This window comes from Stenotrophomonas chelatiphaga, from assembly GCF_032054965.1.
In the GTDB taxonomy this organism is placed as follows: Bacteria; Pseudomonadota; Gammaproteobacteria; order Xanthomonadales; family Xanthomonadaceae; genus Stenotrophomonas; species Stenotrophomonas chelatiphaga.
Genome location: NZ_DAMBRS010000008.1, coordinates 115,343 through 172,109 on the forward strand (window position 1 = coordinate 115,343; position 56,767 = coordinate 172,109).

51 protein-coding genes (2 of these 51 cut by a window edge) are annotated in these 56,767 nt (G+C 66.9%); 10 read left to right on the plus strand and 41 right to left on the minus strand.

Translation table 11 applies throughout. The features are described 5' to 3' along the window. Positions 1 to 9, plus strand: the final stretch of a protein-coding gene (locus RTX79_RS11740) for a pteridine reductase (protein WP_309683513.1). It extends 729 nt beyond the left edge of the window; 9 of the gene's 738 nt are visible here — the last part of the coding sequence; its start codon lies off the left edge, out of view; its stop codon occupies positions 7 to 9. A gap of 113 nt (positions 10 to 122) precedes the next feature. On the opposite strand, the gene folK is transcribed toward RTX79_RS11740, so the two are convergent. Then, complete coding sequence (folK, locus tag RTX79_RS11745) at positions 123 to 620, minus strand: 2-amino-4-hydroxy-6-hydroxymethyldihydropteridine diphosphokinase (RefSeq protein ID WP_312683890.1); 498 nt, start codon at positions 618 to 620, stop codon at positions 123 to 125. A gap of 86 nt (positions 621 to 706) precedes the next feature. Here folK and RTX79_RS11750 point away from each other — a divergent pair, with 86 nt between their 5' ends. Next, positions 707 to 1,447, plus strand: a complete 741-nt coding sequence (locus RTX79_RS11750; protein WP_057509315.1) for a 20S proteasome subunit A/B — start codon at positions 707 to 709, stop codon at positions 1,445 to 1,447. A gap of 101 nt (positions 1,448 to 1,548) precedes the next feature. On the opposite strand, the gene RTX79_RS11755 is transcribed toward RTX79_RS11750, so the two are convergent. From RTX79_RS11755 to RTX79_RS11765, 3 genes are all read right to left on the minus strand, one after another. After that, a complete protein-coding gene (locus tag RTX79_RS11755; RefSeq protein WP_312683892.1) occupies positions 1,549 to 3,063 on the minus strand; it encodes an ATP-binding response regulator in 1,515 nt (504 codons plus the stop codon). Between the two features lie 120 nt (positions 3,064 to 3,183). Then, positions 3,184 to 3,543 (minus strand): hypothetical protein, encoded by a 360-nt coding sequence (locus RTX79_RS11760; RefSeq protein WP_312683893.1) that lies wholly within the window; start codon positions 3,541 to 3,543, stop codon positions 3,184 to 3,186. A gap of 125 nt (positions 3,544 to 3,668) precedes the next feature. After that, positions 3,669 to 4,046 (minus strand): BON domain-containing protein, encoded by a 378-nt coding sequence (locus RTX79_RS11765; RefSeq protein WP_309683500.1) that lies wholly within the window; start codon positions 4,044 to 4,046, stop codon positions 3,669 to 3,671. 171 nt (positions 4,047 to 4,217) lie between these two features. Here RTX79_RS11765 and RTX79_RS11770 point away from each other — a divergent pair, with 171 nt between their 5' ends. Next, entirely contained in the window at positions 4,218 to 5,255 is a 1,038-nt protein-coding gene (locus tag RTX79_RS11770) for an oxidoreductase (protein ID WP_312683895.1), read from the plus strand. 45 nt (positions 5,256 to 5,300) lie between these two features. Here the strand turns inward: RTX79_RS11770 and gnd are convergent, their stop codons facing one another. The 8 genes from gnd to RTX79_RS11810 all read right to left on the minus strand — a co-directional run bounded on the left by gnd (position 5,301) and on the right by RTX79_RS11810 (position 13,894). Further along, a complete protein-coding gene (gnd, locus tag RTX79_RS11775; RefSeq protein WP_312683896.1) occupies positions 5,301 to 6,206 on the minus strand; it encodes a phosphogluconate dehydrogenase (NAD(+)-dependent, decarboxylating) in 906 nt (301 codons plus the stop codon). 5 nt (positions 6,207 to 6,211) lie between these two features. Continuing rightward, positions 6,212 to 7,504 (minus strand): hypothetical protein, encoded by a 1,293-nt coding sequence (locus RTX79_RS11780; protein ID WP_312683897.1) that lies wholly within the window; start codon positions 7,502 to 7,504, stop codon positions 6,212 to 6,214. A gap of 2 nt (positions 7,505 to 7,506) precedes the next feature. Continuing rightward, positions 7,507 to 8,100 (minus strand): DUF2242 domain-containing protein, encoded by a 594-nt coding sequence (locus RTX79_RS11785; RefSeq protein ID WP_428695998.1) that lies wholly within the window; start codon positions 8,098 to 8,100, stop codon positions 7,507 to 7,509. 120 nt (positions 8,101 to 8,220) lie between these two features. Beyond that, positions 8,221 to 10,398 (minus strand): carboxy terminal-processing peptidase, encoded by a 2,178-nt coding sequence (locus RTX79_RS11790; RefSeq protein ID WP_312683901.1) that lies wholly within the window; start codon positions 10,396 to 10,398, stop codon positions 8,221 to 8,223. A gap of 288 nt (positions 10,399 to 10,686) precedes the next feature. Next, complete coding sequence (lipA, locus tag RTX79_RS11795) at positions 10,687 to 11,700, minus strand: lipoyl synthase (protein WP_312683903.1); 1,014 nt, start codon at positions 11,698 to 11,700, stop codon at positions 10,687 to 10,689. Positions 11,701 to 11,741: 41 nt separating this feature from the next. Further along, positions 11,742 to 12,434, minus strand: coding sequence for a lipoyl(octanoyl) transferase LipB (gene lipB / locus RTX79_RS11800; RefSeq protein WP_309683484.1), 693 nt, complete (start codon positions 12,432 to 12,434; stop codon positions 11,742 to 11,744). Further along, positions 12,422 to 12,700, minus strand: a complete 279-nt coding sequence (locus RTX79_RS11805) for a DUF493 family protein (RefSeq protein ID WP_101098918.1) — start codon at positions 12,698 to 12,700, stop codon at positions 12,422 to 12,424. Before RTX79_RS11805 ends, lipB begins: the two co-directional genes overlap by 13 nt. 201 nt (positions 12,701 to 12,901) lie before the next feature. Continuing rightward, positions 12,902 to 13,894, minus strand: coding sequence for a CsgG/HfaB family protein (locus RTX79_RS11810; protein WP_057509325.1), 993 nt, complete (start codon positions 13,892 to 13,894; stop codon positions 12,902 to 12,904). A 353-nt stretch (positions 13,895 to 14,247) separates the two neighbouring features. On the opposite strand from RTX79_RS11810, the gene RTX79_RS11815 reads away from it, so the two are divergent. Further along, positions 14,248 to 15,309 (plus strand): lipid A deacylase LpxR family protein, encoded by a 1,062-nt coding sequence (locus RTX79_RS11815; RefSeq protein WP_312683907.1) that lies wholly within the window; start codon positions 14,248 to 14,250, stop codon positions 15,307 to 15,309. 268 nt (positions 15,310 to 15,577) lie between these two features. Here RTX79_RS11815 and RTX79_RS11820 read toward each other — a convergent pair whose 3' ends face one another. The 8 genes from RTX79_RS11820 to RTX79_RS11855 all read right to left on the minus strand — a co-directional run bounded on the left by RTX79_RS11820 (position 15,578) and on the right by RTX79_RS11855 (position 25,679). Continuing rightward, positions 15,578 to 16,789, minus strand: coding sequence for a D-alanyl-D-alanine carboxypeptidase family protein (locus RTX79_RS11820; RefSeq protein WP_123698935.1), 1,212 nt, complete (start codon positions 16,787 to 16,789; stop codon positions 15,578 to 15,580). A 107-nt stretch (positions 16,790 to 16,896) separates the two neighbouring features. Further along, positions 16,897 to 18,252 carry a septal ring lytic transglycosylase RlpA family protein gene (locus RTX79_RS11825; RefSeq protein WP_312683908.1) on the minus strand — a complete coding sequence of 452 codons (1,356 nt, stop codon included), beginning with the start codon at positions 18,250 to 18,252 and terminating at the stop codon, positions 16,897 to 16,899. Continuing rightward, positions 18,249 to 19,397: a lytic murein transglycosylase B gene (mltB, locus tag RTX79_RS11830; RefSeq protein ID WP_312683910.1), complete on the minus strand. Its 1,149-nt coding sequence runs from the start codon at positions 19,395 to 19,397 to the stop codon at positions 18,249 to 18,251. The genes RTX79_RS11825 and mltB overlap by 4 nt, the downstream gene beginning before the upstream one ends. A 441-nt stretch (positions 19,398 to 19,838) precedes the next feature. After that, entirely contained in the window at positions 19,839 to 20,951 is a 1,113-nt protein-coding gene (rodA, locus tag RTX79_RS11835) for a rod shape-determining protein RodA (RefSeq protein ID WP_312683911.1), read from the minus strand. After that, positions 20,948 to 22,999 (minus strand): penicillin-binding protein 2, encoded by a 2,052-nt coding sequence (mrdA, locus tag RTX79_RS11840; RefSeq protein WP_312683912.1) that lies wholly within the window; start codon positions 22,997 to 22,999, stop codon positions 20,948 to 20,950. The genes rodA and mrdA overlap by 4 nt, the downstream gene beginning before the upstream one ends. A 1-nt stretch (position 23,000) precedes the next feature. Next, positions 23,001 to 23,486, minus strand: coding sequence for a rod shape-determining protein MreD (gene mreD / locus RTX79_RS11845; protein WP_312683914.1), 486 nt, complete (start codon positions 23,484 to 23,486; stop codon positions 23,001 to 23,003). Further along, positions 23,483 to 24,514 (minus strand): rod shape-determining protein MreC, encoded by a 1,032-nt coding sequence (mreC, locus tag RTX79_RS11850; RefSeq protein WP_312683915.1) that lies wholly within the window; start codon positions 24,512 to 24,514, stop codon positions 23,483 to 23,485. Before mreC ends, mreD begins: the two co-directional genes overlap by 4 nt. Positions 24,515 to 24,632: 118 nt before the next feature. Next, entirely contained in the window at positions 24,633 to 25,679 is a 1,047-nt protein-coding gene (locus RTX79_RS11855) for a rod shape-determining protein (protein ID WP_057509333.1), read from the minus strand. Positions 25,680 to 26,049: 370 nt separating this feature from the next. Between RTX79_RS11855 and RTX79_RS11860 the strand changes: the two genes are divergently transcribed. Further along, the gene (locus RTX79_RS11860; RefSeq protein ID WP_312683916.1) at positions 26,050 to 26,988 is read left to right on the plus strand and encodes a carbohydrate kinase family protein; all 939 of its coding nucleotides are present in this window, start codon (positions 26,050 to 26,052) and stop codon (positions 26,986 to 26,988) included. Between the two features lie 85 nt (positions 26,989 to 27,073). Here RTX79_RS11860 and RTX79_RS11865 read toward each other — a convergent pair whose 3' ends face one another. The 3 genes from RTX79_RS11865 to RTX79_RS11875 all read right to left on the minus strand — a co-directional run bounded on the left by RTX79_RS11865 (position 27,074) and on the right by RTX79_RS11875 (position 29,671). Further along, on the minus strand, positions 27,074 to 27,712 hold the full coding sequence (locus RTX79_RS11865; protein WP_312683918.1) for an HAD family hydrolase: 639 nt from the start codon (positions 27,710 to 27,712) through the stop codon (positions 27,074 to 27,076). Next, complete coding sequence (locus tag RTX79_RS11870; RefSeq protein WP_312683919.1) at positions 27,703 to 28,431, minus strand: hypothetical protein; 729 nt, start codon at positions 28,429 to 28,431, stop codon at positions 27,703 to 27,705. Before RTX79_RS11870 ends, RTX79_RS11865 begins: the two co-directional genes overlap by 10 nt. A 133-nt stretch (positions 28,432 to 28,564) precedes the next feature. After that, positions 28,565 to 29,671 carry an MBL fold metallo-hydrolase gene (locus RTX79_RS11875; protein ID WP_428695999.1) on the minus strand — a complete coding sequence of 369 codons (1,107 nt, stop codon included), beginning with the start codon at positions 29,669 to 29,671 and terminating at the stop codon, positions 28,565 to 28,567. Positions 29,672 to 29,750: 79 nt separating this feature from the next. Between RTX79_RS11875 and RTX79_RS11880 the strand changes: the two genes are divergently transcribed. Continuing rightward, positions 29,751 to 30,374 (plus strand): TetR/AcrR family transcriptional regulator, encoded by a 624-nt coding sequence (locus RTX79_RS11880; RefSeq protein ID WP_312683920.1) that lies wholly within the window; start codon positions 29,751 to 29,753, stop codon positions 30,372 to 30,374. 164 nt (positions 30,375 to 30,538) lie between these two features. Here RTX79_RS11880 and RTX79_RS11885 read toward each other — a convergent pair whose 3' ends face one another. Together RTX79_RS11885 and ubiE are read right to left on the minus strand one after the other, a co-directional pair. Further along, the gene (locus RTX79_RS11885) at positions 30,539 to 32,470 is read right to left on the minus strand and encodes a M1 family metallopeptidase (protein WP_312683921.1); all 1,932 of its coding nucleotides are present in this window, start codon (positions 32,468 to 32,470) and stop codon (positions 30,539 to 30,541) included. Between the two features lie 194 nt (positions 32,471 to 32,664). Then, a complete protein-coding gene (gene ubiE / locus RTX79_RS11890) occupies positions 32,665 to 33,426 on the minus strand; it encodes a bifunctional demethylmenaquinone methyltransferase/2-methoxy-6-polyprenyl-1,4-benzoquinol methylase UbiE (protein ID WP_042615017.1) in 762 nt (253 codons plus the stop codon). 77 nt (positions 33,427 to 33,503) lie between these two features. Here ubiE and RTX79_RS11895 point away from each other — a divergent pair, with 77 nt between their 5' ends. After that, positions 33,504 to 33,956, plus strand: coding sequence for a nucleoside deaminase (locus tag RTX79_RS11895; protein WP_057508905.1), 453 nt, complete (start codon positions 33,504 to 33,506; stop codon positions 33,954 to 33,956). Positions 33,957 to 34,130: 174 nt separating this feature from the next. After that, a complete protein-coding gene (locus RTX79_RS11900) occupies positions 34,131 to 34,457 on the plus strand; it encodes a hypothetical protein (RefSeq protein ID WP_057508904.1) in 327 nt (108 codons plus the stop codon). A gap of 160 nt (positions 34,458 to 34,617) precedes the next feature. On the opposite strand, the gene RTX79_RS11905 is transcribed toward RTX79_RS11900, so the two are convergent. Genes RTX79_RS11905 through smeD form a run of 3 tightly spaced genes read right to left on the minus strand, consistent with a single transcriptional unit; the run spans position 34,618 to position 40,379 of the window. Then, positions 34,618 to 36,006 (minus strand): efflux transporter outer membrane subunit, encoded by a 1,389-nt coding sequence (locus RTX79_RS11905; RefSeq protein WP_312683923.1) that lies wholly within the window; start codon positions 36,004 to 36,006, stop codon positions 34,618 to 34,620. Then, entirely contained in the window at positions 36,003 to 39,149 is a 3,147-nt protein-coding gene (gene smeE, locus RTX79_RS11910) for a multidrug efflux RND transporter permease subunit SmeE (RefSeq protein WP_123698925.1), read from the minus strand. Before smeE ends, RTX79_RS11905 begins: the two co-directional genes overlap by 4 nt. 12 nt (positions 39,150 to 39,161) lie before the next feature. Next, positions 39,162 to 40,379 carry a multidrug efflux RND transporter periplasmic adaptor subunit SmeD gene (smeD, locus tag RTX79_RS11915; protein ID WP_312683925.1) on the minus strand — a complete coding sequence of 406 codons (1,218 nt, stop codon included), beginning with the start codon at positions 40,377 to 40,379 and terminating at the stop codon, positions 39,162 to 39,164. A 164-nt stretch (positions 40,380 to 40,543) separates the two neighbouring features. Between smeD and RTX79_RS11920 the strand changes: the two genes are divergently transcribed. Continuing rightward, complete coding sequence (locus RTX79_RS11920) at positions 40,544 to 41,194, plus strand: TetR family transcriptional regulator (RefSeq protein ID WP_057508900.1); 651 nt, start codon at positions 40,544 to 40,546, stop codon at positions 41,192 to 41,194. Between the two features lie 29 nt (positions 41,195 to 41,223). On the opposite strand, the gene RTX79_RS11925 is transcribed toward RTX79_RS11920, so the two are convergent. The 12 genes from RTX79_RS11925 to RTX79_RS11980 form a co-directional block, all read right to left on the minus strand. After that, entirely contained in the window at positions 41,224 to 43,839 is a 2,616-nt protein-coding gene (locus RTX79_RS11925; RefSeq protein WP_312683926.1) for a fimbria/pilus outer membrane usher protein, read from the minus strand. Between the two features lie 100 nt (positions 43,840 to 43,939). Next, the gene (locus RTX79_RS11930; protein ID WP_312683927.1) at positions 43,940 to 44,686 is read right to left on the minus strand and encodes a fimbrial biogenesis chaperone; all 747 of its coding nucleotides are present in this window, start codon (positions 44,684 to 44,686) and stop codon (positions 43,940 to 43,942) included. A 79-nt stretch (positions 44,687 to 44,765) separates the two neighbouring features. After that, a complete protein-coding gene (locus RTX79_RS11935; RefSeq protein ID WP_312683928.1) occupies positions 44,766 to 45,311 on the minus strand; it encodes a fimbrial protein in 546 nt (181 codons plus the stop codon). 270 nt (positions 45,312 to 45,581) lie between these two features. After that, complete coding sequence (locus RTX79_RS11940; RefSeq protein ID WP_312683929.1) at positions 45,582 to 46,133, minus strand: fimbrial protein; 552 nt, start codon at positions 46,131 to 46,133, stop codon at positions 45,582 to 45,584. Between the two features lie 330 nt (positions 46,134 to 46,463). Beyond that, on the minus strand, positions 46,464 to 47,837 hold the full coding sequence (gene hslU, locus RTX79_RS11945; RefSeq protein WP_312683930.1) for an ATP-dependent protease ATPase subunit HslU: 1,374 nt from the start codon (positions 47,835 to 47,837) through the stop codon (positions 46,464 to 46,466). Positions 47,838 to 47,924: 87 nt separating this feature from the next. After that, a complete protein-coding gene (hslV, locus tag RTX79_RS11950) occupies positions 47,925 to 48,476 on the minus strand; it encodes an ATP-dependent protease subunit HslV (protein ID WP_057508894.1) in 552 nt (183 codons plus the stop codon). Positions 48,477 to 48,600: 124 nt separating this feature from the next. Continuing rightward, positions 48,601 to 49,521, minus strand: coding sequence for a tyrosine recombinase XerC (gene xerC / locus RTX79_RS11955; RefSeq protein WP_312683931.1), 921 nt, complete (start codon positions 49,519 to 49,521; stop codon positions 48,601 to 48,603). 8 nt (positions 49,522 to 49,529) lie between these two features. Further along, positions 49,530 to 50,201: a DUF484 family protein gene (locus RTX79_RS11960; RefSeq protein ID WP_309683405.1), complete on the minus strand. Its 672-nt coding sequence runs from the start codon at positions 50,199 to 50,201 to the stop codon at positions 49,530 to 49,532. After that, positions 50,198 to 51,010 (minus strand): diaminopimelate epimerase, encoded by an 813-nt coding sequence (gene dapF / locus RTX79_RS11965; RefSeq protein WP_312683959.1) that lies wholly within the window; start codon positions 51,008 to 51,010, stop codon positions 50,198 to 50,200. Before dapF ends, RTX79_RS11960 begins: the two co-directional genes overlap by 4 nt. A 106-nt stretch (positions 51,011 to 51,116) precedes the next feature. After that, entirely contained in the window at positions 51,117 to 51,395 is a 279-nt protein-coding gene (gene lptM / locus RTX79_RS11970; protein WP_312683933.1) for an LPS translocon maturation chaperone LptM, read from the minus strand. A 65-nt stretch (positions 51,396 to 51,460) separates the two neighbouring features. Beyond that, on the minus strand, positions 51,461 to 51,886 hold the full coding sequence (locus tag RTX79_RS11975; protein WP_057508889.1) for a YbaN family protein: 426 nt from the start codon (positions 51,884 to 51,886) through the stop codon (positions 51,461 to 51,463). 142 nt (positions 51,887 to 52,028) lie between these two features. Further along, positions 52,029 to 54,140, minus strand: a complete 2,112-nt coding sequence (locus RTX79_RS11980; protein WP_312683935.1) for a S9 family peptidase — start codon at positions 54,138 to 54,140, stop codon at positions 52,029 to 52,031. A 155-nt stretch (positions 54,141 to 54,295) separates the two neighbouring features. On the opposite strand from RTX79_RS11980, the gene RTX79_RS11985 reads away from it, so the two are divergent. Then, positions 54,296 to 55,489 (plus strand): pyridoxal phosphate-dependent aminotransferase, encoded by a 1,194-nt coding sequence (locus RTX79_RS11985; protein ID WP_309683398.1) that lies wholly within the window; start codon positions 54,296 to 54,298, stop codon positions 55,487 to 55,489. A 58-nt stretch (positions 55,490 to 55,547) separates the two neighbouring features. On the opposite strand, the gene RTX79_RS11990 is transcribed toward RTX79_RS11985, so the two are convergent. Continuing rightward, a protein-coding gene (locus RTX79_RS11990) for a prolyl oligopeptidase family serine peptidase (protein ID WP_312683937.1) crosses the window boundary here: on the minus strand, positions 55,548 to 56,767 show its 3' portion. Its footprint extends 883 nt past the window's final position; the window shows 1,220 of its 2,103 coding nt (coding positions 884-2,103); its start codon lies off the right edge, out of view; its stop codon occupies positions 55,548 to 55,550.

Sequence of the window (56,767 nt, forward strand, 5' to 3'; positions counted from 1 at the left end):
CTGTCCTGAGTCAGCGGCTTCGGTAGTGACGACCGCTGCTCGTCAACGTCTGCTCGGTAGTGACGACCGCTGGTCGTCAGCTCCTGCCGCTGCGCTCGCCGAGCATGGAGCGGCGCTACCCTTCAATCGGCACCGGCGCCCAGTTCCACCACCTCGAAGGCATCACCCACCTGGCGGTGGGCCCGCCACAGCGCATCCAGGGTCAGTCCACTGACCGGATCGACGAAGTCCGGCGCGATATCCGCCAGCGGTTTGATCACGAAGGCGTGCTTCAGTTCAGGGCGGGGAATCCGCAGATGTCCCGGCCCCTCCACGATCAGGTCACCGTAGAACACCACGTCGATGTCCAGGGTCCGATCGGAAAAGCGTGGGCCACTGCGATCGCGCCCGTGCCGGTCTTCCAGCGCATGGGCCCAGGCATCAAGGGCCTCCAGCGGCATGTCGGTTTCAATGGCCACCGCATTGTTGAGGAACGCCGGGCCGTCAAAGCCTACTGCCGCCGTGCGATAGGCCGGAGAGACGGTGATGCTGCCGAAACGTTCGGCCAGGGCGGCCACGGCGGCATGCAGGTGGCGGCGGGGCTGGACATTGCTGCCCAGGCTGAGGAGCACGGTGGTCATGCGGGTCATCGGGTGGCAGGGGGGAGGTAATGGCTTCATCACGGCATCACCCGTACCATTGGAACGCACTTGATGGGACGATGCCAATGACTTATTGCGTCGGAATCGAGGTGGACGAGGGGCTGGTCTTTGCCGCCGACACCCGCACCAACGCGTCGGTGGACGATGTACGCGTCCACCGCAAGCTGCATGCCTTCGAATACCCTGGCGAGGCCGTGTTCGTGCTGATGGCCAGCGGCAACCTGGCGACCACCCAGCTGCTGGTCTCACGCCTGCAGCGCGACGTGGAGGAGCAGCGCACGCCCAACCTGCGCAGCCTGCGCCACCTGTTCGAGGTCGCCGAGTATGTCGGTGCGCTGCTGGTGGACAGCCAGGTGAAATGCCGCGACGTGGAACATGGGCACGACGGGGTGAACACCCAGGCGACCTTGATCCTCGGCGGACAGATCGCCGGCGAACGGCCCGGACTCTACATGATCTATCCGCTTGGCAACGCCATCTCGGCCTCGCCCGAAACGCCGTACCTGCAGATCGGTGAATCCAAGTACGGCAAGCCGATCCTGGACCGCATCATCCGCCCGCGCACGCGGTTGGACGATGCCGCCCGCACCGCGGTGGTGTCGCTGGATTCCACCATCCGCTCGAACCTGTCGGTGGGCCTGCCGCTGGACCTTGCGCTGGTGCGCCGCGATGAGCTGCGGATCGGCGGACAGCTGCGCTTGAGTGGCGATTCGCCGTTGTATGCGGACATCCACCGCAACTGGGCGCACCGGCTGGAACAGGCAGTCGCCGCGCTTCCCCGCTTCCCGTGGGAACAGCAGGCCTAGCCCGGTCCGGTAGCGCCTGGTCATGCCCGGCGCGCGCGAAGGCGTGACGACCAGCGGCCGTCACCCAGCTACGGCAAGGGCTTGACGGCCAGCGGCCGTCACTACCGGTGTGAGCGCAGCGCCTTGGCCACCGAACGGAACACCTGCTGCATCTCCAGGGGTTTGCGCAGCACGTGCAGGGACACGCCCGCTGGCGCTTCCACAGGCGGCATGCAGGCCTCATCGCACAGCAGCAGGGCGGCGCCGCGGAACCCCCGCTGCGACAGCTCCGACAGCAGCGCGCTGGCAGTCAACCACTGCGCCCCGCCATCCAGGATGACCAGCGCGGGCATGGCATCGGGCTCCACCGCCCGCAACGCTGCGGCACCATCGGACGCCAGTTGCAGCAGATAGCCCTGGCTGGACAAGGCATTTCCCAGCAACGACAGGCGGGTCGCCTCGGCATCCACCACCAGGATCGACTGCCCCGTGCCGGCCGCCAATGGCTGGATCGGCGGCTGCGGCAGTTCAGCCTGTTCGCTGGCCGGCAGGTGCAGGTCAAAGCGTGTTCCCTCGCCCGGTGCGCTGGTGACTGCGATGCGGCCGCCACAGCTTTCCACGATCCGCTTGCAGGACACCAGGCCCAGCCCGGTGCCATCCGGCTTGGTGGTGAAGAACGGACTGAACAGTCTTTCCAGGGTGGGCGCATCCATGCCGATGCCGGAGTCGATCACGGAAATCACCAGCCACTGCCGTCCGTGGTGGAGGCCACCAAGGTCCACGCGCAGGGTCAGCGTGCCGCCACCGGGCATCGCCTGCAGCGCGTTGAGTGCCAGGTTCAGCAGCACCTGCTGCAGTTCGGTGTAGTTGCCATCCACCGCCAGCGCGCCGCCCGCCGTCTCCACCTGCAGTTCGACGTCGCTGGGCAGCGTACCGCGCAGCAGCAAGTGCACGGCTTCGAACAGGTGGTGAACCTTGACCCGCTCGCTGGCCCGGGGTGATCCGCGCACGAAAGACAGCATGGACTCGGCCATCTCGTGGCCGCGCCGCCCGCATTCGGCGATGACCTCGGCCATGTGCAGCAGTTGCGGATCCTGCGTGCGGGCCTTCAGCAGCTCCGGCACGATCAGCAACGGCTGCAGGATGTTGCGAAGGTCATGGCTGAGGCCCGCCGCGAGCATCGACAGGCTTTCCAGCCGTTGCGCGCGCATCAGCTCGCCTTCCACCCGCTGCCGTTCGCCCGTGGCCCGCGCATCGCGCACCGCGCGCGCGACCGCCGAAGGCAACCGAGCAGGGTGGTGCTTGAGGATGTAGTCGCTGGCGCCGCGTTGCAGTGCGGCCACCGCCGCGTCTTCGCCCAGCGTACTGGACAGGAACAGGAACGGCAGGTCCGGTTGGGCGAGGCGCACGATGTCCAGGGCCTGGAAACCCGAAAAAGCGACCATGTTCAGCTCGGCCAGCACCACGTCGGGCTGGAAGCCCTGCAGCGCAGCCAGCAGCTGGCGTTCTTCGTCAACGCGGTGGAAGCTTGCGCGCATGCCTGCCGCGAGGATCTGCGCGATGACGCGCTCGGCATCCTCGGGCACGTCCTCGACCAGCAGGATACGCAGCTCACCCGCCTCGGTTTTCACTGGCATGCTCACCCTGGCTCCCCACATTGCCGATCCCCCAGCACACTCCAGAACGCCGCCCCACGCCGCACCACCACGACGCCCGCGAAGGGCGCGTGAAGCCACTATAGTCCAGGACCGCTGCTTTCAACCAACCGACTTGCGAAGTATGCGATCCATCGCTGCCCAGTCGACGACCCGGCTCCCCCCGCTTGGCCCCGGCGCGGGCGCACGCCCATGGGACCGGGATCCGATGGAGAACACCGGCTGGCCGAACGTCCAGTAGGCGACCGAGCCGAGTGCCGCCAGCGTGCCCACCGCCACCAGGATCCTGCGCCAGCTGACTGCCCCGGTCGCCGCTGGCGCCACCCCGTCCGCGGCGCCGGGCAGGGCCGTGTTGCCCAAGCGCACTGGCAGCAGTGCGCCTGTCTCGGCAGCACCAGGCGTGCGGGTCACGGCAATGGCCTGCAGGGGTATCGAGACAGCCGGGTCGGGCGCGCGGATCATCAGTCCATCCATGAAGGAAGCCAGCGTGCGAGTGCAGCAGTGCAGCCCCTGCCGTGCCAGAGCCAGAAACGGCGAAGGCGCCCACAGCGGGCGCCTCTGCCTTTCCGTCATGCCACCGCGCAGGATTACTTCGACGCGGTGCTGGCGACCTTCAGCTGGGTGGAATCGACGCGGGTAACGCCCTTGATCCCCTTCGCCGTGTTGACCGCCTTGTCATGCTCGGCCTTGTTGGCCACGTTGCCCTTCAGGGTCACCACACCATTGACGGTGGTGACGCTGATATCGGTGGCCGGCACATTGCTGCTGACCGCCAGGTCACCCTTGACCTTGGTGGTGATCCACGTATCTGTCACCGGCTCGTTGGAGTCGTGGTTCGCCGCATGGGTGCGGTCGTGAGCCATCGTGGCGTCCTTCTTGGCCGGGTCGTTGGCCATGGCCAGCGGTGCAGCCAGCAGCATGCCCAGGCCAATGGTCGCGGTAAGCAGCTTGGAATTCGTCTTCATCGTACGGTCCTCCTCGTTGGTGGATGGAGTGTCCCGTAACCAGCGTCCAGCCGGCGTGCCGGTACCGTCATGCTGGGGTGAACCGAGGAGCTGCATGCGACATCCGTTCATGTTTTGCACCCCGTGGACGAGCCGTTAGGCTGGTCACCCCTACCCAACGCGGAGCACGCCATGCCTGTTGACCTGCAGGTTGCCCTGATCGGCTATGGCCTTGCCGGGCGGGTTTTCCATGCGCCGCTGATCCAGCACACGCCGGGACTTGCCCTGCACAGCGTGGTCAGTTCGCGTCGAGATGAACTGCGCCGCCACTTCACCGATGTGCACGTGCGCGCCGCGCCCACCGAGGCGCTGGAAGACCCCGCAGTGGATGCGGTGGTCATTGCAACGCCCAACGAACAGCACGCGCCGCTGGCCATCGCCGCACTGCGCGCAGGCAAGCACGTGCTGGTGGACAAGCCCTTCGCACTGGACACCGCGCAGGCGGAAACCGTGCTGCGTACCGCAGAGGAACACGCACGCGTGGTGACCGTGTTCCAGAACCGGCGTTTCGATGCGGACTTCCTTACGCTTCGGCAGTTGCTGGCCAGCGGCGCGCTGGGTGACATCGCCGAATGCCATTCGCACTTCGACCGCTTCCGCCCGCACGTGCGCGACCGCTGGCGCGAGCGCGACCAGCCCGGCGGTGGCCTGTGGTACGACCTGGGTCCGCACCTGCTTGACCAGATGCTGCAGCTGTTCGGTTGGCCGCAGGCGATCACCGCGGACCTGGATTGCCAGCGCGGCGAAGGCAGCACCGACTACCTGCATGCCGTGCTGCACTACCCGCGCATGCGCGCCATCGTGCATGCGGGTTCGCTGGTGGCTGCCGCGGCGCCGCGCTTCACCGTGCATGGCGGCAAAGGCAGCTGGATCAAACACGGACTGGATGTGCAGGAAGCCCAGCTTGCCGCCGGCAAGGCACCCGGTGCGCCCGGCTGGGGCCTGGATCCGCACCATGGCGTCCATTCGGCCTTCGATGCCGAGGGCCAGCTGCAGCACACCACCGTGGACAACCTGCCGGGCGACTACCGGAAGCTGTACAGCGCGTTCGCTGCAGCGATCAATGGCCAGGCGCCTGCCGAGGTCACCCCGCAACAGGCGGTGCAGCTGATGCAGCTGCTGGATGCGGGCCGCCTCAGTGCGAGCGAGCGCCGCACCATCGCGCTGTAAACGTCCGGGCAGCGCCGAGCACCGCCCGGCGCTGCACCATGGCGATCAGATCTTCTTGATCGCGTGGCCGCCGAACTCGTTGCGCATCGCCGCCAGCAAGCGGTCGCTGAAGCTGTTGGACTGGCGGGAACGCAGCCGCTCCAGCAGCGCCAGCGTGATCACCGGCGCAGGCACGTCCAGCGCGATGGCCTCGGCCACGGTCCAGCGGCCCTCGCCGGAATCCTCCACGTAGGGCGCAATGCCATCCAGCGCCGGATTGCGCTGCAGCGCCTGCGCGCTCAGGTCCAGCAGCCAGGAACGCACCACGCTGCCGTGCCGCCATACCTCGGCAACCTGGCCCAGGTCCAGCTCCATCTCTTCCTTCCGCTCCATCAGCGCGAAGCCTTCGGCATAGGCCTGCATCATTCCGTACTCGATGCCGTTGTGGATCATCTTGGTGTAGTGCCCTGCCCCACTCGGTCCCACCCGGGCCCAGCCGCAGTCGGCGGCCGGCGCGAGCGCCTGGAACACCGGCGCCAACTGCTCCACGGTGGCCGCATCGCCGCCGATCATCAGGCTGTAGCCCTCCTGCAGCCCCCACACCCCGCCACTGGTGCCGCAGTCCAGGTAGAAGATGTCATCGTCAGCCAACGAACGCGCGCGGCGCACGGAATCCTGATAGTTGGAGTTGCCGCCATCGATCACCACATCGCCTTCGGCGAGATGCGGGACCAGCTGCGCCAACGTCTGGTCGACGGTATCGCCGGCCGGCACCATCAGCCACACCACGCGCGGTACCGGCAGGGCGGCGACCGCCTCGGCGAGCGTGGCGAAGACCTCCAGGCCGGACTCCGACGCGCGCGTGCGCGCCGCTTCCATCGGGTCATGTCCTACCACGCGGTGGCCGCCACGCTGCAGCCGCTGGGCCATGTTGGCGCCCATCCGGCCGAGGCCGATCATTGCGATATCCATCTGTTTCACCTTTGCGTTGAGGAACCGCGGGCGGCATCGCCACCGGGTCCGGAATCAGAAGTCAGGCTGCCTGGCATTTCGGTCGCCGCGCAGTGGCGCAACTGCGCCTGCTGCCAGCGCCGGTACAGCGTGGTATGCAGATTGTGCACCGTCAGCTCCACCGTGAACGGCGTACGTGGATTGCGGTCCAGCAGGCGTGCGACATGGAAGCCGATGGGCTTTATACCGCGCGGGTGCACGAAGATCAGGAACTGCCGGTAGAACGGATCGTCCAGCACGCCATCCATGCGCGCCACCAGCGCTGCCTCATCATCGGTGAGCGATGCGCGCAGGGAGGGATCCTGATCGGCCAGCAGTCGTTCGAAGAAGCGTACTCCGCGCCGCGGCAGCTGCCGGGACAGTTCCCAGAGTTCCCGGTTGCGCTGGTCGTACCAGCCGAATCCACCGTGCCGGCGCAGCGCGTCGGCCGCCTCCGCGCCCACGTCCACCACGATGAAATTTTCGGCCTGGTTGTTCAGGTCGTCCAGCGTTTCCCGGCCGAGCGCGTGGGTAATGTAACCCGGCGCCCCCATGAAGGCCTGCCGGCCCATCGCCGAGGTGCGCACCGCCTTGCCGTCGGCGAACAGTTCCCCCGCGTGCGCGCCGAGCAGGATGCTGTCGGTGTCGTGCAGGCCGAGGAAGGTGCCGATGCCAAGCTCATCGTTGTCGAACGCAGTGTCGAACGAGGCATCCCCGTGCAGTTCGCGCTGCGTGGCCAGCTGGGCGACCTGGCGGCCGACGCCGCATTCGGTGCGCACCTTGCCGGTGTAGAAAGTTGCCAGCGCCTGGCTGTTGCTGGCCGCAGGCTGGTACCCCCGCCCCAGGCTGCGCGTACGCTGCCAGCCCTGTGCCTGTGCCCCGCGCGCGCCGAAGCCGATCCAGCCGAGCTGCAGCCCTGAAAACCGATAGCCCGGATTGCTTTCCAGCGCGTGCGCCGCACGCCGCGCTGCTTCGCCCACCCGTATCGCGTAGGCACACACACTGGCCGGGTCGTCCAGCAGGCGCTGCATGAATTCCGCGCGCTCGGCAGGCTTCCAGTCGCGCGGAAGCGTGGCGCGCAGATCGCCCTGCGCGTGCGCCTGCCGTAGATCCTCACGGGTACAGACAGGGCCGCCATGCACATCGGGCACCGCCACCGCAGCCGACTCGAAGCGCCATCCCAGGCGCTCCAGCAGCCCCTGCGTGCAATCCGGCGCGGCCGACAGCGCCGTCCCCGGAAGGACCAGCAGGGCCCCCAGCAGCGCAGCGCCTGCGCGCATGCTCAGCGCAACCCGTCGTCCGTGCTGTCGGTCGCCGGTGGATCCGCTGCGGGCGCAGGCGCGGGCGCCGTTGCCGGCACAGCCACCACCGGCAGGTACTGCTGCAGCCGCTGGAAGAACCGGCCGTAGAAATCGCCGTCCTGCACCGTGCTGCTGGCGACCTTCACCAGCGAATCGTCATTGCTGCCGAACGGCAATGACACCGAGCCCAGTGCACCTACCCCGACACTGGCCGAGGTCGGACTCTTCTTCAACGCGTAACGGTCCTGCACCGCGCTGATGAACACCAGCGCCTGCTCGCCGCGTGGCGCACAGGAAATACGCAGCACCAGCTGTTCGTGATCGTCATCGCGGGGCTGGAAATTCTTGCTCCCTTCCACGCCGGTCCCGTCGGCACGGGCGATCGCATAGCCTTGGCTGAGCAGGGTGCGCCGGGCGGCCTCGCAGGCCTCGGCCGGCGAACCGTCCACGGTGCGCGAATACATGTCACCGGAGTCGAAGGATTCGCGCAGCAACGTACTGTCGGCCGCACGTCCACCACAGCCGGACAGGCCGGCCATCAGCAACACGGGAGTAAGGAAGACAGCAGTCCGCATGGACATTCCTGCAGAGATTGACTCAGCGCAGCATAGCGCGCCTGGCGTAAGCGGCAGGTTTACAGCCGTGGCGCGATGCTCGGCACCGCGCGACGGGTTGGTGCGGGTTCAGCACCCGCCTCAGTCGGCCCAGCGACCTGCCCCGGTGGACTGCGGCAGCACCTGGGCAGACAGCGGGCGGTCCTCTTCGAGCAGGTTCACGGCATCGGCCAGGATTGCCGCCGATTCGCGCAGCAGCGGGTCGGGGCGCTTTTCGGCAGCCTTCTCCCGCGCGGCATCCTTGACGATATCGCGCTCGTTGCCGGTCAGGCCATCATCGTTGCTGTCGTCGGCCAGCGGATCCAGGTCCAGGCCCAGTTCCTTGCGCACGGCCTGGCGGTCCACGCGCTGCTTGTCCTGGCGCTCACGCTCGGTGCGGCGTTCGGCTTCGTTGAGCGAGATGTACTTCTTGGCCTTCTCTTCGCGGAACTGCTGCACGTCCTCGTTCCACCACTGGAACTCCTTGTCGGCGGCGATCCGGGTGTCGTGGCGGCTTTCCAGCTTGGGCAGCAGCGGGCCGAAGTTGCCGTACTGGGTGTGCGGCACGGCGGCGATGCGGGTCCACGGCAGCGCATTGTCATAGGTGCTTTCGCCGAACTCGGTGGCGTCCACGCTGGCCGGGAAGGCCAGGTCGGGCACCACGCCCTTGTGCTGGGTGCTGCTGCCGCTGACGCGGAAGAACTGCGCGATGGTCAGCTTGACCTGGCCGAAGCGCTGGGCTTCGCCGCTGGGCCAGCGGTCCAGGTCGACGATATTCTGCACGGTGCCCTTGCCGAAGGTGGTCTCACCAATCACCAGGCCACGACCGTAATCCTGGATGGCACCGGCAAAGATCTCCGAGGCAGAGGCCGAGCCGCGGTTGATCAGCACCGCCAGCGGACCGTCCCAGGCGACCGCTTCGCTGCGATCGCTGTTGACGGTGACGCGGCCACCGGACTCGCGCACCTGCACCACCGGACCCTGCTCGATGAACAGACCGGTCAGTTCGATGGCTTCATCCAGCGAACCGCCGCCGTTGTTGCGCAGGTCCAGCACCACGCCATCGAGCTTGTCGGTCTTGAAACCGGCCAGCAGCTTGGCCACGTCGCGGGTAGCGGACGCGTAGTCGGTCGCGTTGCGGCGACGGCCTTCGAAATCCTGGTAGAACGTCGGCAGCTTGATCACGCCGACCTTGCGCTCGGGCGCTCCGTCCTTGGCCGGGATGGTCAGCGTCTCGCCCTTGGCAGCCTGCTCGGCCAGGCGCACTTTCTGGCGGGTCAGCACCAGCGTGTGGTGCTTGCCGTCCACGCCTTCTTCGGCCGGGATGAACTCCAGCCGGACCTGGGTGTCCTTGCTGCCGCGGATCTTGGCCACAACGTCGTCGATGCGCCAGCCGATCACATCTTCGATCGGGCCGGAGGTGCCCTGGCCGACGCCGACGATGCGGTCACCGGGCTTCAGCTTGCCATTCACCGCCGCCGGACCACCGGCAATGATCTCGCGGATCACCACCATGTCGTCCTGGCGCTGCAGCTGCGCGCCGATACCTTCCAGCGACAGCGACATGGCCTGGTTGAAGTTTTCGGCGGTGCGCGGGGTGAAGTAATCGGTATGCGGGTCCACGGCGCTGGTATAGGCATTGAGGAAGAACTGGAACACGTCCTCGCCCTTCAACTCGTTGACCGACTTTTCCAGCGTGGCGTAGCGCTTGTCCAGCGTGGTGCGGATCTCGTCCGGCTTCTTGCCGGCAAGCTTCAGGCGCAGCCAATCGTTCTTCACCGACTTGCGCCACAGCTCGTCCAGCTCGGCATCACTGGCGGCCCACGGTACGTCCTTGCGGTCGTACTCGAACCGTTCGTCGGTGCTGAAATCCGGTTCGCGCTTCAGCAGGTTGCGGGCATAGCCGACCCGCTGGCCGACGCGCTGCTTGTAGACGGAGAACACCTGGAAGGCCGGCTCCAGCTCGCCGCCCCGGATCGCCGTGGCGATGCCGGCTTCGAACGGGGCGAACTTCGCCACGTCGGCCTGGGTGAAGAACTGCTTGCCGCCATCGAGGGTCTCCAGGTAACGCTTGAAGACGTCCCTGGAGGTGGCCTCGTCCAGCGCGCGCGGCCGGTAAGCGTAACGGCTGTCGGACAGCAGCCCGTACACCAGCTTGGAGGTGGTCGCCTGGTCGGCCGTGGCGGCGGCCGGCAGGGCCGGGCCATCGGCCTGCGCTGACAACGCCAGCGGGGCGGTGAGTGCCAGGGCAATCAGGAATGCGGGGGCTTTGAATTTCATGGAATTGCTCAGGGCACCTTGCCGAAAGGAAGACTGCGTGCGTTTCAGACACCACGACAGTGCCGAAAGTTGCGCGCTTTGTCATCCGCGTTCATGGAACGCGTGTTTCCAGCCTAGACGGGGGCCTGTAGCAGGATGTGAATGAGAACCGGCACCCCGCTGGCGGCGAGCCGTGCTCGGCGAGCGCAGCGGCAAAGGCGTGACGACCAACGGTCGCCACCCACCAAAGCGGGGAGCGGACGGCCAGCGGCCGTCCCTACCGGTTCAAGCGCGGCCGTCCCTGCCCGGTCAGGCGATGCCGGCGCCCTTGGCCTGCACGTCGGCGTGGTACGACGAGCGCACCATCGGGCCGGACGCCACGTGGCTGAAGCCCAGCGCATAACCGTAGTCTTCCAGCGCCTTGTAGTCTTCCGGGGTCCAGTACTTCAGCACCGGGTGGTGGTGCGCGGTCGGCTGCAGGTACTGGCCGATGGTGATCATGTCCACATCGTGCGCACGCAGGTCACGCATGGTGGCCTTGATCTGCTCGAATTCCTCACCCAGCCCCAGCATGATGCCGCTCTTGGTCGGCACGCCCGGGTGCTGCGCCTTGAAGTTCTTCAGCAGGGTCAGCGACCACTGGTAATCCGCACCAGGACGCACGTTGCGGTACAGGTCCGGCACGGTTTCGATGTTGTGGTTGAACACGTCCGGCGGGTTCTGCGCCAGGATCTCCAGCGCGCGTTCCATGCGGCCCTTGCCGCGGAAGTCCGGGGTCAGCACTTCGATGCGGGTGCCGGGCGACTTCGCACGGATGGCCGTGATGCAGTCGACGAAGTGCTGGGCACCGCCGTCACGCAGGTCATCGCGGTCCACGCTGGTCACCACCACGTACTTCAGGCCCATGTCGGCCACGGTCTGGCCGAGGGTGGCCGGCTCGTTGGCATCGGGCGGCTTGGGACGGCCGTGGGCCACGTCGCAGAACGAGCAGCGGCGGGTGCAGACCTCGCCGAGGATCATGAAGGTCGCGGTGCCGTGGCTGAAGCACTCGTGGATGTTGGGGCAGCTGGCCTCTTCGCAGACCGTCACCAGGCGGTTCTCGCGAAGCTTGGCCTTCAGGTTCTGCACCGCATTGCCGGAAGGAATGCGCACGCGGATCCACGACGGCTTGCGCAGCACCGGCGCGTCGGCGAACTGCACCGGCGAGCGGTTGATCTTGTCACCACCCAGCTGTTTGACGCCGGCCTGCAACGGCGCGGCGGCGGGAGCGGAATCGCCCTGCAGCATCTGCAGGGGAATGGTGCGGGCAGTCTGTTCGGTCATGGTGTTCCCGGCGGCAACAGGGCCGCGTGGTATGGGTTCGGTCAGGCAGACAGGTCCGGCTGCGTGGAGGACGGCTGCAGGTGCAGGCCGAACTGTCGCGCCAGGTGGTCCAGCAGGACGGGCTTGACGGCTGCCATGCCGGAAGGCCCACCCAAGTCTACCATCGTGGTCACCTGCAGCCCCTGGTAGCCGCAGGGATTGATGCGGCGGAAGGGTTCCAGGTCCATCGCTACGTTGAACGCCAGGCCATGGAAGGTGCAGCCGCGGCGGACCCGGATGCCCAGCGCGGCCACTTTGGCCCCGCCCACGTAGACGCCCGGGGCGCCGTCCCGGCGTTCAGCGCCGATATTCCACTCGGCAAGGGTATCGATGATGGCCTGTTCGATCCGGCATACGTAATCACGCACGCCGATGCCCAGCCGCGGCAGGCGCAGCAGCGGGTAGACCACGATCTGGCCGGGGCCGTGATAGGTCACCTGGCCGCCGCGATCCACTTTCACCACCGGGATGTCACCCGGGGCGAGCACGTGTTCGGGTTTGCCGGCCTGGCCCAGGGTGAACACCGGGTCGTGTTCGACCACCCACAGTTCGTCGGCGGTGTCGTCGTCACGCTGGTCGGTGAACCGCTGCATGGCGCGCCAGACCGGCGCGTAGGGCTGGCGGCCGAGGTCGCGGACGATCGCGGACGGAAGCTGACGGCCAGCGGCCGTCACTACCGGTGCTAGAGCGTCCACTTTACTTCCGGGTGCTCGCGCAGCACCTCGTGGGCAAGGTCGTACTGGGCGCGGTCGCGGGCGGTGAATGCCATGCGCACCGAAACGTACTTGCCGTTGGACGAGTGCTTCCAGCTGATCTGCTCGTTGAGCACGTCAATGCCAGCGGCCATCAGCAGCTTGGGGAGTTCCACTTCCAGCCCGGAGTTGGCCGCGCCCATGGCGCTGAGCTCGAACTGCCCGGGAAACTGGAAGCCGTGTTCGGGATTGTCGGACTTGATTTCCATCCGCCCATTATCGGGCCGCGGCGGATCAAACCCAAGGGGTGGGCGAAGCGGCAGTGACGGCCGCGGGCCGTCATGCTTCCTCACCGCTGCGCTCGCCGACCCTGGGTCGGCGCTACCTGCCGCTGCGTTCGCCGAGCACGCCGGTGCCGGCCGTGCTGACCGGCACCGGTGGATGACGGCCAGCGGCCGTCACTACCCCTGTTACTTGGCCAACTGCATGGACGTGGAGTTGACCCAGCCCTTGTTGCCCATTTCGTCTTCCACTTCCCACATCGTGCCGTCCTTCTGGCCGGTGGGGTACAGCAGCATGCCCGGTTCCAGGTCACGCACGGCCGCGCCGGTGCCCTTGGAATTGGACAGCAGGCGACCGGCCTTCAGCATGGTCACAGCCTGGCTGCTGTTGGCAGCGGACGCATCGGCCGGCAGGCCGCCCAGTTCATTCACCATGTTGGTGTAGGCCTGCAGGTAGGCCAGCGTGATGACCTGGCCCAGTTCGGTGTTGGCATAGCCGCCCACGCCCATCGCGCCGATGCCGCCACCGCCGAACAGGCCGCCACCGGCGCCCCAGCCCAGGTCGGTCTTCTTCGAGTTGCCTTCCACGATCGCGACCTGCTCGGAGGAACGCACGTCGGTCAGGGTCAGGGTGACGTCAGCGGTCTTGCTGCGGAAGTTCAGCCCGCCCACCACCGCGCCGGCCTTGCCGCCGATCAACCCGCCCAGCAGGCCACCGATCGCATTGCCACTGGCGTTGTTGTTCTGCGAAATCAGGTCCGGCACCAGCACATAGTCGGCCGCGCGGATCTGGCCCTTGCCGATGTTCGAACGGCCACGCAGCTCGCCTTCCGAAGCCAGCGCGCGCTCGGCCTGGGCAGCGGCCATGCCGACGCCACGGTCGACCAGGGTGAAGCACTTGGACTTGTTGACGAACACCTTGATCAGCTTGGACGGCGCCGGCAGCTGTTGGCCGGTCCACCAGTTCACCACGTCTTCCGGTTCGATCACCGAAATCGAGCCGAGCGGCTTGGTGCACACCGGGATCTGCGCCTGGCCCTGCTTGCTCTGCTCCTGCGCGGAGGTACGGCTGGAGCTGAAGCTGTCGCGCAGGCCGGCCGAGGCAGGCGCACTGACAGCCATCAGGCCAACGCCCAGCACGGCGGTGACCACGAGGGTGGCGAACGAATTCTGTTGGGTCATGTCTGTTGTCCAGCGCGCCTGCCCGTTGCAGGCGGCGCGCAATCCATTGGTTTGAGAGAGGCCGGTGGTGGCAGGCCGGAATCCTTGTACAGCGCCCTCTGGCGCCGGCGCAGAGGATAAAACACCGTTCTGCCGACGGCAACCGCAGCTGAACAACGGTCCAATCCAGCGGGCGGGGGCCCGCAGAGCCGTGATGCCCATCACGTTTTACGGCCCGCCAGCGGGACGATACGAACGCGTGGCGCAGAAGTCCACGTACGGAACGGATCAGACCGGCCACGGACGTCGACCCGAATTCACATCGGCGCTACCGTATTTAGGAGAAAAACGTCAAAACAGCCCTCTGGACTTCCATGCACCCCACGCGTATCGCGGCAGCCCTCGGGCTGACCAGCCTGATGGCCCTTGCCCTCCCCGCCCATGCCGCCGATCAATGCAGCCAGAGTGCGCTGGCCGATCATCCCCCGCAGATCAATTTCCGCGTGGACAATGACCTGTTCGGTGGTGCCGACCAGGACCAGGGCTACACCAACGGGGCGCAGATCACCTTCGTTTCACCGAACCTGGTGGACTTCACCAACGACCCGTGCCTGCCGCGGCTGGCGCGCTGGGTGAACAGCCACCTGGAGGCACTGCATCCGGGTGAGTTCGAACAGCAGAACATGATCTTCAGCGTGGCGCAGGGCATCTTCACTCCCACCGATTTCACCCGCAGGGACGTCATCGAAGATGATCGCCCGTATGCCGGCGTGCTGGTCGGCAGCTTCGGGTACAACGCGCGGCGCGGCAATTACCTGCAGACCACCCAGCTGACACTGGGCGTGGTCGGCCCGTGGGCGCAGGGCAAGGAAGTGCAGGACGCGGTACATGACCTGCTGGACGACGACAAATTCCAGGGCTGGGACAACCAACTGCACAACGAGCCGGTGGTGATGCTGACCCACGAGCGGATGAACCGTTGGCCGCGCGATGCCACTGAAAACGCGAGCGGCTGGGGGTGGGATGCGATCAGCCACTACGGCGGCGCCGTCGGCAACCTGGCCACCCACCTCAATGCCGGTGGCGAAGTGCGCTTCGGCTGGAAACTGCCGGACGATTTCGGCAGCACGCCGCTGCGCCCGGCGGGCGAGAACACCGCGCCATCGCGTGGCGGCCGGCCCAGCGGATGGTCGTGGCACCTGTTCGCCACCACCGACGCGGCCTGGGTGATCCGCGATATCACCCTGGATGGCAACACCTTCCGCAACAGCCACAGCGTGGACAAGAAAGCCGTGGTGGCCCAGGGCGGTTACGGTGTGGCAGTGATGCGCGGGCGCTGGAAATTCGCGTTGGCGCGTTACCACAGCACCAAGGAATTCGACGGACAGCGCCAGTCGCCGATCTTCGGCAGCTTCACCATCAGCCGTTCGCTGTAAGCCGGTGGGAAGGCCCGTGACATGGCAGTCACGGGCCCGAAGGCCACCGGCGGATACCCACCTGCCGCCCCCTCGACAGCCCATGCTACGCAACCGGGCCGCCTCCTCCATCAGACGCGACTGATCTGGTAGTGGCGGCCGCTGGCCGTCATGCGCTCGCCGAGCATGGCCCGGCGCACCGCCACAGCAGAAAGCCCGCGATTCGCATCGCGGGCTTTCCGGGAAAACCAAGAGGATGACGGCCAGCGGCCGTCCCTACCGCCGTCGGTTATTCCGATTCCCACCACATCCAGAAGCTGTGCCACAGGCGCTTGAAGAAGCCGGCTTCTTCCACGGCGGCGATCGCCACCAGCGGTGCCTGCGCGACCACCTTGCCATCCAGCGTTACCTTCAGCGTGCCGATCTGCTGGCCGGCAGTGAACGGCGCCACCAGCGACTTCGGTACGTCGATGCTCGGCTTCAGGTCGTTGTAACGGCCACGCGGCAGGCTGACCAGCATCGGCTGGGCCACGCCCAGCTGCACGGTGTCGGTGGTGCCCTTCCACACCTTGTGCTCGGCCACGACCTTGCCCGGCTCGTACAGGCGATGGGTTTCAAAGAAGCGGAAGCCCCAGTTCAACAGCGCCAGGCTGTCATCGGCACGCTGCTTTTCGGAAGCACCGCCCAGCACCACCGCGATCAGGCGCTGGTCACCGCGCTGCGCCGAGCTCATCAGGCAGTAGCCGGCAGCGGCGGTGTGGCCGGTCTTGATGCCGTCCACGCTGCCATCGCGCCACAACAGCAGGTTGCGGTTGGGCTGCTTGATGTTGCCCACGGTGAATTCCTTCACCTTGTTGTAGGCGTAGGTTTCCGGGTAATCACGCACGAACGCGCGGCCCAGCAGCGCCAGGTCGTGCGCGGTGCTGTGGTGGCCTTCGGCGGTCAGGCCGTGGGCGTTGACGAAGTGCGAGTTCTTCATGCCGATCTTGGCGGCATAGCTGTTCATCAGCGAAGCAAAGGCTTCTTCGCTGCCCGCCACGTGCTCGGCCAACGCGATCGCGGCATCGTTGCCGGACTGGATCGCCATGCCCTTTTCCATGTCCTCAAGACGTGCCGTCTGGTTGACCGGGAAACCGCTGTAGCTGCCATCAGTGCCGGCGCCGCCTTCGCGCCAGGCGCGTTCGCTCATCATCACCTGGTCGTCCGGCTTGACCTTGCCGTTCTTCACTTCGGCGGCGATCACATAGCTGGTCATCACCTTCGTGATGCTGGCCGGGGCGAGCTGGGCGTCGACGTTCTCGCCGGCGAGGATCTGGCCGGACGCGTAGTCCATCAGGATCCAGGCCTTGGATACGCTGGGCACCGGCGCGGGCGGCGTGGCGACGGTAGCCGGGGCAGAGGCCGCAGCCGGAGCGGCCGGGGTCGGCAGCGCGGTCTGGGCGTGGGCCAGGCCCACCAGCAGGGTGGCGGCCAGCGCGGTGGCGGCAAAACGGAATTTCATGGGAGGGCAGGCTCCTGGAGCGGCCAAGGTCGGAAGGGGAAAACGACCGCCATTGTAGGCGGTCGGCAAGCGGGACGCGGCGGGCCGTCAGGCCGCGCCGCCGGGCGTCATTCCTTGACGATCTGCGGGGAGCCGAATCCGAGACCGGCAATGCGGCCGGCAAGTTCCGTGGCATTGGCGTGGTCGTTGGCCGGCACCCGCAGGCGCCACAGCGTGCGGCCGCCGGCGGCGATGTCGCTGATGGTCGCACCGACGATGCCGGCAGCGGTCAACTGGCCCTGGGCGCGGGTGGCATTGTCGCGGCTGGCGAAGCTGGCCACCTGCAGCAGGACGTTGCCGAGGACCTGCTGGGACAGGGTGGCCGAGGCCGGGGCGGCGAGGGGCGCAGCAGTGGCTGCGATGGCGGTGGGGCGGGCAGTTGCGGATGGTTTATCGGATTGACGGCCAGCGGCCGTCACCACGGGGGTAGCGGGTTTGCCGGTGGCCACGCGCACATTGTTGTCGCGCATCCAGCGGTCGAAGTTGTCGGCCGATCCGGGCTTGGCGCTGTCGGCAACGCGGTAGCGGTAGGCCTCGGCACCGGTGGGCGTTCTTGCGGCGGCAGCCACGGTACGCGGCGCGGCTGCAGGCGCCGGGGCCGGCGTGGCCGCGGCGGGCGCTTGAGCCGGCAGGCGGTTCACCAGTGCATCGATGGCCGACGGCGCGGCCGCCGTGGCAGCCACCATGGTCGTGGCGCGGCGCTCGGCGCGGGTAGGCTTGGCATCGGCCAGCAGGTTGCCCTCGCCCGGCTGCAGCGCGCGCACTTCCACGTTGCCGGTGCCGCGCTGGGTGATGCCCAGGCGCACGGCGGCCGCGTAGCTGAGATCGATCACGCGGCCATCGTGGAACGGGCCACGGTCGTTGACGCGCACGATCACCGATTCACCATTGTCCAGGTTGGTCACCCGGGCGAAGCTCGGCAGCGGCAGCGTCTTGTGCGCGGCGGTGAACTGGTACATGTCATAGACCTCGCGGTTGGAGGTCAGCCGGCCATGGAACTTGGCACCGTAGTACGAGGCCGTGCCCTGTTCGGCGTAGCCACGGGTGCTGTCCATCACCTTGTACTGCTTGCCCAGCACTTCATAGGGCGTCTTGTTGCCGATCGCCGAGCGCGCCAGGTCCTGCACTTCCGGTTCCGGGATGCAGGCCACGTTGGGGACATAGGTCGGCGTGGTGTCCTTCACCCCCGGCTTGTACAGGCCGCCGGCGGTGTAGTTGCCGCGGGTGGCCAGGTCTTCCGACGCGGCCGCGTACGGGGACCCTTCCGGGCAGTGCGCCGGACGGCTGCCGCCCTTGCCCTGCTGCACCACCGTGGTGGCCGGCTTGCCGCCCGTGCTGGCGGTTCCACCGGGTTTCTTGGGCGCGCTGCTGCATGCGGCCAGCGCAAGGATCAACGCTCCGGGGACCCACCATCTGATGTTCATGCCGGTGGCAGCTCCTGCCCTGCGATGGCCTGCGACAGCTGGAATACCGCCATCGCGTACATCTTGGAGATGTTGTAACGGGTGATGGCGTAGTAGTTCTGGAAGCCCAGCCAGTACTGCTTGCCGGTGCTGCCTTCCAGGGTTATCGGGGTGGCGGTGGCGGCGGGCTGCACGGCGGCGTTGGGCGTGTAGCCGCGCGCGGCCAGGTCCTGCAACGACCAGCTCGGCGTCCATTCGGACGGATTGAATTCTTCGCGCCCGGCCGCCAGCGTGGCCGGCACGGCCACCTGTCCGCCGCGTACCCAGCCGCCCTTCTTGACGAAGTAATTGGCGATGGACGAGAACACGTCGTCGTAGCTGTTGAACAGGTCGCGGCGACCGTCACCGTTGCCATCCACGGCGAAATCCAGGTAGCTGGAGGGCATGAACTGGCCCATGCCCATCGCCCCGGCATAGCTGCCCTTGAGCGTGGTGATGTCCAGCTTTTCATCACGCGCCAGCACGAAGGCCTTGGCCAGTTCGTCGCGGAAGAACAGTTCGCGGCGCACTTCGCGTTCCAGCTTGGCCGGGTCGCCGCTGCGCGGGTAATAGAAGGCCAGGGTATACAGCGCATCCAGCACGCGGTGGTTGCCGGTGTTGCCGCCGTAGCTGGTTTCCACGCCGATGATGGCCACGATGACTTCGGCCGGTACGCCGGTGCGCTGCTGCACGCGCATCAGTTCATCGCGGTGTTCGGCGAGGAATTTCTTTCCGCCGTCGATGCGCGCCTGGCTGATGAAGATCGGACGGTATTCGTTCCACGGCTTCACCCGCTCCGCCGGGCGCGACATGGCGGCGATGATCGGCTGCCGTACCTGCGCCTGGTCCAGCACGCTGGCGATGTAGGCGGGATCGAGCCTGTGCGCGGCGGCGGTGTCGCGGATGAAGTTGGCGCGCGCGGTTTCGAACGGAACCGGTGTGAGGTCGACCGGCGGTGCGGTGGACGCAGCCGATTCGGGCGCGGCTTCAGCCGGTCCCTTGTGCTGTCCGGATGCCGGCTTGTGCGGCGCCACGGTTGCCTGCGAAGGCGATGGAGGACTCGACGGCTGGGTCGCGCAGGCGACCAGGCCGAGGGTGAGCATGCAGGCCAGAGTACGTCGGATCATCGCCGCAGGTTAGCAGGTCATGGATGAAATAAAACCCCTAAGACCATGAATAGCAAAGGATTGGTTAATCCACCGCTGCTTTGTAAAACCTGCGTGAAAACCGGCAACGAGCAAGCCGGTTGCGCCCCCATCCCCCGACGGGCGCAACCGGCCTGACGGACCATCCAATACTGCCCCCTGCATCTCCCCAGAGCAGGTGGCAAAACGTGAGGTCGTGCTGCGGTTCGTCAGGTGGTCGGCGGAGTAGATGAACGCGCCCTGCCTGACGGGCGCCATTGTGCAGGCCGTTTGCGTCAAATCCATTGATTCGGATCAACAGTATTCTGAACTGTGACGCAATTCGCACTTGAAGTGTGAAATCTTCATCGGGGGGAAACGAATCCGGCTGCGGCAACGGGGTCAGAGTCCCTTCCTGCGGAAAAGGACTCTGACCCCTGTCGGTTAGCGGTAGCCGCCGTGCACGGGGTTGTGGCTGCGCACCGCCATCACCAGCCCAAAGCCGGCCAGCAGGGAAACCGCCGAGGTGCCGCCGTAGCTGATCAGCGGCATCGGCACGCCCACCACCGGCAGCAGGCCGGAAATCATGCCGCCGTTGACCAGCACATAGACGAAGAACGCCAGCCCGGTGGCACCGGCCAGCAGGCGCGAATAGGAATCGCGGGACTGGCTGGCGATCCACAGGCAGCGTCCGATCACCACCAGATACAGGGCCAGCACCAGCGCCACGCCGATCCAGCCGAACTCTTCGCTCAGCACCGAAAATGCGAAGTCCGTCGTCTGCTCGGGAATGAAGTTCAGGTGCGACTGAGAGCCCTGCCCCCAGCCCTTCCCATCCAGCCCCCCGGAGCCGATCGCGATCTTGGACTGGATGATGTTCCAGCCCGCCCCCAGCGCATCCATTTCCGGGTCCAGGAACATCATGATGCGGTCTTTCTGGTACGGCATCAGCAGCCAGAACCAGGCCACCGGCGCGATCGCAGCCACGCCTCCCACGCCCAGCCCCACCCACCACCAGGGCAGGCCGGCCAGCAGCAGCACGAACACGCCGCTGGCGGCGATCAGCACGCCGGTACCGAAGTCCGGCTGCAGCATCACCGCCGCCGTCGGCGCACCGATGATCACCATGCTGATCAGCACGGTGTTGAAGCGCGGCGGCAGCGGCATCCGGTGCAGGTACCAGGCCACCATCATCGGCAGGCTGACCTTCAACAACTCGGCCGGCTGCAGGTAGAACAGCTTGAGGTCAAGCCACTGGCGGCCGTACTTGCCGGTACCGATGGCGAACACGGCCAGCAGCGGGATCATCGAAATGGCGTAGATCATCGGCGTGGCCGAGCGGATGCGCAGGATCGGCACCCGCGAAATGCCCCACATCGCCGCCAGGCCGACGGCGAAACGCGCCCCCTGGGCGAATACCAGGCCATCGCCACCGGCGCTCTTCAACGTGGCCAGGCCGATCACCATCAACGCGCCGAGCGCCGCGCACAGCATCCAGTCAAGCGTGCTGAAGAAGCGCACCAGCATCTCGCCGGCCCAGCGCAGGAAGTCCTTCATCGGGCGGGCTCCGGGGAGGGCGTCCGCCCATCATGGATCGGCGCTGCCGGGGTGGCGGGCGCCTCCACCGGCGGCCCTACCTGCACCGGCAGCTCGCCGGCCTCCATCGCCGCGGCATCGCCATTGGCGCGTGCGCTGGTGTCTTCGTTGTCGAAGGCGGTGGGACCGAAGGCCACGCTGCCGCGCTCCACGTCCAGCGGCAGCACGCCTTCGGGCATCTTGCCCAGCAGCCACGCATCGAACACCTTGCGCGCGATCGGCGCGGCCGCCGACCCCCCGTAGCCGCCACCCTCCACGGCCACCGCGATGGCGATGACCGGGTTGTCGGCCGGCGCGAAACCGACGAACAGCGAGCGATGGCGCAGGTGCAGGGGCAGGCTGCGCGGGTCCACGGCAGCCGTACCCCTGCGGCTGACCACCTGCGCGGTACCGGTCTTGCCGGCCATGACATACGGGGCCCCGGCGGCCATGCGCGCGCCGCTGCCGCCCGGCTGCATGGTCGCCATCATGCCTTCGCGCACCGCCTGCAGATTGTTCGGATTGGGGCTGATCGGCCGGGTTTCGCCCGCCGGGGCCAGGGTCCAGTCGCTGTCGAAGCCGGCGCGCTGCTGCATCACCAGGTGCGGCGTGCGCAGCTGGCCATTGGCGATGCCGCTGACGCCGCGTACCAGCTGCAGCGGCGTCACTTTCCAGTCGCCCTGGCCGATGCTCACATTCACCGTGTCGCCGGGATACCAGCGTTCCTTGCGGGTCTTGGCCTTGTAGGCCGGCGAAGGCAGGATGCCGCCGATCTCGCCGGTCAGGTCGATGCCGGTCGGCGCGCCGAAGCCATAGCTGGCCATGTACTGGTCGAACCGCTCGATGCCCAGGTCCAGCGCCAGCCGGTAGTAATAGGTATTGACCGACTGGGCGATGGATTTGCGCAGGTCGGTCCAGCCATGGCCACCGCGGTTGGCATCACCCCAGCCACGGCTGGTGCCGGGCAGGTAGAACATGCCGGTGGACAGGATCCTGTCTTCCGGCTTGCGCACCCCCGAATCCAGACCGGCCAGGCCGATCAGCGGCTTCAACGTGGAACCGGGAGCCACCCCGCCCAGCACCAGCCGGTTGAACTGCGGCCGCGAAGGGTTGTCGTTGAGCGCGCGGAAATCCGTATGCGAAATGCCGTTGACGAACAGGTTGGCGTCATACGACGGCAGGCTGACCATCGCCAGCACTTCACCGGTGCGCGGGTCCATCGCCACCGCCGCGCCTTCCTGGATGCCGAAGGCGGCCACCATCGCCCGCTGCAGGTCGGCGTCGATGGACAGCCGCAGGTCGGTGCCGGACTGCGCGGCCACCCGGCCCACGGTGCGGATCGCGCGGCCCTGCACGTTGGTTTCCACCTGTTCGTAGCCGACCCGGCCGCGCAGCTGTTGTTCGTAGTAGCGTTCCAGCCCGGATTTGCCGATGTGGGTCAGCGCCGCGTTGCCCTCGCCCAGCATCTCCAGGTCCTTGTCATCGACCCGACCGACATAGCCGATGACATGCGCGAACAGGTCGCCGAAGGGATAGCGACGGGTCAAGTAGGGCTCCAGCTCGACGCCGGGGAAGCGCCAGCGATCGACCGCGAAGCGGGCCATCTCCTCTTCGCTGACGCGCAGTTTCAAGGTGACCGGCAGGAAGCTGCGACGCGCCTTGCGCGATCTGTTGAACGCCTCGATCTCCTCCTCGCTCAACGGGAAGATCTTCGCCAGCCCGGCCAGGGTGGCGTCCATGTCCTTGACCTTGTCCGGAGTGACATCCAGGCGGAACGCCGGCACGTTCTCGGCCAGCAGGCGGCCGTTGCGGTCGTAGATCATGCCGCGGCCGGGGACCACCGGACGCGGCTTGATGCGGTTGGCCTCAGAACGCGTGGCGTAGATCTCGTGGTCCATCACCTGCAGCTTGAAGTACCAGCCGCCCAGCCCGCCCAGGCACAGCAGCACGCCGAGGAACCCCAGTGCCGCGCGACGGCGGAACTGCTCGGCTTCGGCATGCGGATTCTTGACCGCGCGGCGCGAGCTCATGTCAGCGTCCGCGCCGTCCGAAGCGCACGGCATCCAGCAGCACGAACACCAGCGGCCACAGTGCCATGCCCAGCAGCGGTGCCCACCAGTAGGCCCACGGCAGGGTCGGCTCGCCTACCACCACGTGCACCACGGCACTGACGATGCGGTCGTTGAACAGCAGGCCGCCGATGGCGAGGATCTGCTGGGACATCGGGAAAAAGCGGATGCGGGCGCGGAAGCGCTGCAGGATGAAGGCCATGATCACCAGCCGCAGCGCCTGTTCGCCGAGCACGCCGCCGTACAGGAAATCGGCGATGACGCCGCTGGCGAAGGCCACGCCCAGGCCTACCCGGTCAGGGGCTTCGATGACCCAGTAGGCCAGCACCAGCGCCAGCCAGTAGGGGCGCAGCGGCTGCAGCAGCGCCGGCAGCGGCAGCAGCCCCAGCAGCAGCGCCACCATCAGGCTGAGCGGCAGCACCCAACGGTTGTCACGCAGGCGGCTCACGGGCGCACCTCGGGGGGGAGCGACGGCCGCTGGCCGTCAGCCGAAGTGGGTAGTGACGGCCGCTGGCCGTCAGCCGAAGTGGGTAGTGACGGCCGCTGGCCGTCAGCATTGGCGGGTTGACGGCCAGCGGCCGTCACTACCGGCGTATCGGGTTGACCGCCAGCGGCCGTCACTACCGGGGGGATCCGGATCGGTGAACCCGGCCGCAGCAGCAGCACATCGCGACCGCGATCCAGCGCCGCAGCAGGCTTCAGCTCACCCACCAGGAAGGCGTGCGTATCATCGGGCCGCAGCGCGGCGATGCTGCCCACCGGGAAGCCGACCGGGAAGCGACCGCCGAGCCCGGAGGTGACGATCTCATCGCCCACTTCCACCCCGGCACTCAACGGAATGTCGCGCAGTTCCAGCGTATCGCCACGCCCGTAGACGATCAGGCGCACACCGTTGCGCGCCACCGTCACCGGCACGGCATGGTCCGGGTCGGTCAGCAGCAGCACCGTGGAGGTACTGGCGGTCACGCTGATCACCTGACCCATCAGGCCGCCGGCATCGATCACCGCCTGCCCCACGTGCACGCCTTCGCGGCTGCCGGCAGCCAGCACCAGCCGCTGTTTCACCGGGTCCAGGTCGATGTCCAGGATCGGCGCCAGCTGCACGTCCAGCCCGCTGCGCTCGGCCACGTTCAGCAATTCGCGCAGCTGCGCGTTGTCCAGCGCCGCCGTCTGCAGGCGGGTCAGCCGCGCGTTGGCGACCAGCAGGTTGTTGCGCAGCTGGCGGTTTTCGGCCACCAGCTGGCCATGGCTGGCCGCGTTGTCACGCACCTGGTTGCCCAGGCGCCCGGGCAGGCCGGCGAGGTTCCAGGCCGGCTGCACCAGCACGTTGGCCTGGTCGCGCAGGCGCGCAAGCCAACCGGCCTGGTCATCCAGCACGATCAGGGTGATCGCCAGCACCAGGTAGGCCAGCAGCCGCAGCGGGCTGGCGGCATCGCCGGAGCGGGAAGCAATGGGAGGTCCGGCGTAGGGCGGCACGATGCAGCTTCAGCTAGGAATCAAAGGAGAAACACGACGGCGCCCTGCCGGTGCCGGCCCGCCGCGAAGGCGGACCGCACCCCGGAAGGGCGCGGCGCTCACGTACCACCAGGGGGACTTACTCCGGCGCAAAGAACTCGTTGCCGTGCATGTCCACCAGCTCCAGCGCACGACCACCACCGCGGGCCACGCAGGTCAGCGGATCGTCGGCCACCTGCACATGCAGGCCGGTTTCCTCGGAGATCAGGCGATCCATGTCACGCAGCAGGGCGCCACCACCGGTCAGCACGATGCCGCGCTCGGCGACGTCGGCGCACAGTTCCGGCGGGGTCTGTTCCAGGGCCAGCTTGACCGCGCTGACGATGCCGGACAGCGGCTCGTGCAGGGCTTCAAGCACCTCGTTGGAGGTGATCTTGATCATCTTCGGCACGCCCTCGGCGAGGTTGCGGCCGGAGATTTCCATCTCGATCACCTGCGCCTGCGGGTAAGCGCAGCCCAGCTCCACCTTGATCCGTTCGGCGGTGGCTTCACCGATCAGCATGCCGTGGTTGCGGCGCACGTAGTTGGTGATGGATTCATCGAAGCGGTCACCGCCGATGCGCACCGAAGCCGAATAGACGATGCCGTTGAGCGAGATCACTGCCACTTCGGTGGTGCCGCCGCCGATGTCGATGACCATCGAGCCGCGGGCTTCGGTCACCGGCATGCCGGCACCGATCGCGGCGGCCATCGGCTCTTCGATCAGGAACACGTCGCGCGCACCGGCCTCTTCGGCCGATTCCTTGATCGCGCGGCGCTCGACCTGGGTCGAGCCGGCCGGCACGCAGACCAGCACGCGCGGGCTCGGGCGCAGGAAGCGCGACTTGTGCACCTTCTTGATGAAGTGCTTGAGCATTGCCTCGGTGTAGGTGAAATCGGCGATGACGCCGTCCTTCATCGGGCGGATGGTGGTGATGTGGCCGGGGGTACGGCCGAGCATCTGCTTGGCTTCGGCGCCGACGGCAGCCACCGAGCGGGTGCCACCGATGGCGCGGTCCTGGCGCACGGCGACCACGGACGGTTCGTTCAGGACGATTCCCTGTCCGCGCACATAGATGAGGGTGTTGGCCGTGCCCAGGTCGATGGACAGGTCATTGGAGAACATGCCGCGGAGTTTCTTCAACATCGAGGTGGTGATCCTGAGGGGTGCGCAATTCCGGCCTGGAATGGGGAATCGTGGGCAAAATTTAGACAGACAAGCCTAACAACCCGCCCCCCTGCGGGCAAGGATATTTCCAGCCGGAGCCGCGTATTCACTAGCTTTCGGCACGATTGGTACAGGTTGGACGGCGATCCCGCCCGCCAGCGGCACCGCGCACCGGCCGGCGCGGCCGGCGCATGCCCCGGCACCGGCCGATGACCCGCCCGGCACGGCCCGGCGCTACCCTTCGGCGGCTCCAGCCGGTAACCTTTGCGCCGTCGGGCGCCCATGGGCGCCGTTTGCTTGCCCACCGCTGCGGCCAGCACTCCACTCATTCCCGCATAGGCTTACATCGATGTCCGCTTTGATCTGTGGTTCTCTTGCCTTTGACACCATCATGGTGTTCCCGGACCAGTTCAAGAACCACATCCTGCCGGACAAAGTGCACATCCTGAACGTCTCGTTCCTGGTGCCGCGCATGCGTCGCGAGTTCGGCGGCTGCGCCGGCAACATCGCCTACAACCTGCACCTGCTGGGCGGCAACCCGATCCCGATGGGCACCGTGGGCACCGATTTCGGCCCGTACCGCGAGCATTTCGACGCGCTGGGCATCGACCTGTCGCGCGTGCGCGTGATCGAAGAACTGTTCACCCCGCAGGCCTTCATCACCACCGACCACGACAACAACCAGATCACCGCCTTCCATCCCGGCGCGATGATGCGTTCGTATGAAAACCACGTGCGCGACGTGCCCGGCGTGAGCCTTGGACTGGTCGGTCCGGATGGCCGCGAAGGCATGATCCAGAACGCACTGGAGTTCCACGAAGACGGCGTTCCCTTCATCTTCGATCCGGGCCAGGCGATGCCGTTGTTCAACGGTCCCGAACTGCGCACCTTCATCGAACAGGCCGACTACGTCGTGGTCAACGATTACGAGTCCAATCTGCTGCAGGAACGCACCGGATGGGACGAAAAGGAAATCGTCAGCCGGGTGCAGGCCTACATCACCACCCGCGGCCCGAAGGGTGCGGTCATCCACACCCCGGAGAAGAGCTACGACATCCCGCCGGCGCATGAGCGCCGCGTGGTCGACCCGACCGGCTGTGGCGACGCGTTCCGCGCCGGCCTGATCTACGGCATCCAGAAGGGCTTCGACTGGCTGACCATCGGCCGCATGGGCAACCTGATGGGCGCGCTGAAGGTGGAACACCCGGGCACCCAGAACCAGCGCTTCACCTTCGATGAGTTCAACGAACAGTTCAAGCAGCAGTTCGGTTACGCGCTGAACGTCTGACCCGGAGTCCGGCAGCGCCGAGCCACGCTCGGCGCAATGCCTGAAGCACCGCTGCGCTCGCCGGACAACGGCCGGCGCTTCCGGTTCACGTGCGGTTCCCACCCAGCGCTGCGTGCAGCGCGCGGCAATCGGCAAAGCGCCAGTCGGCCATGCCGGGCCACGGATCACCCGGCGTATTGACCAGCACCGTAGGGGTGCCGGCGGCACGCCCGGCGGCCAGGTCCATCCGGTGATCGCCCACCATCACCGCCTGCGCGGCCGTGATGCCCCAGCGCCCCAGGAAGTAATGCAGCCCGTCCGGCGCCGGCTTCGGGGCCACCTCGTCGCGACCGATGATGTCGGCAGCCTGGAAAAGATCACCCAACCCGATCGCATCCAGCGTGAGCTGGGCCAGCGCGTGGTCGTTGCGGGTCAGGATGCCCAGCCGGCGTCCCTGCCCGGCCAGCGCGCGCAGCAGATCCACGGCGCCCTCTGCCGCTACGGCCGCCTCGGCCAGCGCGCGCTCGTGCTCGAACAACCAGGCCCGCTTGGCGCGCGCCTGCGGGTCGGGCAGCGCCGCCAGGTGGGCGATGATGTCCTCGTCCGCGGCGATGTCCAGCGCGCGCTTGATCGCCGCGAAATCGTGCGCGGCCACGGTCAGCGTGCCGTCCATGTCGAACACCCAGTGGCGCACTTCATCCAGTCGCGGCTGCGTAGCCCGCACCGCGTGCGGCCTCACTTCCATGGCATCTGGCTGGCGTCCACGCCGCCGGTTTCAAACACCACGGTGCGCGTGCCACCGGCCTTCACCGGGAACTCGATGCTGATCGCCTGTGCCTGCCGCGCCAGCTTCCACAACGCGGCGTGGTCGGTGATGAACATGGCGATCGCTTCGTCCGTGTCCGGGCGCCACGCGGCCATTGCACGCGGCTTGCCACCGTCCACGCTCACCTGCACCCGACAGCCGCCGGGGCAGCGGAAATCGCCGGCCTGCAGCACAAGATAGGCGTGTTGCTTCCACTGCGGATGGTCGCGGAACACCAACTGCACGGGCTTGGGACCGCTGCCGTCCACGTCCAAGCGCTCCTTGCCGTAGATCGACGCAGAGCGCTGCGTGCCCTTGGTGCCGACCGGGATCTGGTTGTACTGCCACAGGCCCTGCATGCGGCGCAGGTTGCGCGCCTGGTCCGACTGGGCCTTGACGTCGGCGAAGCCCGGTTCGATCCGCGCTGCCGCTGCGGTGCCCTTGTAGATGTCCAGCAGCGAGCCGCCATGCATGCGCGCACGCTCCCAGTCCTTGGCCGCGACGGCGGTGTCGTACTGCTTTGCCACGTCGTCCGCCTTGGCCTCCTTCTGCGCCTGGGCAGCGGCCTCGGCAGCCTGCTGCGCCTGGCGTTCGGCTTCGGGATCGCTGCAGGCGGCCAGGGACAATGCGCAGGCAGCGGCGAGGATCAGGTGTTTCATCGCGGATTCCGGGGTGATGGCGTGCCTATACAGTACCCGCCAACAGCGTGACGACCAACGGTCGTCACCCACCACCATCCACGATCGTCACTCACCACGATCCACGATCGTCACCCACCACGACGCACGGTCGTCACCGGGAACGGGCCGCGCCTTCGCCGACCTGGCGCCACCAGTGGGTGGAGGGCGCGGGGGTGCCGATATCCAGCCGTTCGCCCATCTGCGGGGCGGTCAGGGTGACCCCGCGTTCCGCTGCCAGCGCAGTGATGCGCTCGAACGGTTCGGTCCACGGATGCAGGGCCAGGTCGAAGGTGCCGTTGTGGATGGGCATCATGACCTTGCCGCGCACGTCCAGGTGCGCCTGCAGGCTCTGCTCGGGCTGCATGTGCACATCGGCCCAGTCGGCATCGTAGGCGCCGGTTTCGATCAGGGTCAGGTCGAACGGCCCGTAGCGTTCGCCGATGCGCGCGAAGCCGTCGAAGTAACCGCTGTCGCCGCTGAAGAAGATGCGCCTGCTGCCGCTGTCGATCACCCACGATGCCCACAGCGTGCGGTTGCCGTCGGACAGGCCGCGGCCGGAGAAATGCTGCGCCGGCGTGGCGGTGACTTTCAGTCCCTGCACGCGGGTCTCCTGCCACCAGTCCAGCTGCTGGATCTTTTCCGCTGGCACCCCCCAGGCCACCAGGCGATCGCCCACGCCCAGCGCGGTGACGAAGTGTTCGACCTTCGGCGCCAGCGCGCGGATCGCGTCGTGGTCGAGGTGATCGTAATGGTCGTGGGAGATGATCACACCGGTCAGCGGCGGCAGCGCCGCGATGTCCAGCGGCGGGGCGTGGAAGCGCTTGGGACCCATGAACGACATCGGCGAGGCGCGTTCGGAGAACACCGGATCGGTCAGCCAGAAGTGGCCATCCAGCTTCATCAGCAGGGTCGAGTGGCCCAGCCGCCACAGGCTGTCATCCGGCGCATCCAGCAGTGCCTGGCGGGTCAGCGGCTGCACCGGAATCGGGGCAGGCGGGGTGGCATCCTTCGGCTTGTCCACCATGAAGCGCCACAACACGCCCAGCGTGCCGACGAAGCCCAGCGAGGACTTGCCGGCAGGATTGTGGAAACGGCCATCGTGGAACTGCGGCGACTGTTCGTAGGAAGCGGCGGGACGTGCACCGCAGGTCAGCAGGCCAAGGGTCATGGCGATCAACACCGTAGAAAGAAGGAGGAAGCGCGGCAGGCGACGGGTCATTCGGGCTTGCCGTGAAAAGTACACTTGTGAGTCTACTTCCATTTCAGGGAAAGTAAACTGAACGGTGTAAAATATCGGGATGAGTACCGATATCCGCCCTCCCCGCCTGACCGACCGCAAGCGCGCCGACATCCTGTCGGCGGCCGTGGCCGAGTTCCGCAGCTTCGGTTTCGCGGCGACCAGCATGGACCGCATCGCCGCCACGGCGGGGGTGTCCAAGCGCACGGTGTACAACCATTTCGCCAGCAAGGACGAGCTGTTCACCGCCATCCTGTGGCAACTGTGGGAAGCCAGCCAGGCGGTGGAGGCAGTGGCTTACGCGTCGGCGCAGCCGCTGCGGGAGCAGTTGTTGCGGTTCACCCGGCAGAAGATGCGCCTGATGTCCGATGCCAGCTTCATCGATCTGTCGCGGGTGGCGATCGCCGAGCTCGTGCATGCCCCGGAACGGGCACGGGCGATGATGGACAAGCTGGCGGAGAAGGAAGAAGGGCTGGCGACGTGGATACGTGCAGCGCAGGCCGATGGCCGGCTGCGCGCGGACGTCACGCCTGCCGAAGCGGCGCATCAGCTGCAGGGAATGTTGAAGGCGTTCGCGTTCTGGCCGCAGGTGACGATGGGCCAGGCGCCGCTGTCGCCGGAGGCGCAGCAGCGGCTGATGGAAGACTGCGTGGACATGTTCCTGGCGCTGCGCGCAACGGCATGATCGCGTGACGGCGTGACGGCGTGACGACCAACGGTCGTCACCCACCAGACGCTACGGCATGACGGCCAGCGGCCGTCACTACCGAGGCAGCATGACGGCCAGCGGCCGTCACTACCGGAGCAGCATGACGGCCAGCGGCCGTCACTACCGCAGCGATCGGCCGCTTACTTGGCTTCGGCCTTGGACAGCATGTCCCGCACCGAACCGGTGGTGATCGGATGGTAGCCCGGCTTGGCCTTTTCAAATGCGGCCTTGGCCACGTCCAGGCCTTCCGGGGTCTTCACCAGTTCAGCGTAGATCGGCATGATCAGCTTGCGACGACCGACCCGCTCGATGAACGCCGAAGCCGCCGGGGTGGCCTCGGCATAACCGCTGCGGATGGCCAGCGGGTACCAGCGCATGGCGATCTCACCATTCGGCGTGCCGGTGAACTTGAACACGCGATCCAGCGCGGCCAGCTTGTCCAGCGGTTGGGTGGCGCCCAGGCCGTCGATGAAGCGCACCCATTCTTGGGTGCTCCACTCGGCGGTCAGCTGGTTGGTCGGCAGTTTGCCGGTGCCTTCCCAGGCGATGCGCGCGGTGTCCACGTTGCTGAAGTTGCGCGACTGCGCCTTCGCAGCGAACGCCGGAATGCCCGGCTGGTCCAGCCAGGCGGTCAGTTCAGCCTCGGTCACCGCGTTGGGGTTCTTCGGCAGCAGGTTCTTCTTCAGGTACTCGACGAACTGGTCGGTGTTCGCGCTCTGGAAGGCATGGTCATTGAACCAGCCGCGCAGGAACGGATCGAACACTTCACGGCCGAAGCGCTGTTCCAGGAACTCCAGGAACCAGGAGCCCTTCACGTAGGCGACCTGGCTCAGGGCTTCGTCCGGGTCCCGCTCGTTCAACGGCGGCAGCGCCAGCGCCTGGTCGGCCGGGCTCATGTCCTTCACTTCGGCCAGCAGGTCGGTCTGGTCGATCTGGCGCTCCATCTCGGCCATCTCCTTGCCGTACAGCGCTTCGGTGATGCGCCCCTGCACGTAGGTGGTGAAGCCTTCGTTGAGCCAGATGTCCTTCCAGCTGGCATTGGTCACCAGGTTGCCCGACCAGCTGTGCGCCAGTTCGTGGGCCACCAGCGAGACCAGCGACTTGTCGCCGACGATCACGGTCGGAGTAGCGAAGGTCAGGCGCGGGTTTTCCATGCCACCGAACGGGAACGACGGCGGCAGCACCAGCATGTCGTAGCGGCCCCAGCGATACTCGCCGTACAACTTTTCAGCCGCGCCGATCATCTTCTCGGTGTCTTCGAATTCCTTGGCGGCCTTGCCGACCATGGTCGGTTCGGCCCAGACGCCGGAGCGTCCGGAAATCGGCTCGAACACCAGGTCACCGGCCGCGATGGCCAGCAGGTAGGACGGAATGGGCTGCGGCATCTTGAAGGTGTAATCACCATCACGCGCGGCCTTGGGATCGTTGTCGGCGCTCATCAGCACCATCACGTCCGGGCGGCTGGTCACGTGCGCGCTGTAGGTGAAGCGCACGCTCGGCGTGTCCTGCAGCGGCACCCAGGAACGGGCGTGGATGGCCTGCGACTGGCTGAACATGAAGGGCAGCTGCTTGCCTTCGGTCATCGACGGCTCCAGCCACTGCAGGCCCGAGGCGGTCGGTGCGGTGTGGTAGCTGATCTCGACCTTAGTCGGCTGGGCCGGCGCTTCGATGGTCAGCTTGCTGCCGAAGACCTTGTCGACCGGCGCCAGCACGAACGGCAGCGCACTGCGCGCACCGTCGGCGGCAACCGCTTCCACCTTGGCCACGTTGAGCTCGCGGGTGTCCAGCACCAGCTGCTTGGCGTCCTTGTCCTTCCATTCCAGGGTGTAGGTCGCGGTACCGCCGATCTGTTTGGCGTCGAAATCCAGCTTCAGGTCCAGCGCGATGTCCTTGATGACGACCTTCTCAGGCTCGGCATAGGAACTTTCGTCGTGGCTGCGGTTTTCGGCGTTCACGGGGGCGGCGGGCGCCTTCTGGGCGGTCGGGGCCGTGGCAGCGGCGGCTGCAGGCTCCTGGGAGCAGCCGGCGGCGAGCGCCACGGCCAGCGGAATGAGCAGGAACGGGGTACGCATGAATCGAGACCGTTTCAGGGGTAAACCGGGATGTTACCCCTGAACCGCACCTGGTAGCGCCGAAGGCAGCAGCAGGAGCCGCTGCCAACGTCGCTTGCGACGGCCCGCAGGGTGCCGGTCAGGACGACCGGCATAGCCATGCCCGGCGGGGATCGGCGGGCTCCCTGAGGCCGAGCATGGCTCGGCGCGACCCCTTACAGCTTGTAGCCGGAATGGATGGACACGATGCCGGCCGACAGGTTCTTGTAGTGGCAGCGTTCGAAGCCGGCCTCGCCCATCATCGCCTTCAGTTCTTCCTGCGGCGGGTGCTTGCGGATGCTCTCGGCCAGGTACTGGTAGCTGTCCGAATCACGCGCGAACAGGCGGCCCAGCTTCGGCAGCACCTTGAACGAATGGAAGTCGTAGATCGGCTTGAACCAGTCCAGCGTGACCTCGGAGAACTCCAGCACGCGGGCCTGTCCGCCCACCTTCAGCACGCGGTGCATTTCGCGCAGCGCGGCATCCTTGTCGGTCACGTTGCGCAGTCCGAAGGCAATGGTCACCAGATCGAAGCTGGCATCCGGGAACGGCAGCGCCTCGGCATTGCACTGCACGTAATCCAGCCCGGCCACCAGGCCGCGGTTGGTCAGGCGGTCGCGGCCGACCGACAGCATGCCGGCATTGATGTCGCCCACCACGACGGCACCCTCGGCACCGACCCGCTCCTTCAGCAGGGCGGCGATGTCACCGGTACCGCCGGCGAGATCGAGCACGCGGTCACCCGGCTTCACCTGCGCGGTGGCTACGTAGTAGCGCTTCCACACCCGGTGCACGCCCAGGCTCATCAGGTCGTTCATCAGGTCGTAGTTGCGCGCGACCGAGGTGAAGACCTGGCCGACCAGCTTCTGCTTGTCCTTTGCATCGACATCGCGGAAGCCGAAATGGGTGGTTCCGGACTTGTAGGGGGATTCGCTCATGGGCTGATTATCGCACCGCGCGCGGCCGGCGGCACCCCCTGCCCTTATCATGGCTCCCTGACTTCACGGAGACCCACATGATCACCACGCCCGACTACCAGGCCCTGCTGCAGACTGCCATCGCCGAGGCCCGCCAGGGGCTTGCCGAGGGTGGCGTGCCGATCGGCGCAGCGCTCTACCACAATGATGGGCGCCTGCTCGGCTGTGGCCACAATCGTCGCGTACAGGAAGGTGACCCGTCCGTGCACGGCGAAACCGATGCGTTCCGCAAGGCCGGCCGCCAGCGCGGCTACAGGAACACCATCATGGTCACCACGCTGGCCCCGTGCTGGTACTGCAGCGGGCTGGTCCGACAGTTCAACATCGGTACCGTGGTGGTGGGCGAATCGCGCACCTTCCAGGGCGGCATCGACTGGCTGCGCGAGAGCGGCGTGAACGTGATCGATCTGGACAACCAGGAGTGCGTGGACCTGCTGGGCAACTTCATTGAACGCCACCCGGAGATCTGGGACGAAGACATCGGCGAATGACTTTCCCTGAATACTTCAGCGCCAGCGTGGGAAAAACTACGTAGAGGCATGCCGGATCGTTCGCGAAGAACGACAAGGCCACGCTGATTGCACGCAGCAATGACGCTGCGTGCACTGGCCGATAGCGATGATCGGGTCTCCCCCACCCCCCATCATCCATAAGAAGTCAGAGCCATGCGCGCAGATGCACCCAATGTCCCTCCGGTCATCGACGTGGAGGCAGAGCTGAATCACTGGCGCCAACGACATGCCGACGGCGCGATGGGGCCCGGCTCCTTCGGCCACTTCGTCCCGTGGATAAAGTTCGCCTGCGATTCGCTGATCACCCACCCGCGCGCCAGCAACGAGCAGCGCGAGGAAGCCTTCCAGACCCAGTACGCGCTGCAGATCATGCCGCGGCTGACCGAGGCGCAGGCGCGTGAGTTCATCGAGCAGGTGTGGGACCACGTCTACGTGTCCAGCATGATCCACAGCGCCGACCGGCCGCGGCTGATCGCCTGAACGCAGCGGCGACAGCGTGACGACCGACGGTCGTCACCCACCCAGGCAGGAAGCTGACGGCCAGCGGCCGTCACTACAGGCAGCACGCTGACGGCCAGCGGCGGTCACTACCACCGGTGCGGCCGTCACTACCTTGGTGCGGCCCTCACTACCCGATGGCTCAGCTGCGCTCGCGCCAGCCGCCGCCCAGCACTTTGTACAGGGTGATGCGGTTGGACTGCTGCGCCAGCGCGGTCTGCAACTGGCTCTGCTGCGCGCTGTAGGCGGTGCGCCGCGCATCCAGCAGGGTGACGAAGCTGTCCAGCCCGGCGTCATAGCGCGCCTGCGACAACTGCTCGGCCTGGGTGGCGGCCGCCAGCAGCGCCTGCTGCGACGCCGCCTGCGCGTCCAGGCTGGTGCTCAACGCCAGTGCGTCGGCGGTTTCGCGGAAGCCCACCTGGATCGACTTTTCGTACTCGGCCAGGGCGATGTCACGGTCTGCGTTGGCCACCGCCAGTCCCGCCCGCAGCTTGCCGCCCTGGAAGATCGGCAGGCTGATGGTGGGCAGGAAACTCCACACCCGCGTGCCGCTGTCGAACAGGCCGGACAACTCGGTCGAACTGCTGCCCAGCGTGCCGGTCAGCCGGATGCTGGGGAAGAACGCCGCGCGTGCAGCGCCGATGTTGGCGTTGCCCGCCAGCAGGGTGTGCTCGGCCGCCATGATGTCCGGGCGGCGCAGCAGCACGTCACTGGGCAGGTCGGCCGGCGGCGGCGCCAGCGCCAGCAGCTGCAGGTCGTGGCTGCCGGCCGGCAACAGTGCCTCGTCCACCGGGCCGCCGATCAGCAGCGCCAGCGCATTGCGGTCCTGCTGCAGCTGGCCACGCAGGCGCGCGGCATCGGTGCGTGCGGTTTCCACCAGCGTTCGTGTCTGTGCCAGCTCCAAGGCCGAACTGCCGCCGCGTTCGAAACGCGCCTGTGCCAGCCGCAGCGAATCCTCATGGCTGGCCAGGGTCGCCTCGGAAATCCGCAGCAGCTCGCTGTCCGCACCGTAGGTGAGCCACGCCGTGGCGGTTTCCGCGACCAGGCCGAGCTGCGCATTGCGGCGGTTGGCGGCCACCGCGAAGTACTGCTGCAACGCCGCTTCGCTGAGGTTGCGCACGCGCCCGAACAGATCCAGCTCGAACTCGGTCACACCCAGTCCCGCGGTGAACTGTTCGTTCACCGGCACGTCGCCGCCGGTGCGCTCCATCTGGCCCTGCACGTTCAGCGCAGGCATGCGGTCGGCGCGCTGGATGCGGTACTGGCCGCGCGCGCGTTCGACGTTGAGCACGGCAACGCGCAGGTCACGGTTGTTGGCCAGGCCCTGCTCGATCACCTGCTGCAGGCGCGGATCGGTGAAGAAATCGCGCCAGCCCAGTTCGGCGGCATCGGTGGGGCGGCCCTGGCCCGCCTCGGCCGGCCACTGCACGGGAATGGACGGTGCCACGTCAGTGTGGCCCGGGACCAGGGTGGCACAGCCACCCAGCCCGAGGCTGGCGATCAGCGCCAGCAGCAACGGGGTCTTGTTCATGGGGTATCACTCGACTTTGCTGCGTCACGCAGCTTGCGGTTGAACAGCTTCTGCACCACCACGAAGAACAGCGGGATGAAGAACACGCCCAGCAGGGTGCCGGCCAGCATCCCGCCCAGCACGCCGGTACCGATGGCGCGCTGCGCACCGGAACCTGCGCCTGAGGCGATCGCCAGCGGCAGCACGCCCAGGCCGAAGGCCAGCGAGGTCATGATGATCGGACGCAGGCGATCGCGTACCGCGTGCATCGTCGCTTCGATCAGCCCGGCGCCCTTTTCCAGGTTTTCCTTGGCGAACTCCACGATCAGGATCGCGTTCTTCGATGTCAGGCCCACCGTGGTCAGCATCGCGACCTGGAAGTAGATGTCGCGCTCCAGGCCCATCAGCGTGTTGGCCAGGACCGCACCGAGGATGCCCAGCGGGGCCACCAGCAGCACCGACGTCGGCACGCTCCAGCTTTCATACAGCGCGGCCAGGCACAGGAACACGATCAGCAGCGACAGCGAGTACAGCAGCGGCGTCTGCGAGCCGGCCTGGCGCTCCTGGTAGGACAACGCGGTCCATTCGATCTCGTAGCCGGGCGGCAGATCCTTGGCGATGCGTTCGATCTCGTTCATGGCATCGCCCGATGCCACGCCGGTCGCCGGCTCGCCCTGGATTTCCATCGCCGACACACCGTTGTAGCGTTCCAGGCGCGGCGAACCGAAGTCCCAGCGCTTGGAAGCGAAGGCACTGAACGGCACCATCTCACCGGCGCTGTTCTTCACCGACCACACGTTGAAGTCATCCGGGTTCATGCGGAAGTCCGCATCGGACTGCACGTACACGCGCTTGACCCGGCCGCGGTCGATGAAGTCATCGATGTAGCTGCTGCCCCACGCGGTGGCCAGCGTGTTGTTGATCGAGGTCATGTTCAGGCCAAGCGCATTGGCCTTTTCCACGTCCACGTCGATGCGCAGCTGCGGGGTATCTTCCTGGCCGTTCGGGCGCACGTTGGCCAGCAGCTTGCTCTGCCCGGCGGCACCCAGCAGCTGGTTGCGCGCGTTGAGCAGGGCCTCGTGGCCCTGCCCACTGTTGTCCTTCAGGAAGAAGGTGTAGCCCGAGCCGATACCCAGTTCCGGCATCGCCGGCGGCGGGAAGGCGAAGATGAAGGCATCCTTGATGCCGCTCAGTGCGCCCATCGCACGGCCGGTGACTGCTTCCACGCTCTGCTCGGCATCACGGTCCTTCCAGTCCTTCAGCTTGACGAAGGCCATGCCGGCGTTCTGGCCCATGCCGGCGAAGCTGAAGCCCTGGATGGCGAAGATCGATTCGATCGCTTCGCCCTCGTTTTCAAGGAAATGGTTTTCCAGCTTGGCCATCGCCTCCAGCGTCCGCTCCTGGGTAGAGCCGACCGGGGTCTGCACCAGCGCCATCATGATGCCCTGGTCTTCATTGGGCAGGAACGAACTGGGCAGGCGCATGAACAGCAGCACCATCACCACCGACAGCGCTGCGAACACGCCCATGAAACGCCACGGGCGGGAAATGATGCCCTTGACGCCGCGCTGGTACTTTTCACTGGACGCATCGAAGCCGCGGTTGAAGCCACCGAAGAAGCGGCCCGACCAGCCCTTGTGTGCAACATGGTGCTCGCCCTTCTTCAGCGGCTTGAGCATCGTGGCGCACAGCGCCGGGGTCAGCACGATCGCCACCAGCACCGACAACCCCATCGCCGAGACGATCGTCGCGGAGAACTGCCGGTAGATCACACCGGTCGCGCCGCCCATGAAGGCCATCGGCACGAAGACCGCCGACAGCACCAGGCCGATGCCCACCAGCGCGCCGGTGATCTGGGTCATTGATTTGCGCGTGGCTTCCAGCGGCGACAGGCCCTCTTCGGCCATGATCCGCTCCACGTTCTCCACCACCACGATGGCATCGTCGACCAGCAGGCCGATCGCCAGCACCATCGCGAACATGGTCAGCATGTTGACCGAGAACCCCAGCACCGACAGCACGCCGAAGGTGCCCAGCAGCACCACCGGGACGGCAATGGTAGGGATCAGGGTGGCGCGGAAGTTCTGCAGGAACAGGTACATCACCACGAACACCAGCACGATCGCCTCGATCAGGGTCTTGATCACGCCCTTGATCGACACCTGCACGAACGGGGTGGTGTCATACGGCACCACCGATTCCAGGCCGGCCGGGAAGGTCGCCTTCATGTCTTCCAGTGCCGCGCGCACGCCGTTGGCGGTATCCAGCGCATTGGCGCCGGTGGCCAGGGTGATGGCGATGCCGGTGGACGGCTTGCCGTTGTAACGGGTGACGAAATCGTAGCTTTCGGCCCCCAGCTCCACGCGGGCCACGTCGCCCAGCCGCAGCTCGCTGCCATCGGTGCCGCCACGCACCAGGATGTTGCGGAACTGTTCCGGGGTCTGCAGGCGGTCCTGCGCATTGATGGTGGCATTGAGCTGCTGGCCCTTCACCGACGGTGCGCCGCCGAGCTGGCCGATCGCCACCTGTGCGTTCTGCGCGGTGATCGCCGCGGTGACTTCATCCACCGACAGCTTGTAGGTGTGCAGCTTGTTCGGGTCCAGCCAGATGCGCATGGCGTACTTGCCGCCGAACACCTGGATGTTGCCCACGCCCGGCACGCGGCTGAGCGGATCGACGACATTGGAGCCCACGAAATCTGAGATGTCGTTGGCGTCCATGCTGTTGTCGTTGGACACAAAGCCCAGCACCTGCAGGAAACCGCTGCTGGACTTGGCCACGTTGATGCCCTGCCGCTGCACTTCCTGCGGCAGCAGCGGCATGGCCAGCTGCAGTTTGTTCTGCACCTGCACCTGGGCGATGTCCGGGTTGGTGCCCGATTCAAAGGTCAGGGTGATGGTGGCTTGGCCGTTGGCCGAACTGTTCGACGAAAAGTAGATCAGCCCGTCGAGGCCCTTCATGTTCTGCTCGATGATCTGGGTCACCGAGTCCTCGACCACCTTGGCCGAAGCGCCCGGGTAGGTGGCGGAGATCTCGACGGCGGGCGGGGCCACTTCCGGGTACATCGACACCGGCAAGGTGGTCACCGCCAAGGCGCCGGCGAGCATGATGATGATCGCGATCACCCACGCGAAGATGGGTCGATCGATGAAGAAACGTGCCATGGAATTCTCCGCTTACTGCGCGTCGGTGCCGGCCGGAGCCTGGGCGGGTGCGGCGGCGTCGGCCGGCGCGGCGGCCGGGGTTCCGGCCGGCCTGGCCGGTTCGCTGCCCTTCTCGGTGGCCTGCACCGGCATGTCCGGCGCGATCTTCTGCAGCCCTTCCACGATCACCTTGTCGCCGGCCTGCAGGCCGTCTTCCACCAGCCACTTGTCACCCAGTGCGCGGCTCACCTTGACCGGGCGCACTTCCACCTTGCCGTCCTTGTTGACCACCATCGCGCTGGTATCGCCCTTGGCATCGCGAGCGATGCCCTGCATCGGCACCAGCAGCGCGCCATTGCGCACGCCGCCGCCGATCACCGCGCGCACGTACATGCCCGGCATCAGCACGCCTTCGGGGTTGGCGACCTTGACCCGCAAGCCGTAGCTGCCGGTGGTCGGGTCCACGCTGACTTCGGAAAACTCCAGCGTGCCCTGCTGGTCGAAGGTGCTGCCATCGTCCAGCAGGATGCTGACCGGCAGGGTCTGGTTGTCCTGCAGGCGGCCGGCGGCCAGTTCGCGGCGCAACTGCAGCAGCTCGGCGGCGGACTGGGTCAGGTCGACGTAGATCGGGTCCAGCTGCTGCACGGTGGCCAGCGCTTCGGTCTGGGCGGCGCTGACCAGCGCGCCCTGGGTGACCGATGACTTGCCGATGCGGCCGCTGATCGGGGCGGTGATGCGCGCGTAACCCAGGGTCACGTTGGCCGCATCCAGCGATGCCCTCGCGGCGCCTACATCGGCTTCGGCCTGCTTCTGCGCGGCGATCGCGTTTTCCAGGTCCTGCTTGCTGACCGCATCCACTTTGGCCAGTTCGGTGATGCGCGCCGCACTCAACTTCGATGCATTGGCGGTGGCCTCGGCCCGGGCCAGCTGGGCACGTGCATTGTTGGACTGCGCGCGGTAGCTGGCGTCATCGATCTGGTACAGCGGCTGCCCTTCGGTCACCAGGCTGCCTTCGGTGAACAGCCGCTTGCCGACGATGCCATTGACCTGTGGCCGCACTTCGGCGACCAGGAACGCGGTGGTGCGGCCGGGCAGTTCGCGGGTCAGCGACACCGATTCGGCCTTCAGGGTCACCACGGTGACCTGGCCGGGGCCCTGCTGTTGCGGCTGGTCATCGCCACCGCCGCAGGCGGCCACGGTCGCGGCAACCGCCAACGACAAGGCAAGGGGACGAATACGGGACAGGAGCATGGGGGAGGGTCTCGATGGCGGGAGTTCGGTAGCGGGCAGCCGCCCGCCCGCCCCGTTCCGGAGGCGGCCAATAGCGACGGCAATCATGGGCAGGAAATATACATACATGACTGTTTGTTTGTAAAGCGCTATGATTCACCGACGTTTCAGCCACATCCTGAGCAATGGCCCGAAAGACCAAAGAGGAAACCCAGGCGACCCGCGAAGGGATCCTCGACGCCGCCGAATCCTGCTTCCATGAGCACGGGGTGGCCCGCACCACGCTGGAAATGATCGGTGCGCGTGCCGGCTACACCCGCGGCGCGGTGTACTGGCACTTCAAGAACAAGATCGACGTACTGGCCGCGGTGATCGAGCGCGTGCGCCTGCCCTTCATGCAGGAACTCGACCGCGCCGCCACCGAGTCGCGCGACACCCCCGTGCTGGACCTGCGTTCGGTGATCCTGGGTTCGCTGATCGACCTGGCGCAGGACGAGCGGCTGCGCAACACCATGGAAATCATGCTGCGCAGTGATTCATCGGCGGACAGCAAGGTGCTGGCGGACCTGCAGCAGGAAGGGTTCCGCGATGGGCTGGAGCGGATGGCGCGCGCGCTGCGCCGGGCCGGACAGCTGGGCCAGCTCAAGCCGGGCGCGAACCCCGAAGTGGCCGCACGGATGCTGCACGCCACGGTACTGGGCGTGCTGCACGGGGCAATGGTGGAACCGGACCTGATGGACATCCGCCGCGATGGGATGCTGGCGCTGGACATGACGCTGGCGGCGTATGTCAAAGAAGGCGTCTTCGAGGCAGGCAGCGCACCGACGCCGCTGTAGCAGCGGCAGCGGCAGCGGCAGCGCGATGCTTACCGGGATCCGACCTGCGAAGCGTCGGCACCCGCCCCTGCCGCCATGGTCGAGGGCGCCGCGCAGTTGGCGGTGATCAGCTCACCGTTGTTGCCCTCTGGCACGGTGTAGTCGATCACGCACTGCTGGGCGCCATTGGCCCCCAGGCGCACCGTCAAGCGGCCTGCCTCTTCGATGCCGCGCACCCACAGGCGGCTCGCCTGGCCGACCACGCCCACCACGTCGCCGGCTTCGTTGCAGACATCGAACCCGAACGGCAATGCCTGTCCATCGGCCTGGAACGCTTCGATCAATGCGCTGCGCCCGTTGCTGGTGGGCACCACCAGCTTGACCACCGCGCCGGCCGTCGGCACGCCGATGACGGAGGTGGTCTTGAGTTCCACGTCCAACGGCAAGCCCTTCGGGTCCACCGTCACTTCATTGCGGCGGAACGGGGTCAGGTACGGGACGACGGCATAGCCCTTCGCATTGGTCTTGACGCCTACGGTGCTGTCCAGCGCCGCGCCCGCTGCATCGGGCACCTGCACCAGCGCGATGGTGTCACCGAGCTGCTGGGCGAACGCCACGCCATCGCCATGCAGCACGACGCCACCGGTCGCCCCCAGGCTCAGCCCACGGCTGCCGGAGGCGTGGTTGTAGCCGGCGTTGAGCGTGGCCACCGAAGCCTGGTAGCTGACGCCGGCATCGACGTTCGCCCCCGTACCGCTGTAGCGACTGATCGATGCGTTGTAGCCCCCTTGGCGACGCTCGCCGAACGTGCCGGTGACGCCGGCGCGTTCGTCGTCACGACCATCGCTCCTGCGGTTCACCGCGGTGACCAGGCGCGGCGCGCTGCTGCGCGTTCCCAGCGGCACGGTCACGTTCAGATGGAAACTGTTGCCTTCGCGCGCCGCCCCGCCGCCCAGGCTGCGTTCCAGGCTGCGCTGCGCCGACAGGCTGTAGCTGGCAGGGCCCAGCCGGTCGGAGTAGCCCACCGAGAAATTCGTGCGACGCTCGTTCCGGCTCCAGTAATCCACGCTGCTGGCGCTGGCATACAGCGACGCCGCACCGTCACCCAGGCGCTGGTTGAGATTGATGTCCAGGCGCGAGCGCTGACGTGCGAACAAGTCCCCGCCTTCACCATCGGCCATCTGCTGGCGCAGCCGCGCCGCATCTGCCAGCGACAGATATCCCTCGGTCGAGAAGCGATACGCGGCCATCGACAGATTGGTGCCGGTCGCCGGAATATCCTTGCTGAAGGCCAGCCGGTAGGACTGACCCTGCATGCGCGAACCCGACGTCGGCAGCGTGCCAGGCAGCTGCGTACGGGCCACCGTGACATCGCCGGAAAACGCACCGAAGCGTGTATTCAGCGCGCCGCCGATCAGGCCCGCCGCATAGCCATCACTGGCGGTGACACCACCAAACCCGGTGAAGCGGTTGCTGATGCCCTTGCGCAGGGTGGCTTCCAGCAACGTCGGTGTATCGCGCAGCCACGCATCGTCCAGCGTGCCCACGGTGACGTTGAAGCGGTGCTGGCCAGCGCGCAGCAGCTGCGGCACGGAAGCAAAAGGCACCACGAATCGCTGCACGCGGCCATCGTTCTCGATGACTTCCACGTCCAGGTCGCCGGCGTAGGCGGTCCCGTACAGGTCATTGATCTCGAACGGACCGGCAGCCACGTTGGTCTGGTACAGCACCGCATCGCGCTGGCGGATCACCACCCGCGCGTTGGTCTGTGCCACGCCGCGCACCGTGGGGGCATAGTCACGCTGCGATTCCGGCAGCATGCGCGGATCGGTCGCCACGCTGACGCCGCGGAAGCTGATTCCATCGAACAGGTCACCGCTGGTGCTGGCCTCGCCCACGGTCAGCTCGGTGCCCAGCGATGCGATCGAACGCTGGGCGTAGCTGCGCCCCGCGCGATACGACGTGCCGCGCCCGCTGGCCTGCGACAGATAGCCATCATGGCGCACGCGCCAGGCCCCCAGGTTGATGCCGGCGTTGAGCATCGCGCTGGTCGACTGCAGCTGGTAGCCGCGGGTCTGGATGCGCTGGTGGCTGATGGAATAGCCCAGCATCGCCGCACTGACGCCGTCGTCCCACAGTTCCGGGCTGACCCAGCCGCGCGGATCGCGCGACAGGTAGGCCTGCGGGATGCTGACCTCCAGCGCCAGTTCGCCGGCGTCGAAGCGCACGCTGGCCTGTGGGATGAACGTGGAAAGGGGCTCGCAGCTGACCGAGACGGGCAACGGCTGCAGCTGGATCGGCTGGCCGTCGCCATCGGTGGCGCTGCCAGGCTGCGGCAGGCGTGCGGCGTCGATGCCAAGCACCGCGATCAGTTCCGGCGACAGGCACACCGCGGTCGAGCCGTTATCCAGCGCGCGCAGTTCCACCTCACGCCGCGCGACAACCACGCCATTGACCTTGATGTCGGCACTGTAGATGCCCGGCACATCCTCGCCGCTCTCGAACCGGCTCAGATCCAGCGCGCTGGCCTGCGAACCCTGCAGGAACTGCGCGTTGAACTCCACGTTGGGCGCCGCCAACGCGACGGCGGGAAACAAGGCACCCACCACGGCAAAGGCCAGGCGGCACGGCTTCGGCGCTGACGATGTCGGGCTGCGGAACAGCATGGCGGATCTCCAGGAGGGCATGCGGCGGCGACACCTGCCAGGGGCAGGCATCAGCCGATGTCGCGTCTATCGGGGGCGGAGCGGCGGCGGGCGCCGCGGATCAGTTGCCGGACAGCGGCACGGACTGGCCGATGCTGGCGCCGAAGTCGTTGATGTACTCGAACTGCACGTTGCCGCCACTCGGACGCGCGCGCAGGCTGTCCAGCGCATAGCGTTCGGTGGACTGCGGCGCGATCATCTGCGGGTCGACAGCGGGATGGTCTACGCCCTGCACGCGCAGGCCCAAGGTGCCCATATGCACGTAATACGGAGTGGGATTGGTGACCTGCAGGGCCCAGCCCTTCGCATCCGGCACCAGGCTCCACTGCAGCTTCTGCGGCGCCGTGCCGGCGTCGTCCAGTCCGCTGGGGCGGTAGATCAACTTGATGCGCGTGCGCAGGCTGAACTGCAGGTAGTTGCCCGTGGCGATTTCGCCGCTCTGCGGTACCGGGGGAATATCCAGTACGTTGAGGTAATAGAGGCTTTCGCGGTCCTGCGGCAGGTCACCGCCGGTGAACAGGATGCGCAGCGACTGCGACTTGCCGCCGTCCAGCCGGAATACCGGCGGCCGCAGCACGAACGGGGTGACGCTCTCTTCCGGTTCAGCCAGCTTGTCGCCGTCGTCGGTCCACGCCTGCACCAGCGATGCCTTCTGGCCGACGTTTTCCACGCGCACGGTGATCTCGCGCTGGTTGCCGGGGAATATCTGACGGGTGCCGTGCACGATGACGCCCGCGTCGGCCGAAACACTGGCCAGCAGCGAGGCGACAGCTACACAGCAGAGGAGTCCGGTACGGATCAGGTTCATGACAGGTCACTCGTTGCGGGCCACGGCCCGGGATAGCCGGGGCCCGAAGGCCCCGACCGGTACTCCGACAACCGTTCGATTACTTGTAATCGATGGTGTAGCCGACGCTTGCGGTCACGTTGCCGGCGCCGGCGGCGGCGGTGCTGCTGCGGTATTCGGCAGCGAAGTCGATCTGCTTGGTGGTCGACAGATCGATTTCAGCCGAACGCCACGGGGTGGAGATGTTGATCGGGGTGTCGTTGGCGTCGCGCAGCGCGATCTGCACGTTGGCTGCCGGGTTAGCGACCGCGGTGTTGTTCAGGTAGCCGTTGGTCTGGTTGGCGGTGCGGTTCGGGTTCAGTTCGATCGCCGCAAGGCCGCTGGTGCACTGGGAGCCGGCACCGCCGATCACCAGCGAAACGGTCTGCTTGCCGGCCGTGACGCCGGCGGCTGCCAGCGCAGTGGTCGGCACGGTCGGCAGGGTCACGATGGGATCGGTGACGGCGCCGCCGCTGCCCGGCCAGGTGACCGAACAGGTGGTGGCGGTAATTTCGCCGTTGAAGGTGATGGTGCCGCTCTGTGCCGAAGCAGAGAAGGAGGCGCCAATGGCCAGGGCGGCCGACAGCGCGATAGCAAGCTTGTTCATGAAGGTAAAATCCTTTGTGATGGAGGTGTAGCCAGCTCGGCGGGATCCGGTTTGGCAGGATGTCGGCCGGAAGGACTGTCTCGTCCTTGACGCCTAATCTAGTAACCGAACTGCCGGCATTTAATAGGACGGGGATGAAAGGGGGCCATGGCGACGCCGGCAGGTCTGCAATGACAGCGCACTGCGTAGCGAGCTGCCATCGGACGCGTCCGAGGTGCGTCCTGTTCCCGTCATGGGGCTGCCGTGCCGCGTCCCGCCCGGCTCGGTGGATCAGGGATAGTTGAGGGTGTAGCGCAACGGGGCCTGGAAGGCGCCCGGTACGGCATCCTGGTTGTCGGCGTAGTACTCGGCAAAGAAGGTGAATTCCGCGCCGCCAGCGCCTGAGGCAACCGGCCTCAGCACGGCGCCACCGGTCAGGTTGATCGGCGCATCCTGCGCATCGCGCAGGCCCACCACGGCGTTGGTGCCGCCGCCCACGCCGATGGCCGCATTACGCAGTCGACCGTTGAGCAGGTTCGCTGATCGGTCAGTGTTCAATGCAATCGCCAGACGATTGCTCGAACAGACCGGGTCGGCGCCGCTGATCCGCACCACGACCGGGGTGCGGCCCCCGCTCTGGCCCGACAGCAGCGAACGTGCCGCGACCTTGGGCAGGGTAACGGTCGCGTCAGTGCCGACCACGCCGTCGAAGGAGACTTCGCAGGTGACGGCCGAGACCGCGCCATTGAAGGTGATGTCGCCACTCTGCGCCTGCGCGGCGCCGCTCGCGCCGAACAGGATGAGCGCAAGCGTGGCGGACAGGCGTGTTGATGCATGTCGCATGAAATGAGCTCCTTGTTTCGTCCATTGACCTTCGTACCCGGAAACTGCATGCCACCGGGAGGCCATCGTCGAGGAACGCGGGAGCAGGCAGACTAGGACGCGACGCAAGACGCGGCGCCTGCGGAAGATGTGCCGGATGCAATCACAGAAGCAGTGTGAGCAGGAGCACGTATGGGCGCACATCCAGGATGACATCGAGGACAATCCGTCCCGACCACGTCACGGCGCTCATGGGTAGCGCCGATCCAGGGTCGGCGAGCGCAGCGGACCGTGGCGCACGCCCGGCACGGCTGCATATGAAAAGGCCGCCTTTCGGCGGCCTTTGCGGTATCAGAGAATGTAGCGGCTCAGGTCGGGATCCTTGACCAGCTCACCCAGGTGCTTGTCCACGTACGCCGTATCGATGGCAATGGTGTCGCCATCGCGATCGGGCGCCTCGTAGCTCAGCGAATCCAGCAGCCGCTCGAGCACCGTGTGCAGGCGGCGGGCGCCGATGTTCTCCTGCCGCTCGTTGACCTGGAATGCGATCTCGGCCAGCCGGTCGATCGCATCCTCACTGAAGGCCACTTTGACGCCTTCGGTAGCCAGCAGCGCTTCGTACTGCTTGGTCAGTGCCGCCTTGGGTTCGGTCAGGATGCGGATGAAATCCTGCTTGCTAAGCGCGGTCAGTTCCACGCGGATCGGGAAGCGGCCCTGCAGCTCCGGGATCAGGTCGCTGGGCTTGGCGAGATGGAACGCACCGGAGGCAATGAACAGGATGTGGTCGGTCTTGACCGTACCGTACTTGGTCGACACGTTGGACCCTTCCACCAACGGCAGCAGATCGCGCTGCACGCCCTCGCGCGACACATCGCCACCGCCCACGTTGTCACCGCGCTTGGCGACCTTGTCGATCTCGTCGATGAACACGATGCCGTGCTGTTCACACGCCTCGATGGCCGCGCTGCGCACGTCGTCCTCATTGACCAGCTTGGCCGCTTCTTCTTCCTGCAGCAGAGGGCGCGCGGCCTTGATGGTCAACGTGCGCTTGTTCGACTTTGCGCCACCGAGGTTGGCGAACATCGACTTCAGCTGCTGCCCCATTTCCTCCATGCCCGGCGGAGTCATGATGTCCATGCTGACGTTGGCTGCGATCTCCAGCTCGATCTCGCGCTCGTCCAGTTCGCCATTGCGCAGCATGCGACGGAACTTGATACGGGTCTCGTTGTCCTGCGAAGACGGCTCGTTGCGTGCGGCTTCCGGGTCGAACCCGATGCCACCGCTGCGACGCGGCAGCAGCGCATCGAGGATGCGGTCTTCGGCGCGTTCTTCGGCCTGCGTGCGCACGCGCACCTTGGCCTGCTCGCGGTACAGCTTGACCGCGGTATCGGCCAGGTCACGGATGATCTGCTCGACGTCCTTGCCGACGTAGCCGACCTCGGTGAAACGCGTGGCTTCCACCTTGACGAACGGCGCATTGGCCAGCGTCGCCAGGCGACGGGCGATCTCGGTCTTGCCGACACCGGTCGGGCCGATCATCAGGATGTTCTTCGGCATCACTTCGTCGCGCAGCTCGGCCGGCAACTGCATGCGGCGCCAGCGGTTGCGCAGCGCGATGGCCACCGCGCGCTTGGCATCGTGCTGGCCGACGATGTGGCGGTCCAGTTCCTGCACGATCTCGCGCGGGGTCATGGAAGCGGAAGTGTTCTCGAAATTCTTGGACATGGGGTGCTCACGAATGAGGATTGCCGACCGGGGCCGGCGCTACCGGAACGCGTGCCGACCGGAACCGGCACGGCGCGGGGCGGAGGTTCAGAGCTCTTCCACCACCACGTTGCGGTTGGTGTAGATGCAGATGTCGCCGGCAATCCCGATCGCCTCGCTGGCGATGCTGCGGGCATCCAGTTCGGTATGCGCCATCAGCGCGCGTGCGGCAGACAAGGCGTAAGAGCCACCGGAGCCGATGGCGATGATGCCGTCCTCCGGTTCGATCACATCACCGGTGCCGCTGATGATCAGCGAGGTCTCGCGGTCGGCGACGGCCAGCAGCGCTTCGAGCTTGCCGAGGCGGCGTTCGGTGCGCCAGTCCTTGGCCAGTTCGACGGCGGCACGCTGCAGCTGGCCGTGCTTTTCAAGCTTGGCCTCGAACAGTTCGAACAAAGTGAACGCATCGGCCGCCGCACCGGCGAAGCCGGCCAGCACCTGGCTGTCACGGCCCAGCCGGCGGACCTTGCGTGCATTGCCCTTCATCACGGTGTGGCCGAGGGTGACCTGGCCGTCGCCGGCGATGGCCACCTTGTCCCCGCGGCGGACGCAGACGATGGTGGTGGCGTGGAAAACAGTAGGGTTCTGGCTGGGGTCCATGTGGCCTCCGGTAAGCTGTGCGAAGGACATGGGGACAGCGCCGGCTGCCATCAAGCCGTCATGGCAGGAAGCCGTTCATCCGACGGTCGCTGTCCTGCCCGCCGCTCCGTCACGACCCGGCGGCTCAGACCGGACTGCCGTCCTCCGGCGATCCAGCGTCGGGCGTACGGCTGGGTTGGCGTTTGGCCCGCGGGTGCGCGGCGTCGTACACCTTGGCCAGGTGCTGGAAATCCAGGTGGGTATAGATCTGGGTGGTCGCGATGTCGGCATGGCCGAGCAGTTCCTGCACGCCGCGCAGGTCACCGGAGGATTCCAGGATGTGGCTGGCGAAGCTGTGCCGCAGCATGTGCGGGTGCACGTGCTTGAACAGGCCCTGGCGTTGCGCCAGCTGTTTGATCCGCACCTGTACCGCGCGCTGGCTGATGGGGCCGTTGCGCCCCGGGAAAACAGGCGCCGCGGGGGCACCGTTGGTTTCCGCACGCCAGGCTTCCAGCGCCTCGCGTGCGGGACGCCCGAACGGTACCCGGCGCTGCCGGTTGCCCTTGCCCAACACGTTGACCAGGCCGCTGGCGAAGTCCAGGTCGCGCCAGGTCAACGCGCACAGTTCGCTCAGGCGCAGGCCGGAGGAATAGAACAGTTCCAGCAGCGCGCGGTCGCGCCTTCCCAGTTCACCGTCGGTGGGCAGTTCGACCAGCCGCACGGCCTCGTCGGCGTCGAGCACCTGCGGCAGGCGCCGTGGTGCACGCGGGGCTTTCAGTCCCAGGGTGGGATCCACCTGCAGGCGACCGTGCTTGAGCTGCCACGCGTAATATCCTCGGCAGGCCGAGAGACGCCGTTGCAGGCTCTTGGCCGACAGTCCGCGGCGATGCTCATCGGCGACGAAGCTGCGCAGGTGTTCCCCGTCCAGCGCATCCACGCTGCGGTCGCGGGCTTCGGCCCAGCGCTGCAGCGCGTCCAGGTCACGCCGGTAGGCATCCAGCGTATGCGCCGACATGCGGCGCTCGACCGCCATGTACTGCAGGAATGCCGGCACCGCATCGTTCATCCCGGCAGTCAGCCGAAGCGCTGCAGCGCAACAGCCAGCGATTCGCCCATCATGCGCAGGAACAGCGTGCCCATGCCCGGGTAGAACCGGTTGGGATCGTGGCTGCCCACGGCGATCAGGCCGACGCCGGGAAGCGGCAACAGCGCCGTGGTCTGGATCTCCTCGGCACGCCCGCCGTACAACACGGCATTCTTCTCCGGCTGCAGGCGGCCGCAGATCGGTTCGCCGTCTTTCAGGCAATCGCGGAACGGGCCCAGCAGCGGGCTGTCCGCAGCCAGCACCTGCAGCCACGGCGCCTGCTCCAGCCCGGCCACCGGCGTGTGCACGACCAGCCGCACCAGGTCGCCATCGAAATCTTCTTCCAGCGTCGCCGCCATCGCCCGCAGCGTATCGGCGGCGCTGTCCTGCTTCATCAGGGCGAGGGTCAGCTGGTGGGTCCGCACGGCGAGGCGCTCGTTGACCTGCGCCGTGTGGGCCAGGTCGGCCAGTCGACGCGACAGCTCGCGGTTCTTGTCGCGCAGCACGTCCAGCTGGTAGCTGGCCAGCGATGCGGTGGGGCCGTCGTCGCGCGGCACCACCAGGGTGAGCGCCAGGTCCGGGAACTGCTTCAGGAAGCCCGGATGCCGCCGCAGCCAGGCCGCAACCTCGTGACCGGCGAGCTTCTCAGTACTGTCACTCATGCATTCCACTCCCCTTCGAACACGAATGCGCTGGGTCCGGACATCACTACCGGCTGGCCTTCACCGGCCCACTGGATGCGCAGTTCGCCACCGGGCAGGCTGATCCGTGCATCCGGACCCAGGCGTCCGCGCTGCATCAGCGAAACCGCCGCCGCACACGCACCACTGCCGCAGGCCAGGGTCTCGCCGACGCCACGTTCGTACACCCGCAGGCGCGCATGGTCAGGTTCCAGCACCTGCGCAAAGCCCACGTTGACCGATTCGGGGAACGAGGCATGCTGCTGCAGCGAGGCGCCCAGGCGCTCCACCGGCGCCGCGTCGACCAGGCCGACTTCGATGACGGCATGCGGGTTGCCCATCGACACCGCACCAAAGCGCACGGTCTCACCCTGCACGGGCAGCAGATACTCATCGCGCGGGTGGGCGAAGCCGATCAGCGGAATCTGCGCGGGCTCGAATACCGGCACGCCCATTTCCACCGAAAAATGATCCTCGCCGAGCGTACGCACCGGATGCGTGGCCAGCGGGCTGTCGATGGCGAAGTCGCTGTCGGTGGTATCGCCGTTGCGGACCAGCCAGGCAGCCACGCAGCGCGCGCCATTGCCACACTGCTGGGAGCTGCTGCCGTCCGAATTCCAGATCCGGTAGGACGCCACCGACATGGGTGAGCGCGGGGATTCGATGGTGATGATCTGGTCGCAGCCCACGCCGGTGTGGCGGTCGGCCAGGCGCGCGGCCAGCTGCGGCGACGGCGGCGGCGTTCCACCGCGCAGGTCGATCATGACGAAATCGTTGCCGGCGCCGTGCATCTTGCTGAAACGCAGCGGGGTTCCGCGGCGGGGCTGACGGTCAGGCTGACGGCCAGCGGCCGTCACTACCGGGCCCTGCCCCGTCGTTGCCGGACGCTGTGTTGCCTCACTCATTGTTGTCGCCGGCGCCATCGTCGATCTGCGGCGTCACCGGGTCCGGCACGGTGCTGGGATTGCCTGCCCCGGTGTCCTGGGTGGCCGGGGGCGTGGCGGTGTCCTGGCTGGCATCATCGGCGGCCGGCACGTCGACCGGCTCGGCGACTTCTTCCACCGGCACCGGCTTCTGCGGCAGTACCAACGGACCCTTGTTGCCACAGGCGCTGAGGAACAGCAGCGCGGACGCTGCCAGCGGAATCAGGATGAGGGTTCGGCGGGAATTGTTCATGCCCCGAGTGTAGCGCCGAGCCCTGCCCTGCGTCGCCCATCGCGCCCGCACGGCGACGGCCGGATTCACGCTTCAGCAGGGGGCAGCGGACGCAGCCACAACCACACGCACACCACCGTCATGCTGCCGATGGAGAACCACTTGACCCAGGCCACCGGCACGCACCAGAGCATGATGCCGGCGCAGACCGCCATGGTCAGCGTGGCCATCCATTTGCCATGGCGACTGACCGCGCCATGGGCCTGCCAGTCGCGGATCGCCGGACCGAACCGCGGGTGGCCCAGCAGCCAGCCGTGCAGCCGTTCGGAACCGCGCGAAGCGGCCCAGGCAGAAATCAGGATGAACACGGTCGTTGGCAGGCCCGGCACGAAGATACCGACGATGCCGGTGCCCAGGCTGGCATAGGCCAGCAGCCACCACGCCCACTTGAAGCGCGCCCGGCGCGCAGGCGCCGGGGCGTCAGGATCAGCAGGACGGTCAGGCGTGTTCATGCCGCAAGGATACCGGTAGTGACGGCCGCTGGCCGTCAAACCAGATAGGCCGCTGGCCGTCACCCATCAGGGACCGTCACCCACCGGTGATCGGCACCCACCGGAGGCGGCATGACGGCCAGCGGCCGTCACTACCGATCGATCAGGGGCCGGACACGCCCAGCTGGTCCAGCACGAACGCATAGGACTCAGCCAGTTCCTGGTAACGCTGGAAGCGCCCGGACTTGCCACCGTGGCCCGCCTCCATGTTGGTGCGGAACACGATCGGGTGGGTACCGGTGTTGTCATCGCGCAGCTTCGCCACCCACTTCGCAGGCTCCCAGTACTGCACCTGCGAATCCCACAGCCCGGTGCCCACGAACAGCGCCGGGTAGGCCTGCCTGGCCACGTTGTCGTACGGCGAGTACTTCAGCATGTAATCGTAGAACGGCTTCTGCTCCGGGTTGCCCCACTCGTCGTACTCGTTGGTGGTCAGCGGGATGGTCGGGTCGAGCATGGTGGTCACCACGTCGACGAACGGTACCTGGGCGACCATCACCCGGTAATCCTGCGGCGCCTGGTTGGCCACCGCGCCCATCAGCAGGCCACCGGCGCTGCCGCCGGAAGCGGCCACGCGGTCCTTGGCTGCCCAGCCCTGCTGCACCAGCCCACGGGTGACATCGATGAAGTCGTTGAAGGTGTTCTGCTTGTTCAGCAGCTTGCCGTCTTCGTACCAGTCGCGCCCCATCTCCTGGCCGCCGCGGATGTGGGCGATGGCATACACCACGCCGCGGTCGAGCAGGCTCACCGCGGTCTGGTTGAAATACGGGTCCATCGACATGCCATAGCTGCCGTACGCGTACTGGAACAGTGCGCCGGTCCCGTCCTTCTTGAAGCCCTTGCGATACACCAGCGACACCGGCACCTTGACCCCGTCGCGCGCGGTGATCCACACCCGGTCGGTTTCGTACTTCGATGCGTCATAGCCGATCACCGGCTGCTGTTTCAGCTGGCGACGCTCGCCGCTCTGCGTGTTGATCTCGAACACCGTGGTCGGGGTGGTCATCGAGGTATACGCATAGCGCAGCCACGGCGTATCGGCTTCGGTGTTGTCGTCCAGGCCCATCGAATACGCGGGCTCATCGGCCTTCACGTAGTCGGTGCGGCCGTCCTTGAACAGCAGGCGGATGCGCTCCAGGCCTTCGGAACGTTCGGCGATGGCGGTGAAGCCGTCGAACAGTTCGAAGCCTTCGATGTACACCGCCGGGTCATGCGCGATCCAGTCCTTCCACTGCGCGCGCGAGGTCGCATCGGTGGGCGCGGTGACCAGCTTGAAGTTCTTCGCCCCGTCGTTGGTGCGGATCACCCAGCGGCCATCGAAGTGGTCCGCATCGTATTCCACTTCGCGGTGGCGCGGCGCCAGCACCGTGAACGTGGTCGGATCGCTGGCCGGCGCATAGCGCTCTTCGGAGGTCACCGTGCTGTGCAGGCCGATGGTGATGAAGCGGTCGTCGCGGGTACGCCCGATGCCCATGTAGAAGCTGTCGTCCTTCTCTTCGTACACCACCACGTCGCTGCTGGCCGGGGTGCCCAGCACGTGCTTCTTCACCCGCACCGTCAGCAGGGTTTCCGGATCGTTTTCCACGTACAGCACGGTGCGGTTGTCATCGGCCCACACCAGGTTGCCGGACGAACCGGTGATGGTGTCCGGCAGCACCTCACCGGTGCGCAGGTCCTTGAAGCGGATCACGTACTGGCGACGGCCCACATCGTCATCGGCCCAGGCCAGCAGCTGGTTGTCCTGGCTGACCTCCATCGTACCCACGCTGAAGTAGCCCTTGCCGGCCGCCATCTGGTTGACGTCCAGCAGGATTTCTTCGGCCGCCTGCATGTCGCCCTTGCGGCGCGCATGGATGGGATAGTCCTGGCCGGTCTCGAAGCGGCTGTAGTACCAGTAACCGCGCTCACGCGCCGGCACGCTGGAATCGTCCTGCTTGATGCGCGCGACGATCTCCTTGTACAGGGTCTCCTGCAGCGGCTTGAGCGGCGCCACGACCTGGTCGGTGTAGGCGTTCTCGGCCTGCAGGTAGGCCAGCATCGCCTTGTCTTCGCGCTTGTCGTCGCGCATCCAGTAGTAGTCGTCGTTGCGGCTGGCACCGAACGGGGCCTTGACCACGTGCGGGCGCTTTTCGGCGTCCGGCGCGACGGGCGGGGGGGCGGCGTGGGTGGTGGTGGTCATCAGGCTCGCAAGCAACAGGCAGAGGGTGGACTTCACGAAGTAAGGCTCCTGGGACGGGATTGCAACGGCTTCCTTGTGCCGCCAGTCTGGGCGCACGCGCCGAAGGGGACAAGCCTGCGGATGGTCATGGTCGCCCGACGTTGCCCGCCAGCGGCCGGCACTGCCGGGATGGCCGGCGTACCATGGGCGGCATGAGCCCCCTGCATGACGACAAGCGACCGGCCTACAGCCGGCGCAGCCACGAGATCGCCCCGTTCCACGTGATGTCCCTGCTGGCCCGCGCGCAGGCGCTGGAACAGGCCGGCCACGATGTGATCCACCTGGAAATCGGCGAACCGGACTTCACCACCGCTGCTCCGGTGGTGCGTGCCGGCCAGGCCGCGCTGGCCGCCGGACATACCCGCTATACCGCCGCGCGCGGCCTGCCTGCGCTGCGCGAGGCGATCGCCGGTTTCTACCGCAGCCATTACCAGCTGGATATCGACCCGCAGCGGATCCTGGTCACCCCTGGCGGGTCCGGCGCGTTGCTGCTGGCCAGCAGCCTGTTGGTGGACCCGGGCAGGCACTGGCTGCTGGCGGACCCGGGTTATCCGTGCAACCGGCATTTCCTGCGCCTGGTGGAAGGCGGCGCACAGCTGGTGCCGGTCGACGCCGGCACCGCCTACCAGCTCACGCCGGACCTGGTGGCCCGGCACTGGAACGAACACAGTGTGGGTGCGCTGCTGGCCTCGCCCGCCAACCCCACCGGCACGGTGTTGTCGGCCGCCGAACTGGCCGGGCTTTCGCAGTCGCTGCACGCGCGGGGCGGCCACATGGTGGTCGATGAGATCTACCACGGCCTGACCTACGGCATGGATGCCGCCAGCGTGCTGCAGGTGGATGACAGCGCCTTCGTGCTGAACAGTTTTTCCAAGTATTTCGGCATGACCGGCTGGCGACTGGGCTGGCTGGTGGCCCCACCCGCTGCGGTGCCGGAACTGGAGAAGCTGGCGCAGAACCTCTACATCAGCGCCTCGAGCATTGCCCAGCACGCCGCGCTGGCGTGTTTCCAGGACGAGGCGATGGCGATCTTCGAACAACGCCGCGAGGCCTTCCGGCAACGCCGCGATTTCCTGCTGCCGGCGCTGCGCGAACTTGGCTTCCGCATCGACGTGGAACCGCAGGGCGCGTTCTACCTGTACGCCGACGTCAGTGCATTCACCGATGATGCGCAGGCCTTCTGCGCGCATTTCCTGGAAACCGAGCACGTGGCCTTCACCCCCGGCCTGGACTTCGGTTTCCATCGGTCCAACCAGCATGTGCGGCTGGCCTATACGCAGGAAATCCCGCGCCTGCAGGAGGCGGTGGAACGGATCGCGCGCGGGCTGCGCACGCTGGTGCGGTAGTGACGGCCGCTGGCCGTCACTCCGAGGATCATGACGGCCAGCGGCCGTCACTACCGCGTCATTTGCCGCCCAGCCGCTCCCACAGGAAGCTGTAGGCCAGCGCGGACATGTGCGCGGCCTGCGCATTGTTGGCCGCACCGCCATGGCCGCCTTCGATGTTCTCGTAGTAGGTCACGTCCTTGCCGGCTTCGATCATCTTCGCTGCCATCTTGCGGGCGTGGCCCGGATGCACGCGGTCATCGCGGGTGGAGGTGGTGAACAGCACCGGCGGGTACTCCTTCTTCGCATCGAACAGGTGATACGGCGAGAAGGTCTTGATGTACTCCCAATCGGCGGTGTCCGGATTGCCGTATTCGGCCATCCACGAGGCACCGGCCAGCAGGTGGCTGTAGCGCTTCATGTCCAGCAGCGGCACCTGGACCACCACCGCGCCGAACAGCTCCGGGTACTGGGTCAGCATGTTGCCGGTCAGCAGGCCACCGTTGCTGCCGCCCTGCACGCCCAGGTGCCTGGCCGAGGTGATCCTGCGGGTGACCAGATCCTGCGCGACGGCGGCCATGTCTTCATAGGCCTTGTGACGATTCTGCTTCAAAGCCGCCTGGTGCCAGCGCGGGCCATATTCGCCACCGCCACGGATGTTGGCGACCACGTACACCCCGCCCTTCTCCAGCCAGGCGCGTCCCATGCCGCCGGAATAGTTCGGGGTCAGCGAGATCTCGAAACCACCGTAGCCATACAGCAGCGTCGGATTGGAACCGTCGAGCTTCATGGCCTTGTCGTGCACCACGAAGTACGGCACGCGGGTGCCGTCCTTGCTGGTGGCGAAGTGCTGTTCGATGACCTTGCCTTCGGCATCGAAGAACGCCGGCATGGTCTTGAGCACTTCCGGCGCCTTGCCGATCTCGGCAATGGCCAGCGTGGTCGGGGTCAGGTAATCGGTGGCGGTCAGCCACACGGCATTGCTGTCGTTGCTGTCCACCGCGCCCACGCCCAGCGTACCGAACGCCGGTGCACCGACGAACTCGCTGGTGGTCCAGCCATTGCGGCCGGGGGTCAGTACGCTGAGGCGGTTCTTGACGTCGTCCAGCACGTTCAGCACGACGTGATCGCGGGTCCACACCGCACCGGCCAACGAGGTGGTATCGGTCGGCGCGAACAGCACGTCGAAGTCACGCTTGCCGGCCAGGAAATCCTCCAGCCTGGCCGCCAGCAGCGAACCGGCGGGGTAGGTCTTGCCGCCCACCGTCCACGGCTCGCGCAGCTCCAGGCTCAGCCACT

Bases quoted from the DNA above. Each gene is read 5' to 3' on its own strand.
- folK (WP_312683890.1), bottom strand. From the start codon at position 620: ATGACCACCGTGCTCCTCAGCCTGGGCAGCAATGTCCAGCCCCGCCGC.
- RTX79_RS11750 (WP_057509315.1), top strand. From the start codon at position 707: ATGACTTATTGCGTCGGAATCGAGGTGGACGAGGGGCTGGTCTTTGCC.
- RTX79_RS11755 (WP_312683892.1), bottom strand. From the start codon at position 3,063: ATGCCAGTGAAAACCGAGGCGGGTGAGCTGCGTATCCTGCTGGTCGAG.
- RTX79_RS11760 (WP_312683893.1), bottom strand. From the start codon at position 3,543: ATGATCCGCGCGCCCGACCCGGCTGTCTCGATACCCCTGCAGGCCATT.
- RTX79_RS11765 (WP_309683500.1), bottom strand. From the start codon at position 4,046: ATGAAGACGAATTCCAAGCTGCTTACCGCGACCATTGGCCTGGGCATG.
- RTX79_RS11770 (WP_312683895.1), top strand. From the start codon at position 4,218: ATGCCTGTTGACCTGCAGGTTGCCCTGATCGGCTATGGCCTTGCCGGG.
- gnd (WP_312683896.1), bottom strand. From the start codon at position 6,206: ATGGATATCGCAATGATCGGCCTCGGCCGGATGGGCGCCAACATGGCC.
- RTX79_RS11780 (WP_312683897.1), bottom strand. From the start codon at position 7,504: ATGCGCGCAGGCGCTGCGCTGCTGGGGGCCCTGCTGGTCCTTCCGGGG.
- RTX79_RS11785 (WP_428695998.1), bottom strand. From the start codon at position 8,100: ATGCGGACTGCTGTCTTCCTTACTCCCGTGTTGCTGATGGCCGGCCTG.
- RTX79_RS11790 (WP_312683901.1), bottom strand. From the start codon at position 10,398: ATGAAATTCAAAGCCCCCGCATTCCTGATTGCCCTGGCACTCACCGCC.
- lipA (WP_312683903.1), bottom strand. From the start codon at position 11,700: ATGACCGAACAGACTGCCCGCACCATTCCCCTGCAGATGCTGCAGGGC.
- RTX79_RS11805 (WP_101098918.1), bottom strand. From the start codon at position 12,700: ATGGAAATCAAGTCCGACAATCCCGAACACGGCTTCCAGTTTCCCGGG.
- RTX79_RS11810 (WP_057509325.1), bottom strand. From the start codon at position 13,894: ATGACCCAACAGAATTCGTTCGCCACCCTCGTGGTCACCGCCGTGCTG.
- RTX79_RS11815 (WP_312683907.1), top strand. From the start codon at position 14,248: ATGCACCCCACGCGTATCGCGGCAGCCCTCGGGCTGACCAGCCTGATG.
- RTX79_RS11820 (WP_123698935.1), bottom strand. From the start codon at position 16,789: ATGAAATTCCGTTTTGCCGCCACCGCGCTGGCCGCCACCCTGCTGGTG.
- RTX79_RS11825 (WP_312683908.1), bottom strand. From the start codon at position 18,252: ATGAACATCAGATGGTGGGTCCCCGGAGCGTTGATCCTTGCGCTGGCC.
- mltB (WP_312683910.1), bottom strand. From the start codon at position 19,397: ATGATCCGACGTACTCTGGCCTGCATGCTCACCCTCGGCCTGGTCGCC.
- rodA (WP_312683911.1), bottom strand. From the start codon at position 20,951: ATGAAGGACTTCCTGCGCTGGGCCGGCGAGATGCTGGTGCGCTTCTTC.
- mrdA (WP_312683912.1), bottom strand. From the start codon at position 22,999: ATGAGCTCGCGCCGCGCGGTCAAGAATCCGCATGCCGAAGCCGAGCAG.
- RTX79_RS11855 (WP_057509333.1), bottom strand. From the start codon at position 25,679: ATGTTGAAGAAACTCCGCGGCATGTTCTCCAATGACCTGTCCATCGAC.
- RTX79_RS11860 (WP_312683916.1), top strand. From the start codon at position 26,050: ATGTCCGCTTTGATCTGTGGTTCTCTTGCCTTTGACACCATCATGGTG.
- RTX79_RS11865 (WP_312683918.1), bottom strand. From the start codon at position 27,712: ATGGAAGTGAGGCCGCACGCGGTGCGGGCTACGCAGCCGCGACTGGAT.
- RTX79_RS11870 (WP_312683919.1), bottom strand. From the start codon at position 28,431: ATGAAACACCTGATCCTCGCCGCTGCCTGCGCATTGTCCCTGGCCGCC.
- RTX79_RS11875 (WP_428695999.1), bottom strand. From the start codon at position 29,671: ATGACCCGTCGCCTGCCGCGCTTCCTCCTTCTTTCTACGGTGTTGATC.
- RTX79_RS11880 (WP_312683920.1), top strand. From the start codon at position 29,751: ATGAGTACCGATATCCGCCCTCCCCGCCTGACCGACCGCAAGCGCGCC.
- RTX79_RS11885 (WP_312683921.1), bottom strand. From the start codon at position 32,470: ATGCGTACCCCGTTCCTGCTCATTCCGCTGGCCGTGGCGCTCGCCGCC.
- ubiE (WP_042615017.1), bottom strand. From the start codon at position 33,426: ATGAGCGAATCCCCCTACAAGTCCGGAACCACCCATTTCGGCTTCCGC.
- RTX79_RS11895 (WP_057508905.1), top strand. From the start codon at position 33,504: ATGATCACCACGCCCGACTACCAGGCCCTGCTGCAGACTGCCATCGCC.
- RTX79_RS11900 (WP_057508904.1), top strand. From the start codon at position 34,131: ATGCGCGCAGATGCACCCAATGTCCCTCCGGTCATCGACGTGGAGGCA.
- RTX79_RS11905 (WP_312683923.1), bottom strand. From the start codon at position 36,006: ATGAACAAGACCCCGTTGCTGCTGGCGCTGATCGCCAGCCTCGGGCTG.
- smeE (WP_123698925.1), bottom strand. From the start codon at position 39,149: ATGGCACGTTTCTTCATCGATCGACCCATCTTCGCGTGGGTGATCGCG.
- smeD (WP_312683925.1), bottom strand. From the start codon at position 40,379: ATGCTCCTGTCCCGTATTCGTCCCCTTGCCTTGTCGTTGGCGGTTGCC.
- RTX79_RS11920 (WP_057508900.1), top strand. From the start codon at position 40,544: ATGGCCCGAAAGACCAAAGAGGAAACCCAGGCGACCCGCGAAGGGATC.
- RTX79_RS11925 (WP_312683926.1), bottom strand. From the start codon at position 43,839: ATGCTGTTCCGCAGCCCGACATCGTCAGCGCCGAAGCCGTGCCGCCTG.
- RTX79_RS11930 (WP_312683927.1), bottom strand. From the start codon at position 44,686: ATGAACCTGATCCGTACCGGACTCCTCTGCTGTGTAGCTGTCGCCTCG.
- RTX79_RS11935 (WP_312683928.1), bottom strand. From the start codon at position 45,311: ATGAACAAGCTTGCTATCGCGCTGTCGGCCGCCCTGGCCATTGGCGCC.
- RTX79_RS11940 (WP_312683929.1), bottom strand. From the start codon at position 46,133: ATGCGACATGCATCAACACGCCTGTCCGCCACGCTTGCGCTCATCCTG.
- hslU (WP_312683930.1), bottom strand. From the start codon at position 47,837: ATGTCCAAGAATTTCGAGAACACTTCCGCTTCCATGACCCCGCGCGAG.
- hslV (WP_057508894.1), bottom strand. From the start codon at position 48,476: ATGGACCCCAGCCAGAACCCTACTGTTTTCCACGCCACCACCATCGTC.
- xerC (WP_312683931.1), bottom strand. From the start codon at position 49,521: ATGAACGATGCGGTGCCGGCATTCCTGCAGTACATGGCGGTCGAGCGC.
- RTX79_RS11960 (WP_309683405.1), bottom strand. From the start codon at position 50,201: ATGAGTGACAGTACTGAGAAGCTCGCCGGTCACGAGGTTGCGGCCTGG.
- dapF (WP_312683959.1), bottom strand. From the start codon at position 51,010: ATGCACGGCGCCGGCAACGATTTCGTCATGATCGACCTGCGCGGTGGA.
- lptM (WP_312683933.1), bottom strand. From the start codon at position 51,395: ATGAACAATTCCCGCCGAACCCTCATCCTGATTCCGCTGGCAGCGTCC.
- RTX79_RS11975 (WP_057508889.1), bottom strand. From the start codon at position 51,886: ATGAACACGCCTGACCGTCCTGCTGATCCTGACGCCCCGGCGCCTGCG.
- RTX79_RS11985 (WP_309683398.1), top strand. From the start codon at position 54,296: ATGAGCCCCCTGCATGACGACAAGCGACCGGCCTACAGCCGGCGCAGC.